This window comes from Microcoleus sp. POL10_C6, from assembly GCF_036701585.1.
Lineage (GTDB): Bacteria > Cyanobacteriota > Cyanobacteriia > Cyanobacteriales > Microcoleaceae > Microcoleus.
On record NZ_JAUBRB010000031.1, the window covers coordinates 1 to 57671 of the forward strand.

A 57671-nucleotide genomic window follows, 5' to 3' on the forward strand; every position below is an offset into this window, starting at 1 on the left:
GAGTTGAGTACGCCACCAAACACAGAGTCGTCTCCGTTGTCGCCGTCAAGGGTGTCCGGGCCTTTGTCACCCCAAATCAGGTCGTTGTCGATGCCACCATAGGCGATGTCAGGGCCTTTGCCCGAGTAAATCGTGTCCGAACCTTGAGTGCCGGCAATGGCGTCGCCGGAAGAACCGCCGAAAATTAGGTCGCTGTCGTTGTCGCTTAAGTCGATGTTGTTGCCGTTGTCGCCGACTATGGTGTCGGCACCGCGATCGCCGTACAATGTGTCGGAGTTGCGATCACCAATCAGGCGATCATCTTGTTTGCCACCAAATACGGCATCGGTGTGTTTGCCGGCGTAAACGATGTCGTTGCTTCTACCTGCTGCGATGAAGTCTCGCTGTTGTTCGCCGAAGATGATATCGCTGCCGCCTTCACCTAATACTGTGTCGTCGCCACCAAAGGAGAGAAACAGTTGGTTGGTTTCGTTTCCTGTTAAGGAATCGTTGCCTTCGGTTCCGATGCTGGTGTTTTGGATGTCGATGAGTTGGGCGGCGTTGGAGTCGAAGTTGAGTATGGGCTCTGGCTGGGGTTGGATAAATGTGATCGGGGGCAGCAAGGGCAACGGGGCGCAACCGCAACTGGTATCCGGTTCGGGTACTGGGTTGAAGATGGGGGTTGGTTCTGGCGCTGGTGTTGGTGTTGGTGTGGGTGTTGGTTCCGCCGTTGGTGTGGGTGTTGGTGTGGGTGTTGGTTCCGCCGTTGGTGTGGGTGTTGGTTCCGCCGTTGGTGTGGGTGTTGGTGTGGGTGTTGGTGTGGGTGTTGGTGTGGGTGTTGGTTCCACTGCGGGTGTGGGTATTGGTTCCGCCGCTGGTGTGGGTGTTGGTTCCGCCGCTGGTGTGGGTGTTGGTTCCGCCGCTGGTGTGGGTTCCGGCGCTGGTGTGGGTGTTGGTGGTGTCGGCACGGGTATCGGCGCGGGTATCGGCGCGGGTGCCGGTGTTGGTGGTGTCGGCACGGGTGTCGGCGTCGGTATCGGTCCCTTAAGGGGAATGAGAGAGACAGTGGCGACTGCCGCACTGGTGGCGCCGAGGTTATCTATAGCGCTGTAGGTGAAGTTAGCCCCTATGAAATTGCCCGATGCCTGGAAGAACAACTGGGTAATTTGCTCGGCTGTAAGGGTTTGACCTGCCGTGACCCGCACTCCTTGGCTGGGTTCGCCTAAGAACAGCGTGCCTTCATTGGCTGGCGGCAAGGTGTTTACGGTAAAGGAAACCACCGTCCCGTCTGGGTCGGTTCCTCCGAGTCCGGGGATGTTCACGGTTGTTCCCAGCAACACAGCGAGGCTGGAGTTGTTGGCGACGGGTGGCTGGTCGGTGGGAGGTAATAGGGCTAGCAGGGAGGCTGTAGCGGGGGCTGGACTAATAGCGCCGCGGCGGTCTGTGGCGCTGTAGGTAAAGTTGGTGGCTGCGAATTCGCTGGTTGCTTGGAAGAATAACTGGCTGATTTGAGTTGTGCTCAGTCTTTGGCCTGCAGTGACCCGGATTCCCTGGCTGGGGTTGCCCAAGAACAGGACGCCTTGATTTGCTGCCGGCAGGGTGTTGATAGTGAAGAATTCGATCGAGTCGTCAGGGTCTTTGGCCGTCAGCCCTGTGAGGTTGACGGTGCTGTTTGGCGCCAATGTCTTGCTGAAGTTTGTGGGTACTGGCGGGTAGTTGAACGCCAGGGAGACCAGAGAAACTGTGGCGGCAGGACTGCTGGCACCGAGATTGTCCTTGCTGCTGTAGGTAAAATTAGCTCCTGTGAAATTGCCGGCAGACTGGAAGAATAACTGCGTCATTTGCTCGGCTGTCAGGGTTTGACCAGCCGTGACGGCGACTCCCCCCGTTGCGGGGGCGCCCAAGAACAGGACGCCTTGATTTGCCGGCGGCAGGGTGCTGATGGTGAATGTAACCACTGTACCGTCTGAGTCTCTGCCTCCGAGCCCGCTAATTTGGACAATGCTGTTGGGCGCTAGCGCAGCGTTGCTGCTGTTGGCTGATGGAAGTTTGTTGGGTGTGGGCTGGGCGAGTAAAATGGCGGTGGTGACAGTGGCTCTGGACTCGGAACCGTTGTTATTGCTGGGTTTGGGGTCAAAAGTGGTCGATCGACTCTGGGAAGTATTGCTAATAGTGCCCGTCGCTGGAACGACTAATGTTACCTCGCGGTTGATGTTGCTGCCGCTAGTCAAACTGGGAATTGTTGGGAAGGTGACAACCCCTGTCACCGGGTCGTAAGTGCCGTTATCGGATGCGCTGACTCCCGTTAAACCGGGAATGATGCTGTCTGTAATCACTACGTTTTCAGCAGCATTCGGCCCATTGTTGGCGGTAGTTATAGTATAAGTCACGGAACTACCAGCAGGAGCAGATGTGAGACCGCTCTTGGACGTAACCAGGTCGGCCACAGGATCGATCGAGGTAATGACTTGACCCCCCGCTTCACCGGGCACTGCGACTGTCGAGCCGTTGTTGTTTGTTAAGTCCGGGTCAAAAGTGTCCGATCGACTTAATACAATGTTGGTGATGCTCGTCAGGGTAGGCGGGGGTACAAAAATTAGGCGGCGGGTGACACTGCTGCCGCTGGCTAAAGTCGCGATCGCTGGAAACTCGATCGCCCCTGTGCTTGGGTTGTAGGTTCCGCCATCGAATACGCTGACATTAGTTAAGCCGGGAATCAGGCTGTCGGTGATGACTACGTTGGTCGCAGGACTCGGCCCGTTGTTGGTAGTAGTAATTGTATAAAGTAGCGTGTCGCCCACCTTGATGGTGGCCGGAGCCGTTTTTTGGGTGACAACATCGGCTACAGCCTCGATCGAGGTAATGACGGTGGCGTTGAGGTTTGTACCGTTGTTGTTGGTCGGAGTGGAGTCGGGAGTGATGGAGGTACTTCTGGCCGTGTTGCTGATGGAAGTTAGGGTGGGCGGTACTGTGAAGTCGATCGTTCGGGTGACAGTCTCCGCGTTGGCGATTGCCAAGGGCGCGAAGGTGACAATGCCGGTTACTGGATCGTAAACGCCGCCGTTCGATGCTGTGACTCCGGTTAACCCAGGAACTATGCTGTCCGTGATGGTTACAGCTTCTGCAGGACTCGGCCCTAAGTTGACTGTGGCGATCGTATAGCTGACCGAACTACCAGCAGTAGCACTCGTAGAGCCCGTTTTTGTGGTTGCGAGGTCGGCGTTGGGCGCAATACTTGTCGTAACCGTAGAGTTAGTGGGAGTGCCGTCTTTGTTGGTTGTCGAACCGTTGTTGTTAGTGACGATCGGATCGAAAGTCGCCGAACTGCTCCGGGCCGTGTTGCTGATGGCAGTAACGGTGGCTGGGGCACTGAAACTGACAGTGCGGGTCGCAGTAGCCGCATTTGCCAGCGCTGTCAGTGCTGGAAAGGTGACAATGCCCGAAACTCGGTCGTAAGTCCCGCCGTCCGATACGCTGACTTCTGTTAAACCCGGAATAATGCTGTCAGTGATGGTCACATCGGCAGCGGGGTCTGGGCCGATGTTAGTCGTAGTCAGCGTGTAGGTGACGCTTGACCCGGCCGCGCTAGTCACAGGGCCACTTTTGGTAGTAACTAAATCCGCTACTGTATCAACAACTGTGGTAGAGACTACACCAGGCCCCTCGATTTGCCCTGGCGCGAGTATACCGCTGTTGTTGCTGAGGTCGGGGTCGAAAGTCGAGCTAGTGCTGAATGCAACGTTGGCAAAACTGCTACCGCTGGTTAAACCAGGCGGCAAATCAATAGTCAGGGTGTAAGTCACAGTCTCACCCGCATTGAGAACCGGAATTAACGGCCAGGTGACAGCTTTCGTTTGGTTCACGTAAGTGCCGTTGTTGGAGGCAATCAGAGCCGGCGGCAATCCGCCCGAAAACAGCAGTTCTAAAGGTATTTCGTCTTGAATCAGAACATTTGTAGCAGGCGCTGGCCCCCTGTTTACAGTAGTAATCGTGTAGGTAATGCTGCCTTCGGACTTGACGAACTGCGGGCCGGTCTTAATAGTGGCAACCTCTGCGGCAAGACTGGGAGGATTGATAGTTTCAACTACCACGTTTTGAAGTTCGTGAATGTTGTTGGCGCCTCCTGTGGAACTGCCAAAACCAAATTTGAAAATTGGCGGTACTGGCCCGTTTTCGGTGGCCAAGTTGGGGATGTCGATCAATGTAGTTTCGTAGATGTTGTCGAAATTTTGATCGAAAGCAACGGTGAGGCGAGAGGGATTCACCGGATCGTTAGATGGATTTAGCGTAATTTGAACGGATCTTTTGGCTAAATTGCGATCGCTCGTGAACGTATTGCTGAAGTTAAAACTGCTGCCTGGTTGAGGGCCACTAAAGTCAATGGTCGTAGGAATGTTATCGATGCCGAAGGGAACGAAGGCATTTGTTAAAAACTGATAACCGTTTGCTTGATTTCCTCTAACAGTTACTGAATCTGGTCTGAAAGAACCAATAGAGGAGCCGAGAATCGGAGGCGGCTCAGGGCCAGAGCGCCCTTCTGTGGATGTTGAAAAATTGCCAAACTCGTCAAGCCCAATGCCTAAATAACCTCCCTCAATACCGGGTATACCCGTTCGTGGAGCGTAAGCCAGAGAACCGCCAAAACCCCCAGTCCTGGTTGGGCTAACAGTGCCGTCAATCAAGAAGAAACCCAGCCCGTCCCCGGGCTGAGGGCTAATAGAGGGTTGCGGAGACGGAAATTGCTGGTTTGAACCGTAAGAATAAAAATCAAACTGGACTCTGAGACCGTCGGTTGAAGGAATGGGGTTGTTGTAGATGACGAAGGCTTCCCGAAGGTTTACTGCTGGAGTTAATAGCAGAGCGCCCTCGCCGGGAATTGCACCGCCCAAAGCCGGAAGTACGCCGGATACAGTGCCTCCGGTAATGCCAGGGATAAGTTGATTGGCTGCTGGAACCCCGCTGGTGGGATCAAACAGTGCCCCGTCGTTTCCCCCGTAAATCCAAGGCCCCCTAACTGTGGAGTTTTTGAAAGTTTCGTTAACTAATGTGCCGAGGGCGTAAGGGTAGGCTTCGAGCACTTCTTTTTCAATGGCGATTCTCGCCTTTATTTCCCCGATCGCAAATTTTAATTGCCAGTCGCCGCCGAGTGCCGCACTCCCCGTCAAGTTGTCGGAAGCTGCAATATCTGCACCGGCAATCAAGCTTAGCCGCCGCACGAAGGCCTCGCCGCTTTCCCCCGCTGCGACGCTGCACCCGAATAACAAGATATCTCCTCTCTCGCTGAGGGCTTTTCCCCACTGCTGTAACAAATGGCTGTAGGTTTGTAAGTTGTCGTTGCAGAGTTCGATCGACCCTAGCTGCACCAGAGCTTCTCGACCGTGAGAAACTATCTGAAGGCTGTCTAAATCGCTGCAATGGGTCAAAATTCTAGTAATTTGCTCGACTCCATCCCGCGTCGAGTCCAGTACAAATACCTCTGTATCGGCTGTTGCTCCTCTTGCCAAGCTGTCCCTGTTCTCTACTCTGGCATCGAGAAACAGTACATTTTTTATACTCCGAGGAGGCAACCACGGGGGGTTTTCCCTTACGGTTGCTCGAAAAAATTCTCTGTGGGGATGCCCAATTCTCGTGCCGCCAGGAAGTTTCTGGGACAGGAAACACTCCTCTGTTTTTACTTGTTTTATTGTTTTTTTATGAGGATAAGTTGCTGTTGTTCGGGATTTTGTACCCGCAATCCTTGCGGTAGAGTCACCTATTTTTGGGGTGATAAAAATTGGTTTGTTGCAGATGCTTTGCATGGTAAAACTGTCTCACGGATTGTAGATGATGTACCCATTTCCAGATGATCATTATCACCTATTGAAAAAAATTAATTGCCGAGTAAGAGGCTCTGCTGCTTGACTTGAACTTAGAGCAAAAAGCGAATTTTACTCAGCACAAAGCAGTCCTATATTGATATTTGATAGCATTGCAAATATCGCTGGCAGAAGCGCTGAGGATTTGGGGTTTAAATCGCAATAATTTCTCTATCGGGGATATTTTGCCTTCGACTTTTTTCTTTTCTGTTAGCGAGTGTATCTGTTACACGCTTATCTCTTACATCGCGCAGTAGATAATAACACCAGTTCTCAAAAATTTACTTAATGAGGTTTTCTGTACATCGTCTAATGCACTTTATTTGCCGAGAAAATTCACTATTTCTAGACGTATAAACCTGGTTTGAGGGACGAAAAGACTTCTTTGCAGCCCTCGCTCCCGGTAAACAACTCGGTTTCTTTGGTTTTGGTGTATAAGCCCTGTTCACAATAGCAACCAGACATTAATTAGGGAGTGATAGCCGTCACATAATTATGGCGACCGTGCCCGAAGTGTCATTCAACTGAGATCTTTTACCATTCTCCATAACCCTTCTATGGGGGGGGTTCTCCTGCCCAGCCCATAAGAAAATTCACTTGTGGAACAGGCCTGAAAGCCTATTCTTGAAAATGGTGCAACATATGAGATTCAATTGAAATCGGCATACCCTGTATCGACGAAGCGTCTTAAAAATTCATGACTTGCAGTCGGGAGATAGCAATCTAGGTTTGAGACTGTTTCGCTACGATCGCAAAAACAGATTAGTGCCGCCCAGAAGCAACTTCTCAAACTATCAACAAGCTAGTCTTCGAGCTGGTTTCTGTTTAAGATAAAAGCTCGGGACAATGTTTCGTGCAAAATTTTTCATGATGTTTTGGAGAAACTGATTTGGAGATTGGCCCCTCAGCTACTTACGATTTTTGTTGGCTAATTTTATTAACTGCAGGAGTTACGCGCAGGAGACTAGAAACCCAATTTATTTCTAGATTTCTCGCCACCCAACCAAAATTTATCATCTAAACTTCGTTTCTGATCGTAAATCCTCAACTAAAAAAACACCGATCGCAATTCCCCTGTTATGGCAATTTTAACCACCAACTGTAACCAAGCAATAATGCTCGATTAGGTTTTAACTGCTGAGTTTGGGCGTGGGTCGTCCAAAAGAAGCTTCAACCATAATCCTTACACGTAAGTACATATTAACTCATTGATTATTACATCCGCAAATAGGCGTAGATACAAGCACGAATATAAGCTATATCTTTTCACCGCGAGCGTCAAGAGTTCTGGCTTGGTAGTACCGACAATCTTGACAGGGCCCAGAAGGATTGACCGCGCAGCGAATGTAATTAGAGCGGGCGTTATACTCGCAAGTGATATCGCCGATCGAATAACCGAGGCTTTGTATGTAAGTGCGATCGGCAGTTTGTAGTTGAGTTCGCATGGATCTATTCGCTACCGCCAGTCTGGCCGCAGCAATTCTATCGCGGGCTTGGCTCTGGGCAGAGCGCATCACCCACAAAGACAGCAGCGAGGGAGCTAAACCTATGAAAATAATCAGGAGAGCAGTTAGCACTTTTTCAGAGCTTATGTGGAGAATATTTGTTTTAATTTAGGCGATCGGCAACAAAAAATCCTCCTCGACAAGACGGTTTTAAATAAGAAAAGTTCCCGAGCAATTCTCAAACTAGGCCGCCCCTGTGTTAACCGTTAGCTGGCGGCTGAGGAAGGCGAATTAAATAACTTACAATTTTAATTGTTATTGTGGGACGGGCGGGACGCCCATCCCACAAACTTTTTGAGAAAGCCGGTTGCTCTTCAAAACCAAAACGGTTAAATCTTAGCAACATCCCCCGCTAAATCCATCAACGAACCCGCGCCTTCCACCTTAGCAACATCCAACAAAGTCTTCAAAACCGAATCGGGATTCAAACTAATCGAATCAATTCCCAACTCAACCAAGAAACGAGCAAACTCAGGATAATCGCTGGGCGCTTGACCGCAAATCCCAATCTTGCGATCATACTTTTTGGCGGCTTTAATGGCAATTGCTACCATGCGCTTGACAGCTTCATTCCGTTCGTCAAAGATGTGGGCGACTAAAGCAGAATCCCGGTCTAATCCTAATGTTAGCTGAGTTAAATCGTTAGAGCCGATCGAGAATCCGTCAAAAACTTGGGCAAATTCGTCAGCAAATATGACATTGCTCGGCAATTCGCACATCACATAAACTTGCAAGCCGTTCTCGCCCTTAACTAAACCGTGTTTTGCCATCTCGGCTAACACTTTTCGCCCTTCATCCGGGGTGCGACAAAATGGAATCATCGGAATCACATTTGTCAAGCCCATTTCGTCGCGAACTCGCTTTAATGCTTTGCATTCTAAAGCGTAAGCTTCGCGGTAATTTGGGTCGTAATAGCGAGAGGCGCCACGCCACCCGATCATCGGGTTTTCTTCCTTGGGTTCAAACTGCCGCCCTCCCAAAAGATTAGCATATTCGTTGCTCTTGAAATCGCTCATCCGCACGATAACTGGATTTGGATAAAATGCGGCGGCAATTGTGGCAATCCCGTGGGCGAGTTTGTCGGTGAAGAAATCGGGTTTGTGTTGGTAAAGTGCTGTCAGGTTTGCAATTTCTTCTTTGACTGATTCATCCACCAATTCGTCAAAGTGAATCAGTGCCAGCGGGTGTGCTTTAATGTGATTGGCAATGATGAATTCCAACCGCGCTAAGCCTACGCCGTCGCAAGGAATCGCTGATAAACCAAACGCTTCTTCTGGGTTCCCGACATTCATTAAAATTTGAGTGCGGGTGCGGGGTAAATTCTCGATCGCGGTTTCTTGAATTTCAAAAGGAAGCAAACCGGCATAAACTTTGCCTTCGTCTCCTTCCGAACAAGAAACAGTGATTTCTTGCCCGTTTTTTAAGATTTGGGTGGCATCGCCAGTGCCGACAATGGCGGGAATTCCCATTTCTCTGGCGATGATGGCGGCGTGACAAGTGCGGCCACCGGAATTGGTGACGATCGCACTTGCTTTTTTCATAATCGGTTCCCAATCGGGGTCTGTTTTGTTGGTAACTAAAACTTCTCCTGATTGAAATTCAGCGATTCTGTGAACATCTAAAATTACGCGGGCTTTTCCTTGTCCGATTGATTCGCCAACGGCGCGTCCTTTTGCTAAAACTGCACTGCTACCTTCCAATTTGTAGTTTCGCAAAACTTTAGCAGATTTTTGAGATTGTACTGTTTCGGGTCGTGCTTGGACAATAAACAATTCGCCCGTATTGCCGTCTTTTGCCCACTCAATGTCCATCGGGGTATAAGTCCCGCGCACTTTAGAGTAGTGTTCTTCTATGATGACGGCCCATTTTGCGAGTTGCAGAATTTCATCATCTTGGATGGCAAATTTATTTTTTTCGGCGGCGATGACGGAGACGTTTTTGGTGTATTTAGAACCGCCGATATCGTACACCATTTTGAGGGTTTTGCTGCCGAGGCGTTTGTCTAAAATCGGACGAAAACCTTGTTTTAAGGTTGGTTTAAAGACGAAGTATTCGTCGGGGTTGACGGTGCCTTGGACGACGTTTTCGCCTAATCCGTAGGCGGCGGTTACTAATACGGCGTTTTTGAATCCGGTTTCGGTGTCGATGCTGAACATGACGCCGGAGGATGCTAAGTCCGATCGCACCATTTTTTGGACGCCGACTGATAGGGCGACTTCAAAGTGGTCAAAACCCCGCTGTTGGCGGTAGGAAATTGCGCGATCTGTGAATATGGAAGCAAAGCATTTGTGACAGCATTCGAGCACGCCAGCGCAAGCTTGGACGTTGAGGTAGGTTTCTTGCTGTCCCGCGAAACTGGCGTCGGGTAAGTCTTCGGCGGTGGCGGAGGAACGCACTGCTACGTCTGTACTGTCGCCGTAGCGATCGCACAATTTTTCGTAAGCATCCGCGATCGCCGCTTGGAGTTCTCGCGGAAATGGTGTGTCGAGAATCAGTGCCCGCGCTTGCTTGCCTTTTTGTCGCAGGTTCTGCAGATCTTCTACGTCTAAATCGGCAAAAATTTCGCGCAATTTAGCTTCTAAACCCGCTGACTGGATGAAGTACCGGTAAGCGTATGCTGTAGTTGCAAATCCGTTGGGAACTCTAACTCCTTGGGGGCTTAACTGTTGAATCATTTCGCCCAAAGAAGCATTTTTTCCCCCTACTAATGGGATGTCGGCGATTCCGACTTCATCAAACAACAATACTAAGGCTTTTTCTTTGGGAATTAAACCGGGTTTTTGTTCAATTGCTAAATTGTCGAGCATTGCTTTTTTCCTCTCAACTTCAGCTCATTTCGGTCAACGGACAGTAAACAAAAGACAGTTTATTGGGAATTGTAATTTTGTTACAAAAATTCTCAATTTTTTTCCTAGGCTGTATCAACCGAATTTTCGATTGCCTCTATTTCAAGACTATCACTTTTTGGCTAAATAGCAAGGCCTGTGGAGATGTTTTATTTGATTGCAAAAAGTAAAGAAATTGCAGTAATGAGTTTATGTAAGGTATTATAAAAGAAGTGGTAAAAATATGAATAGCGAAGATAGTTCCCACGGCTTTTTTGGCGTTGAGCGCTCATGGGTGTGGGGATATAGCTTGGATTGTGTTGGTAGCGGAATCCAAGGGCAACAAAGGGTGGGATTCGATCGCGCGATCGGCTGAACCCGCCCAAAAACCGATACTTATTTTCCGACAAGAGTCCTGAGTCGCCGAAAATTGGAGATTCTAGTTCCACATCCCCGATTCATCTGTGGACTAAATCTAAAATCTAACATCGTGTCACAGGGGCGATCGCCCAAAAAAATACTACGCAGCTTAGTTTCCTCCTGAAACCCAGCTTCTAAAAACCATAAAAATTTTCTCTCTGATTGCGTTAACCTACTTAGAGGAAAAACACAATCGCATAGATATCAGATATTGTACCATTTTCAATAAGCCTTTTAAGGGCTGGTCAGAAGAACCCCTCCCAAGAAAATTGACTCTTTGTGAAATGGGCCGGAAAGCCAGTTTTTGAGAATCGTTCAACATCTGAGATCAAGTGCATTGTAATTGTTGAACCAAAGAGTTTTTAACTGGTAACGGCAGGATTTGTGGCTAGACAATTCTTTATATGCTATAATAGTTGGCTACACTGCCTTCTGACAAAAAATAAGGTATATGATATCAGTTTTGAGCCCACCCGCAAAGCGAAATGGCTTTAAAGTTCTTCTGGTCGAAGACAATCAAGCAGAAGCCGATCTGATCGAAGAATTATTATTAGAAACAAATGTCAGTAGAGCCGAACCCCAAAGGCTATCAGTAAGTTGTACAGACCGTCTCAGCAAAGCGCAGCAACTTTTGATCAGCGAACATTTTGATGTGATTTTACTAGATCTTTCGCTGCCCGATAGCCAAGACTTAAATACAATTGTCAAAATACAAGAATATAGCCTAAATACTCCGATTGTCGTACTGACTGCCCGCAACGATGAAGAGCTTGCCCTGCAGTCAATCCAAGCCGGGGCTCAAGATTATCTAGTTAAGCGAAAAATCGACAGCGAAGTGTTAATTAGATCGCTGCGTTACGCAGTCGAGCGACAGCACAACCAAGAAGCTTTGCGAAAAAGTGAAGAAAAATATCGCTCGGTAGTCGAGAATTCTCTCGTCGGAATTGCCATTCTTGCTCCTCCGAATTCCCCCTCAGAACCAGAAAAATACGAGTGGTTAGAAGTAAACGATGCTTTGTGCGATTTGCTGGGATACGATCGCCAAGACTTTTTGCACGAGAATTGGGAGATGTGGGGTTTTCCTGAAGACTTGCAGGCAAGTTTAGAGCAGTTAAATAAAATTTTGGCAGGGGAGAGTGAAGGCTATGTTTTAGACCAAAGGTGGCGCAGAAAAGACGGAAAAATAGTTTATACTAGAGTTTCCCTGCGCTGTATTCGCGCCCTAGACGGCTCGATCGACCACCTGATTAAAGTAGTCTTGGACGTGAGCGATCGCTACCGTTACGAAGCTCAATTAAAAGCATCAGAAGAGTTTTTAAATCACACAATTAATTCTACTCCTGACCCGATTTTTGTCAAAGATGAGCAGCACAGATGGATCGTATTAAACGATGCTTTTTGCAATTTGATAGGAAAAAGGCGATCGGAACTGATTGGCAAGTCAGGATACGATTTTTTACCCCCAGCACAAGCGGCTTTTTTTGGGCACCGAGACGAGCAAGTATTGCAAAGAAGTCTTGCGGAGGAAACAGAAGAATTGTTTACCGATGGCGGCGGTCAAGAACGCATTATATCTACTAAAAAAACAGTATTTAAAAAAGCCGACGGGACTAAAATGTTGGTCGGAACAATGCGAGATGTGACTGACTACAAACGCCAGCAAATAGCGTTGCAGGAAAGCGAAGCTCGATTTCAAATAATGACCGACAACGTGCCGGGAATGATTTATCAATATCGGCTTTATGGAAATGGTAAAACATCTTTTACTTACGTTTCCTCGGGCAGTTGGCAACTCTACAATTTAAAGCCAGAACAAATAGAAGAAAATGCCACGTTGGCTTTTGCAACAGTTCACCCCGACGACATCTCAGACTTGCAGCGCTCGATCGCAACTTCAGCGGCGACTCAGCAAGCTTGGCAACACCAGTGGCGGCAAGTTATGGGAGATCGAGTGAAATGGCTGCAAGGCGCGTCTAAGCCAGAAAAGCAAGCCAACGGCGATATAGTTTGGGACGGTTTGGTGATGGATGTTACGGAATTGAAACAAACCCAGCAAGACCGCGATCGATTTTTTAATCTCTCGCTGGATTTACTTTGCATTGCAGGTTTTGACGGCTATTTCAAACGATTAAACCCCGCTTGGTCAAATTTATTAGGTTATAGCAGTGATGAAATCTTAGCCAAACCTTTGATTGAATTCGTGCATCCAGAAGACCTAGAAATTACTATAGCGGAATTAGAAAAACTTAAAAAAAGCCACCCCGTTATTAGCTTAGAAAACCGCTATCTTTGCCAAGATGGTACCTATAAATGGCTGTCGTGGACAGCATCGCCGTTTGCAGAAGAAGGTTTGATTTATGCAGTGGCTCGCGACGTTACATTTAGCAAGCAAGCTGAAGCTGAATTGCGTAAGAGCGAAGCCACTAACCGCGCTCTTTTAAATGCGATACCAGATATGATATTTCGCTGTCGGGCAGATGGCACTTTTGTAGACTTCAAACCTGCCAAAGATTTCGAGAATATCCTACCACAAAAAGCACTAATTGGCAAAAAAGCACAAGACATATTGCCGGCTGCTTTTGCTGACAAAATCTTGTCGGGCAATCAACAAGCGATCGCCACCGGCGAGATTCAAGTTGTAGAATATCAAATGCCAGTTAATGATGAACTGTACGATTTTGAAGCGAGAATTGTTTTCTGCACAGAGGACGAAATTATCGCGATCGTCCGCGACATCACTAATCGTAAACGTTTTGAGTCAAAACTCCACAGGCAAGCAGCAGCAATGGCTGCTGCTTCCGAAGGTATCGCCATATTCAGTGCCGACAAAGAGGTGATTTATTGCAACGCAGCCCGACTAAAAATCTACGGTTACGACTCTCTCGAAGAAATCTTAGGTAAAAGTTGGAAAATATTCTACCAAGGTGCAGAGCTGCAAAGGTTCGAGCAAGAAGTCCTGCCGAATTTAGTGCAGAAAGGTTCTTACAGCACCGAAGCAGTAGGATGCCGTCGCGACCGCTCGGAAGTCCCTATAGATGTCTCGCTGACAATGCTGCCGGACGGGGAAATCATTTGCATTGTTCGCGATATTTCCCAAAGAAAAAAAACAGAAGCAGCACTGCGAGAAAGCCAGCGGTTAACTCAACAAATTGCTGGGGCAAGTCCTAATATGTTGTATGTTTATGACTTAATAGAACAAAAAAATATCTATGCGAACGCTTCTATATACCACATTCTCGGCTATACAGTAGAGGAGATTCAGGCAATCGGGCCGTGGATGATGTCAACTTTAATCCACCCCGAAGATTCAATCAAAATGCCTGATTATTTACTGCAAGTCGAAACAGGCAGCGAAGGGGATATCTTTGAAATTGAATACCGAATTAGGCACAAGGATGGTTCTTGGCGCTGGATGGTCAGCCGAGATACTGTATTTGCGAAAACAGGAGACGGTAAGTTAAAACAAATTCTCGGTACGGGAACTGATATTACAGAAAGCAAGCAAGCAGAAGATGAAATAAAGCTGTTGCTGGCAGCAACTCAAGCCATTAGTCAGTCGGCAGATTTTCACAGTGCCCTCCCAGATATCCTGCGGTTGCTGTGCAATGCGATCGGCTGGAATTTTGCGGAAGCTTGGATACCGAATGCTAATGGTACTTTTTTGGAACACAGCGAAACTTGGTACGCTAGCGATCGCGATTTAGATACCTTCGGCCGCGAAAGTAAAAAAATTAGATTTGCCGCTGGAGTGGCAGTACCTGGACGGATTTGGTCTAGCAGAAAAGTAGAATGGATTGAAGATATTTCTCTAGCTAAAAATCATCTTTTTGCCCGATCGCAAATGGCGGCATTAGTCGGATTGAAAGCTTGTTTCGGAGTGCCAATTCACACTAGCTCAAAGGTGCTAGCAGTTTTAGTATTCTGCAAGCGCGACCGCTCGATTATGGAACCGCGTATAGTAGAGTTGGTCAAGGCTGTAGCGACGCAGTTGGGCGATCATATTCAGCGCAAACAAGCCGAAGAAGAATTGCGTAAAAGTGAAGAACGCTGGCAGTTAGTTCTCAAAGGCAATCAAGACGGAATTTGGGATCTGAATCTTCAAACAAATGAAGCTTTTCGATCGGCCCGCTGGCAAGAAATTATCGGTTACGCAGAGGGCGAAATCGACAGCACCAACAGCGCATGGATCGAGCGCATCCATCCAGACGATCACTCACGAGTGCAAGCAGCGATCCAAGGTTATCTCGATCGCCAAACCCCCAATTACGCCGCCGAATACCGCTTGCAGTGTAAAGACGGTAGCTATAAGTGGGTTCTCGCCCGCGCTCAAGCAGTGTGGGACGAAGCCGGAAACCCTCTGCGGATGGTGGGTTCAATGACGGATATTAGCGATCGCAAAGCAGCAGAATTAGCTTTACTGCAGGTCACTCAAGCCGTCGAAAGTACCAGCGACGCGATCGTGATCGCCGACTTGAAAGGGCGGTCTATTTACCACAATCAAGCCTTCATTCAGCGCTACGGCTATACGGTGAAAGAGCTCAATGATATTGGCGACATGACGGCACTTTATGTCCGGCATAAAAATTCCAAACAAATCTATAAAAGCCTTCGCAAAGGTTGCTCTTGGTGTGGCGAAGTTGCACTGCAGACTAAGAGCGACGAACCAGTAACTGCTCTGGTGCGCGCCGACACTATTCAAGATATTAATGGGAATTACATCGGCTTAATTGGAGTCATTACAGACATCACAAAACGCAAAGAATCAGAGTTGATTTTGAGACAAAAGTTAAAGCGCGAACAGTTGGCGGTAGCCATGCTGGAACGCATTAGATCCTCTCTAAATCTTGAAGAAATTCTCACCAAAAGTGTCGAAGAAGTGCGGCAGTTCTTGCAAGTAGACCGCACTATTATTTACCAATTCAATCCTGATTGGAGTGGGTTTATCGCTGTCGAGTCGGTTGCCGAAAATGTCCGACCAATTGTAGGAATGGAAATTTATGACCCCTGTTTTGGGGCAGCCTACGTTCCTCTTTACCAAGACGGTAGAGTTAGATCCATAGAAGATGTTCAGAATGCCGGTCTGGCAGACTGCCACTTGGCTTTGTTGACCCGGCTCGATGTGAGAGCGAATCTGGTAGTGCCGATTTTGCAAGGCGAAAACTTGTGGGGGCTATTAATTGCTCACCACTGCACGGGCCCGCGTCCCTGGCAACAATTGGAGGGAGAGTGCCTAAAACAATTGGGGGTGCAGTTGGCGATCGCGATCCAGCAATCAATGCTATTTGAACAAGCACAAACCGAAATTGCCGATCGCAAACTTGCAGAAGCCGCCCTACAATTAGCTAAAGAAGCCGCCGAATCCGCCAACCGCGCTAAAAGCGACTTTCTCGCCAACATGAGCCACGAATTGCGGACGCCTTTGAACGGGATTTTGGGATACATTCAACTGCTCAAAGTCGATAAAAACTTTACCGCCGATCAGCAGGAAAGTCTTAACAACATTCACCAGTGTGGCAACCACCTGCTGATGCTGATTAATGATGTTTTAGACCTCTCAAAAATCGAAGCTAGTAAAATGGAGCTGTCGCTGACAAACGTGCATTTTTCCAGTTTTGTGAAAAGTATTATTGATTTGTTCCAGATGCGATCGGCTCAAAAAGGAATTGCCTTTAATTACGAGCAACTGTCAGCGCTGCCAGACGGCATTTTGGCAGACGAAAAAAGATTGCGTCAAGTTTTGATTAATTTGCTCAGCAATGCCGTTAAGTTTACGAACAGCGGCAGCGTTACATTCAAAGTCGGTTATGCAGAAAAATTTCCCGATAACTATCCTCAAACCACCTGCGAAAATTCTAGTTTGACAGCGGAAATTGCCACTCAAACGCTCAATGTGACCGCGAATTTAGACGCGCAGCAAATGTCGAGCCAGCCCCTAGGAACAACAGAAGCGCGCGAGGTGACAACAGCAGAAAATATCAGCCGTGTTCCTACCCCTAAAATTCGCTTTCAAATCGAAGATACCGGCATTGGCATTTCTCAGAATAAATTAGAAGAAATATTTTTGCCTTTTCATCAAGTGGGCGATCATAACAATTTCGTTGAAGGTACGGGACTGGGACTTTCCATCAGCCAAAAATTAGCCAAAATGATGGGCAGCCAAATTCGCGTCCAAAGTACCTCCGGCAAAGGCAGTATATTTTGGGTGGATCTAGACTTGCCCGCAGTCGCCCAGTCTTCTGAACTCCCCTCCCGGCAAGAAAAAAGGCGGCTTATCGGTTTTACCGGCCCCCAGCGGAAAGTGCTAATCGTGGACGATCACGAAGTAAATCGCGCCATGTTGCACAGGCTACTTTTTCATTTAGGCTTTGAAATTGCAGAAGCTACAGACGGCGAAGACTGCTTGCACAAAGCACAGGAATTTCTACCGGATATAATTTTAATGGATTTGCTGATGCCCGTCATGAACGGTTGGGAAGCTACCAGGCGGCTGCGACAGTTGCCGGAATTAAAAAATACGGTTATCCTTGCTTTGTCTGCTAACGTTTACGAGACTACCAAGAAAGAGAGCATACTTGCAGGTTGCGATAATTTTCTCACCAAGCCGATTCAAACTAACGAGCTTTTAGAATTATTGCGCCTGCATTTGAGACTAGAATGGGTTTACGAAGAAGGATCACAAACCAAAAAGCGCACAGATCCAACTGCAAAAGCATCTTCTGAGATTGCTGCTGCTGACTCAACGATGGTGTCTCCTGCCTCAGAGTCAATCATGGCGCTGTTAAGATTGGCTGCAATGGGCGATATTGAAGCTATTCTGGAAGAAACTGCTAAACTCGAACATTCTGACCCAACATTAGTGCCTTTCGTTCATCACCTGCGCCAACTTGCTAAAGGATTTCAGCTCAAGCAAATTCGAGATTTTTTGAAGCAACATTTGTCCTAAAATTGACGGTAGCTAACAGACAACTCAAAATCAGTTAAATCTCGCGCCCTGACTACCATTCTCAATCAGGTGTTCTGGCCTCCCGCGAAGCGACAACTTAATTTGCTTGGGCGGCCCGGACTCGCAGCCGGCTCCTCAAAGGGTTATTGCAAAGAGAAGCATCTAGGAAGCAACCGGGTTTCTAGAGCCGCAGAAAATTCATTGAATCCCATTTAACCTCACAACCCACAACTCAAAAATCAAAAATTTGAATGTTTCCCTTGAATATGAACGATAAGAATTCCGAAAGAAGCATCATACTAATTGTCGATGACAACCAAACAAATCTTGACGTACTTTTCGAGTTGTTAAGGAATTACGGGTTTAAAGTATTAGTGGCTCTAGACGGCGAAAGTGCGATCGAGCAAATTGACTACATCCATCCAGACTTGATTCTTTTGGATATCATGATGCCAGGAATTGACGGTTTTGAAACTTGCCGACGTTTGAAAGCAGACCCGTCAACGCAAGATATTCCCATCATATTTATGAGCGCCCTTTCCGATACGCCTGATAAAGTAAAAGGCTTTCAGACAGGAGCAGTTGACTACATCACTAAGCCTTTTCAGCACGAAGAAGTTTTGAGCCGGATTCAAACCCACTTGACAATCCGCAGCTTGCAAAAAAAACTCGAAGAAAAAAACCTCGAACTTGCCCACCTCAACCAAAACCTTGAAAGACTTGTTGAACAAAAAACCAAGCAATTAATAAACCAGGAAAAAACAGCCATCATCGGACGTTTGACTCAGGGCATGGTTCACAACCTCAAAAGTCCCCTACAAGTGATCCAGACTAGCGTCGATTTGATTGAAACAAAAGCCGCACAAATTCAAGACGACTCTCTGTTTAATTATACTAAGTATATTTTTCAAGCTGTCACAAAAATCAATCAGATCATGGATACTCTGATGATGAAAAGCCGAAACGAGCAAAAGCAAGATTTGCACCCGGTGAATATCAACGATTTAGTGCAGAGAGAAATTCAGCTATTGGAAGGCAACCTGTATTTTAAAAATAAGATTAGAAAAAAATACTTTTATGACGAAGAAATTGCCAGCATTCCATTAATTTACTCCTATCTTTCTCAAGTATTTTATAATTTAATTAATAATGCAATGGATGCTATGTGGGCAAAGAAAAGCAGAGAAATAACTATCGTGACTCGGCAAGACGACTCGAACATATACATGGATATTGCAGATACGGGATGCGGCATATCATCTGAAGATTTGCCAAAACTTTTTGACCCTTTTTACACCTCAAAGCCGCCTAAAGGCGAGGAAAAAACCGAAGGCGAACCGACAGGCACTGGCCTAGGACTTTATACTTGTATTGAACTTTTAAAACCTTTTAACGGTGAGATTGCTATTAGCAGCAATGTCGGTCAAGGCAGCGTGTTTACAGTTGTGCTGCCCAAACCGCAGAAAAATTGAGCGACTCAACAGAGTTAAATTGTGTCCGGTTAGACAACCGTAATTAAGTTGGTAATTAGGTTTGTAGTAAGCAATGCAAGTCTTGCTTCATCATCAAGAGAGGACTTGCATTTCTCAATACAAATAGGCCCTAATTGCGGGCAATTAAGCGAACACAATCTCAGAGCGTATCTTGTAAACTAACGGTAATTCTCGTAACTTAGTAGTAATACCATTAAAAAAAAATAATCCCACTTTAGGCAAGCTTTAAACGGCTATTTAAAATCTAAAGTTTCAAAGGCTATCAGCAATGCAAATCTTGATTACTCTGCGCTCTTTTGACTTGCCTCTTGCTATTCCCCTGCCAAAGGTTGTAAATTAAAATAGAGTTGAGTTGCAATATTGGTAAGAGTATGATAGTTTTGGGCCACTAGGTTTGGGGCGAGGCGGAAAGCTTGCAGCGAACAACTCAATTCTATAAATAAATCTGCGGGGTCTGCAAGCACATAGCGCACTCTCAAGCGTGTGGTTCAAGTTCCGCAATCATCAGCTAGGTAGCTGCATCCGCTGCTGAGATTTTATAATTACTAAAAAATAGCAAAAGGATAGCAGTCAAAAAAATGCCACTGTACGCATGAACCAAACGGCGATAGTCATCAGTCATTCCAAATCTCAAATCAAAAATATAAAATATAAAATGGTATGACATCTGTTTTTGAGTCAACTTTAACGCCTGCTTGTTTAAAAATTCTTTTAGTAGAAGACTGTGCAGAAGATGCAGAACTCATTCAAGAACTGCTGTCTGAGCCCCAACTAGGAAAATCAATTGATCTGACTAATGTAGTTCGCCTCCGGGAAGCTATAGAAATTTTAAGCGACAAAATTTTTGATGTAATTTTATTAGATCTTTCACTTCCTGACAGCGTAAAATTTAATACTTTTTTCCGACTTCAAGATTGCGGTATAAATACTCCGATCGTCATTCTGACAGCGGCCGATGACGAAGAACTGGCTGTCGAGTTAATTGCCGCCGGCGCCCAAGATTATCTGGTGAAAAGACAGGTAGACAGCCGGCTGCTGGTACGGACGCTCAGGTGCGCGATCGCCCGCCAGAAACGGCAAGCAGAATGGCAAAAAAGTCAAGAAAAATACCAGCAGGTTGTTGGCAATATCAAAGAAGTCGTTTTTGAAACAAATACTGCTGGAAATTGGACTTTTCTCAATCCGGCTTGGACGGAAATTACCGGATTTACCGTTGATGAAAGCTTAGGAACTTCCTGTTTGAGTTACATTCATTCTGAGGATAAACACCAATATTTAAATTCGTTTAGAGGTCGGAGACCAAATCAACAAATATCCTGTTGTTATCAAAGCCGATATGTTACCAAAAATGGGGAAATTAGGTGGGTGGAAGTGCAAGAATTTTTTATTTTTGGGGGGAACGGCGAGGCGCAGGGGACGACAGGAACTATCAATGATATTACAGATAAAATTTTAGCACTTTCCAAACTAGAAGCTAGTAAAAAGTTTTTGAATTATACAATCGACGCAGTTGCAGACCCACTTTTTGTCAAGGATGAACAGCACCGCTGGATACTGTTAAATGATGCTTTTTGCAAGCTGATCGGGAAGCAGCGCGAGGAACTACTGGGCAAATCGGATTATGACTTTTTCCCAAAACAAGAAGCTGAGATTTTTTGGCATAGTGACCAACAAGTGTTTAAGACGGGCAAAGAAAACGAGAGTGAGGAAATATTTACGGACGCCAACGGTGCAAAACATATTCTGTCTACTAAAAAAACTGTCTTTGAAAATAGTGATGGCAGTAAAATTCTCGTCGGGATAATTCGAGATATCACTGAGGATAGGCGCAAACAATTAGCGCAGCAAGAAAGCGAAGCTAGACTGCGGCAACTTGCTGCCAATTTACCGGGAATAATTTATCAATTTCGTCTCTCAACCGACGGCAAAAAAAGTTTTCCTTATATTTCGTCGGGCAGCCGCGATTTATATGAATTGGAACCAGAAAGTATTCAGCAGAATCCTCAATTACTTTTTGATTTTATTCATCCAGATGACCGTCAAAAATTTGAAGAATCTATTGCTGTTTCTGTGGCAAATATGCAGCCCTGGCAGCAGGAATGGCGCACCATTGTACCGTCGGGAAAACTTAAGTGGATGCAAGGCGGTTCGTCGAGACCGGAACGAGTTGATTGTCCCACAGAAATAGGGCACGAAGGGGATATAGTTTGGGAAGGCATGGTGCTGGATATTACTGATTTAAAACAGGCCGAGGCAGCTTTGCGGGAGAGCGAAGCCAGATTTCGATCGCTCGTTGAGAATATCCCAGGCGCTATCTGCCGCAGCTTGTATGATGCTGAGTGGACGATGGTATTTATTAGTGATGAAATTGAGGTCATTAGCGGGTATCCTGCTGGGGATTTTATTGGCAACAACGGCTTGAGTTTTGCCAGCATTGTCCACGAGGCAGACAAGGAAATGGTCGATCGACAAATCAGCGCAGCAGTAGAGTCGAAACAGCCGTACAATCTAGAATACCGGATTGTTCGCGATGACGGGACGGTGCGGTGGGTGTCGGAAAGAGGTAGGCCAACTTACAATCTAGAAGGGCTGGTTTTGTGGCTCGACAGAGCGATTTTTGATATTACCCATCGCAAACAAGCCGAAATGACTCTGTGCCTGGTAACTCAAGCTGTAGACAGCGCTAGTGATGCGATCGCGATCGCAGATTTGGATGGTTATTCCGTTTATCACAATCAAGCATTTATTCAGCGCTACGGCTATACAGTTGATGAACTAAATAATGCCGGAGGCCCAGCAGTAATGTACCCCAAATCTCAAGATTTGAGAAAGTTATTTAGGGTGCTGCGAAAAGGTTTTTCCTGGGCAAGGAAAATAGAAATTAAAAGTAAAAATGGCGATATTATAGAAACTTTTTTGCGAGCTGATTGCATTCAAGATAGCGCTAGTCAGCCGATAGGAATGATAGCCATAATTGCCGATCTCACAGAAATAAAACGCACTGAATCGGCATTAAAACTCAGTCAAGAGCGATTGCAGTTGGCGGTTTCAGGCAGCTCTTTGGGCTTGTGGGATTGGAATATAGCTACTGGCGAAACTTATTTCGACTTTTATTGGAAATCAATGCTAGGCTACGCAGAATCCGAAATTGAAAATAACCTCAAAGGTTGGGAAAGTTTGGTGCATCCAGAAGACCGAGCGAAGGTAATGGAATGTTTAAATTTCTATTTGGAAGGTGAGACTGATATCTATGAATTTGAATTTCGGATGCTCAACAAAGCGGGCAATTGGCAGTGGATTCTGGCTATGGGCAAGGTGGTCGAGTACGACGAATGGGGTGCGCCGTTGCGGATAACAGGCACTCATAAAGATATCAGCACCCGCGTTGCAGCCGAAGCCGAAAAAACTCAGTTGATTGCATCTTTGCAACAACTTGCCGAACAGTTGCAAGAAGCACAAAAAATTGCCCGCATCGGCAATTGGGAATTGGATATTGAGGCAGGAATTATTACTTGGTCGGAAGAACTGTTTCGAGTTTACGGCCGAGGAATGAATCAGCCGCCAACAATGGAAGAACTTTTAGAGCAAATTCATCCCGATGACAAAGAAAGGTTTTCAGAAGTTGTGCAAAACGCAGTGACTGAAGGGACAGCTTACGACATCGACCACCGCATCTATGTTCCATCAGGAGAAATCAGGCACGTTAACGCTAAAGGACAATCTGTTAAAAATGAGTTGGGTCAGGTGGTGCGGCTGTTTGGCACGGCAATGGACATTAGCCATCGCAAAAAAGCAGAAATTGCTTTACAAGAAAGCGAACAGCGATTTCGAGCTGTATTTGAACAAGCGGCTATCGGCATTGTGAAAGTGTGGCCAGACGGTCAATTTTTGAATGCCAATCAAGGGTTTTGCAATATTGTCGGATACTCAGAATTGGAGCTGAAATCACGAAATGTTGGGGATATTTCTCACCCCGAAGATGTAGCAGCCGATGTCGAGTCGCGCGACAGACTGTTAGCTGGGGAAATTTTTAATTATTCCCTTGAAAAACGCTTTATTCGCAAAGATGGTTCATTTGTTTGGACTAATATGACTGTATCTTTAGTGCGGGAGGGGTTTGGGGAACCTAGCTATGTAATTGGTGTGATTGAAGATATTAGCACTCGCAAACTTGCCGAGGCTATATTGCGCCAGCAATTAAAGCGAGAACGCCTGGTGGTAGGAATACTGGAACGAATTCGATCTTCTCTAAATTTAGAAGAAATTTTGACAAAAACTGTTGCTGAAGTACGGCAATTTTTACAGACAGATCGGACTATTATTTATCAGTTTAATCCCGATTGGAGCGGTTTTGTAAATGTCGAATCGGTGGGCCAAAATTGGCTGGCTATTCAGGGAATAACTATTGACGATTCCTGCTTTGAAGACAGCTATGCTTCTGCTTACGAACAGGGTCGTACTGTAGCTGTGGATGATATTTACCAAGCTGATCTTTCCGAGTGCTACATTAATTTATTAAGTCAATTTCAGGTGCGAGCTAATTTGGTAGTGCCAGTTTTGCAAGGCGAGAAGTTGTGGGGGCTATTGATTGCTCACGAGTGCGCGGGCCCCCGTCACTGGCTGGAAATTGAGGTCGAGTGTCTCAAACAAATTAGCGTGCAGTTGGCGATCGCGATCCAGCAATCAATGCTGTTTGAGCAAGCACAAAGTGAAATTGCCGATCGCAAACAAGCCGAGTCAGCTTTGCAGGAATCGGAAGCGCGAGAACGTTCAAAAGCGCTAGAGTTAGAAACCGCTATTAACAAACTCCGAACGACTCAAGCTCAGCTCGTTCAAAATGAAAAAATGGTGAGCTTGGGTCAGTTAGTTGCTGGTGTTGCTCACGAAATTAATAACCCTGTTAGCTTTATTCACGGCAATCTCAATCCCGCTCGCAATTACACTTTAGATTTGCTGGAATTGATTAAAGTTTACCAGCATTACTGTCCTCATCCTCCCGCCCAAGTCTTGCAGAAAATTGAGGAAATAGACTTGGATTATATTGCTGAGGATTTCCCGAAATTGTTTAATTCGATGCAAGTAGGAACCGAGCGAATTGTCGAGATCGTGAAATCGTTGCGTAATTTTTCCCGATTGGACGAGTCCGCAGGGAAGTCGGTTAACATTCACGAGGGAATTGATAGCACTTTGATGATTTTGCAAAATCGGTTAAAATCTCACAGCAGTCCAGGAGAAATTCTGATAGTTAAAGATTACCAAATCTTGCCACAAATTGAATGTTTTCCGGGCGAGTTGAATCAGGTATTTATGAATATTTTAATTAATGCGATCGATGCTTTGGAAGAACGGGACAAGCAGCGTTCGATCGAGGAGTGCGATCGGCATCCCAGCACGATTACTATTCGCAGTTATCAGGCTGGTGCGGGCTTCGTAGCAGTATCGATTGCGGACAACGGGCGGGGGATGCCGGAGTCAGTGCGATCGAGGCTGTTTGACCCGTTTTTCACGACTAAACCTGTGGGCAAGGGCACGGGTTTGGGATTGTCGATTTCTCACTCGATTATCGTCGATCGCCACGGTGGCAGATTGAGCTGTATTTCGACACCGGGAAAGGGAGCGGAGTTTGTGATTGAAATTCCAGTGCGGCCGAATTTAGCGGGTAGGAATTATAATTTGGGGCAATAAATTAGCAATTGGTAATTGGAAATTGGGAAGTGGAAAGGCGTAATATTAAATACCATAACATCGGAATTATACCCGGCCAGCCAGTATTATCCTTGCTCCGGGTCACTCGATCGCATCCCGCTGGCAGTGCAGTCAGAAAATTATTATTCTGATGCAAAGGTCAACAATATGAGTTATGAGTTGTGAGTCGTGAGTTAAAAATCAAACACGATATTACAAATTACAAATTACCTTCAACTTTTACATAAAAATCGGGGAAGATTCCGAATTACTGCTGGCGTGACAAATGCGATTTTTGCCTTCGGTTTTGGCTTGAAAAAGGGCGCTGTCAGCGCTGCGAATTAGGGTGTGGGGAGATTCCTGGGCAGAAGGAATCGCTGTCGCAATGCCGCAACTGAGGGTAACGTAGGGGCCGATCGACGATCGCGCGTGGGGCAGTTTCAAGCTGGCGATGCCGTCGCAAATTTTCCGGGCGACAGCGTTTGCCCCTTCGGCGCTAGTGTTGGGCAGCACTAGGGCAAATTCTTCGCCACCGTAGCGGGCAGTCAAATCCCCAGCCCGGTTGGTGGCGCTGGCGATCGCCCCGGCAACTTGGCGCAAACAATCGTCCCCGCCGAGGTGCCCATAAAACTCGTTGTAAAGTTTAAAAAAGTCGATGTCCAACATAATTAAAGACAGCGACAGTTTCTCTCTTGCCAATCTGCGCCACTCTAAGTTCAAAACCCGATCAAACTGGCGGCGATTGGCAATGCCAGTCAGTCCGTCAGTAGTTGCCAGTTGCTGCAATTTTTGATTGGCTATTGCTAGCTTGCGGTAAAGTTGAGATTGTTCGATCGCGATCGCCACTTGATTTGCCAAGTGCTGTAAAAAATCTATTTCCCACTGCTGCCATTCCCTGACACCGCTGCAATTGTATGCTGTCAGCATTCCCCACAAACTATTGCCATTTTCTGCGATCGAATCCGGCAAATTTTTACCCTGCGCCTGCGGTTTGCCACTCGCGTGGTGCCAGATATAATTTTCCGCTGAATCTTGATTGTTCTCGACTTCCCAAACAGTTGCTTCTTGTGTTTCTTTTGCCGTTTCCCAGTCACCTGATTGCCAAATTGGCACGCTGATAACTGCTGCAATTTCACAATCTGTCAACAATTCTTTGCAACTGCCAGCCAAGGGGGCAGTGTTGACATCTGCTATTGCTTGTACCGACTGGGATTCGACTAAAACAAAGCATGACACCGCCAAAGCAGCATTAATATTTTGGTTTTCAATATAACCTTCTGGCAAACCGTCACCTGCGATGATCGCACCTTTTTGCTCTTCCCCGTCCAATTGAGACACCCAATCCTGACAGCGATAAATTAAAACGCGGTCTGTTTGGAGAAATTGGCGCACTTCTGCAACGGTACTTTGGAGAATGCTTGCCGGATCTATTGACGATCGAATATGTTCGATCATTTTGCCCAACAGCCGCTGTCGCAGAGCCTGCTGCCGCAATTGTTCTTCGATTTGCTGGCGTTCGATCGCGTAATGGATTGCCCGCACCAGCAGAGTTCGGTGAAATCTTCCCTTTACCAAACAATCTTGAGCGCCCCAGCGCAATACTGACCGCGCAATATTTTCATCGTTGATATCTGTCAGCACCACAATTGGCAATGTGGGCCATCGCCCTTTCAAAACTGCGATCGCCTCGCTTCCCTTCAAGCTGTCTGACAGTGACAAATCTAATAGTACGGCGTCAAACTTGTCTACTTCCAGACGCCCAACTCCTATCTCCAGAGACTTAACAGTTTGGAGAAGAAATAGAGACTCGCTGAATGACCCTAGAAGGTCTTCGATCATTGTCGGATCTCCGAGGTCATCCTCAACCAACAAAATTTTCAGACATTGGTTACGTGTTAACACAACTATAGCGTTCGGAGCGAGTCGAAGGCAACTTTTTTGTTTTGATAGCGATACTTGCGATCGGCAAATATTTCAGCTTATCAAATTCACTATACACTCAAACTAGGCATTTAGCGCTCCATTAAAGCTTACATATCTGGTGGGAGTGAAACGATCTCAAACCAATACTCACATAAAGTCTTCATGACTTCCAGCAATCCTTCAAAAGTTACTGGTTTGGATATGAAAGAATTTGCTCCCAAGCGGTAGCAAAGTAAGACATCTCCTCTGCGGTGGGAAGTTGTGAGCATTACAACCGGAATTTGTTGCAAATGGGGGTCAGCTCTGATCAAAGTTAGTGTTTCTCGCCCGTCCAGCCTCGGCATATTCAGATCCAAAAGTATCAAGTCTGGCTGATGCCAATTGCTGCTACCAAGATATTGACCGCGACGGTACAAGTAGTCTAGCACTTGTTCTCCATTTTCCACAAATTCGCTCGTAATTGCTAATGAAACTTCTCGCAGTGCTTCCTTTACCAAAAAGCGCGTGTCCTCGTCATCGTTTGCTATTAAAAGAGTAAATTTTTTCTTTTGATAATTCACGGCTTTGTCTCACTACGAACGTCTTTTGTGAGGTTGCGGGACTTTGAGCCGTGTCTGAGTACCTGCAAAGAATCTCTTCGCATCATCCGGTAAATCTGGCTGAGAACACTGAAATTGTGTTGCAGTAATTTACCGTTTTTCTCTATTTGCAAAGGTTTGCGAATCATGCTTGTTTCACTTGGCAGTCTGTCCGAGAACCTGCAAACTGCCAACACATCACAAATCCTTCTGGGCGAACTACTAGGGAAACTATTGCATCCCAAAGGAAGATGCTCTGGATACACTTGAAAAAAATTAACAAGTCTTGCGCGCACCGCTGATTTATAAGTTGTGTAAGGATAGAGCTAATAGATTTATATTGATAGATTTATAGCTCGATGTCATCAGTGAATATGCTACACTTTATAAGCATTTTTGTAAAGAACAGATAAAGATATTTAAAGCTTAAGTAAAGGACGGCTGACCATCAAGCAATTTGCTCACAAGCCTCCGGATTCATCCGTGGGGTCGCTTTCTTAAAATCTAAAATCTAAAATATAAAATATAAAATCGATTGACTGCTTCAGGCGGACTGCTGACTTCACTTTGGTATAGGAATAGAAAAATAAAAAGTCGAGCCTCGATTGGGTTCTGATTCTACCCACAGGTTGCCGCCATGCCGATCGACAATTCTTTGACAAATCGCTAAACCGATACCGGTTCCCGAATACTGTTTTTGGGTGTGCAAGCGCTGAAAAATCTGAAAAATTCGCGGATGGTGCTGTGAGGCAATCCCAATACCATTATCCTGCACGGAAAACACCCAGCTATCCCCCTGACGCGAAGCGTCCACCTGCACCACCGGCGCCTCACTGCTGCGGTACTTAATGGCGTTACCAATTAAATTTTGAAACAGTTGCAGCAGTTGAAAACAGTCACCTGTTACCCTTGGCAAATCCCCCCTAGTAACAGAAGCTTGATTCTCGCGGATAGCCAACTGCAAATTAGCACAAGCATCCTCAAAAACCCGATTGCAATCTATGACATCAAAAGGTTTCTGACTGCGACCGACCCGCGAATACTCCAGCAAGTCATCAATCAGCGCCTGCATCCGCCCGCAAGAATTAACAATATTGCGGATAAATTTATTTCCTTGGGCATCAAGTTGGTTGGAAGAGCGTTTTTCTAATAGTTGAGCGTAGCCAGCAATCGTGCTCAAAGGCGCTTGCAAATCGTGAGAAGCCACGTAAGCAAACTGTTCTAGTTCGGCATTAGAACGAGTTAATTCTTGAGCGTAGCGGGTTTGAGTCTCTAAACTCTCTTGCAGCAATTCTTGTACCAGCTTGCGTTCGGAAATATCCTCGATCGCACAAATCAAATACTGCAGCGTCCCCTTGACATCGCGCATTGCCGAAACAGTAACATTTGCCCAGCGCACAGCTTCATCTTTGCATACCAAACGCTTTTCCACAGAAAAAGTTGGAATCTTCCCGGATAACAGCGAGCGCAGGTATTCTCGGTCCGCTTCTCTGTCATCTGGGTGAGTAATTGCCTCCCAATTTTGCTGTAACAATTCGGATTGTGCATAGCGGACAATTTGACAAAAGCCAGGATTGACCCGCATAAATTTACCACAAAGTGCGGTTTTAGCTATGCCTACCGCAGCTTGCTCGAATATCGCGCGGAAGCGTTCTTCGCTGTCTCGTAGGGCAATTTCTGCTCGTTTGCGATCGGTAATATTGCGAAATGTTACTGCCAGACCGTCGTTTAATTTGACCGCCACAATGTGCAGCCAAACAATTGGCTCTTGCTCCTGTTCGTAATAAAATTCTTGGTCTAGAGTTTCTCCTGTTTCTACTACAGAAACATACAAATCAAATAACCCGTTATTGCTAACTTGGGAAACTTTGGCTAACAAATTCTTGCCAACTATGTCATGTAATAGCAGACCATAAAATTTTTCAGCGGCAGGGTTGATCAAGAGCCACTGGAAATCTACAATATTTCCCTCACTGTTGCGGACAGCAGAATAGGCCACCACACAGTCTAAGGAACTATTTAATATGCTAGCAAGCAGCGACTGTGACTGTTGCAGTTGATAATTTTGTTCTTTTAATTGCTGTTGCAGTTTTTGCAAGCGGACTTGCTTGTCGATGCGTGCTAAAACTTCTTCAACTTGAAATGGTTTAGTAATATAGTCGGAACCTCCTACTCGAAAAGCTTGTAATTTATCGTTCATTTCATCTAATACGCTTAAAAAAATTACCGGAATTTGTTCAGTTTCTGGTGTCGCTTTCAGTCTCCGACAAACTTCATAACCGTTCATTTCTGGCATTCTAATGTCGAGCAAAATTAAATCCGGGCAATGGGCGATCGCAACATTCAACGCCAGTTGACCGCTAATAGCTCGGTAAACTTGATAGCCCTGGGATGTTAGCAGTTTGGATAAGAACCGCAGATTGCTTGGTTGGTCATCAACCACCAATACTTTAATTTCGCTATTATCCATTTATTTTAAACTCGATTGAGTTAAATCCATTATCTTGTCGAGTCGGTAATCGGCAAGCAAATCTTTTAAAGCCTCAGCTAAGGTTGGATGACTTTCCCAGATGCGATCGACAAGTTGAATCGCCAGCTCTTCATTAACATCATTAGCTGCGTCATGGAGTTCCTTCACCCAGCTTTGAGGCATCTGAGCCAGCAGCCCTCCGAAAAATGAATCGGGTTTTTCGTTCACACAATAACGCCGTAAAGCCCCAACTGGGAGCCGGGGCAACTCTTGATAAAGATAGCGCACTCCCAAGTAGTAAGCCATCTTATCAAAGAGGATTTGTTCTTGAAAAGGTTTCCGCACAAAATCGTCGCAACCTGCGGCGATAATTTCGCCTTTTCTTTCCTCAAAAGTGCTAGCAGTCAGAGCAATAATTACAGTTCGTCGCTGAGTTTGTTTCTCTTTAGCTCTAATTTGTCTGACAGTTTCAAAACCGTCCATTACTGGCATTCGCGTATCCAGCCAAATTAAATGAGGCTGCCAACTTTCCCAAATTTCAACCGCTTGGTAGCCATTTTCCGCTTCTCGGACTTCAAAACCAATTGGTTGCAACATTTTAACCAGCAGGAGCCGATTGTCTTGATTGTCGTCAACTGCTAAAATCCGATAAACCGGTTGATCTGCTTCTAGTGCGATCACCCGCTGCAATGTCGCCATTGTTATTTCAGACGAAATAGCGGCAAATACTCGGATATTAAATTTAAAACTTGTTCCCTCACCTAAAACACTTTTTACCTCAATATCCCCACCCATTATCTGCACGTATTTTTTAGTAATTGTCAAACCCAACCCCGTACCATCAGCCGCTTTTCTCCCCGCTTGTGTTTGGACGAAAGCATCAAATAAAGTATCAATTTCTGCTGCTGCTATGCCAATTCCCGTGTCTTCAACTTCAAACAAAATTAACAATGGCTCCACTGAGGTAGAGTTAGGATGGCTTTCAGATGCTGCCGGCTGTTGCTGGTTCCTTTCCACGCTCACGCGCAGCCAAATACGGCCCCCGTCCTCAGTAAATTTCATGGCATTTGCCAGCAGGTTAATTAAGCAAACGCGCAGCTTTTTTTCGTCAGTTTTTATATATTGGGGAACATTAGCCTCGACGGAAAATCTCAGTTGCATTTTTTTTGTTTCAGCTTTGATTTGAAACATTTCTTCGAGAGTGTCGAGGAGTTGATAGAGGTCAAAGCTGCGTTGATCTAAGCCAATTATCCCTGCTTCTATTTTCGACAAGTCTAAAACATCGTTAATTAGTTCCAGCAAATGTTGACCGCTGCGGTTAATAATTCGGAGATTTTCGAGATTTTCGTGGCTGAGCAAAGAGTCGCGGCTCATGACTTGGGTAAAACCAAGGATGGCGTTCAGGGGAGTCCGCAATTCGTGGCTCATGTTGGCAACGAATTGACTTTTTGCGAGCGATGCAGCAGCCGCTGCTTCTTCGGCTTTTTTGCGTTCTATTATTTCTTCTTGCAGTTCTTTATTGCGATCGAGCAATTGTTTTTTCAGCCTCTGGATAGTCAGTTGGTGTTCGATTCGTGCTAAAACTTCTGCTACATGAAACGGTTTTGTGACATAATCTACCCCTCCCACTTGAAAGGCGGTTAGTTTGTCCAATACTTCATCTAAAGCGCTGATAAAAATAACTGGAATTTCGGATGTCTTCGGATCTTCCTTGAGCTGGGTGCAGACTTCGTAGCCGTCCATTTCCGGCATTTTGATGTCGAGCAAAATCAAATCGGGACAACCAGAGCGCGCGGCCCTGATTGCCATTTTGCCGTTAATTACGCCGCGGACTTTGTAGCCCCGATCGCACAGCGTTGCTGATAAAACTTGCAAATTTTCTGGAGTATCGTCAACAATTAATATGTTGCCTTTATTTTCTTCTATTTGATTGTTGGTCATCGCTGGCTATTTTTTGTTAATTTAAGAAGTGTTGAAATTAGAAAAACTTGTTAAATAGTCACTATAGCACTCCCTCTTCAATCAACTGCTTTGATATTTACATAACTTATCGTAGTTGAGATTTTAGATTTGATATGTGAGATTAAAGAATTGGGAATGACTGATGATTAGCAGGGTGTGGAGCTTGGCTACAGGTAAATTAGTCTATCGCCCGCAGGCGAGTTTACAAATAGGCGATCGACCTACACGATCAATAATCCTGAATTTGCCCCTATTATACCTTCTTCTTTCATCCTTCAACAATTTCTAAACTCGTCAATCAAATCGATAATCCGATCGCACCGGAAGTTATTCGCCAAATCGGCGATCGCGCTGCGGAAACTAGCATTAATAGGAGGAATCGACAACAACAGCCGAAAAATCTCCTCGTTATCAACCGCATCTGCCGCAGAATATAATTCATCAACCCATTCAGCAGGCATAGCTTCCAAAAATGAAGTATTAAGCGTAAAAGCCAAATCAGCCGTTTCAGTTACCGTGGAAACCTCGGCGGACACCGCAGCATCAGAAGTTAGCGAAGCTTCTCGATCATAAACATAGCGGACTCCTAGATACTTAGCCATCTTTTCCAGAATCACTTGCTCCCGAAAAGGCTTCGCTACAAAATCATCGCAACCAGCAGACAAAATCAGCGATCGCTCCTCATCAAAAGCACTTGCAGTCAGAGCAATAATCACCGTTGCTTGACCTTTCAAATGCGCTTTAATCTGTTTAGTAGCTTCGTAACCGTCCATCACCGGCATCCGCATATCCATCCAAATCAAATGAGGTTCCCAACTCGACCACATTTCCACAGCTTGAACGCCATTTTCAGCTTCCTGCACCGCAAAGCCAAGGGATGTCAGCATTCTGACCAACAGCAAGCGGCTTTCCAGGCGATCGTCAACAGCTAAAATCCGGTATTCTGGCTGTCCGGGTTCCAGACCCACCACTCGGCGAGCTGTTTGAGCCACCTGAATTTCCACGGCATTAGGGAGCGAAACTTTAACATCAAATCTAAAAATGCTGCCGCGACCGAGGGTGCTTGTTACCGTCATCTTCCCTCCCATTAACTGCACAAACTGTTTGCTGATTGGCAAGCCCAAACCGGTTCCTTCTTGAGCTTTTTTGCCGCTTTCTGTTTGCGCGAAAGGTTTAAACAAATTGTTCATTTCTTCCGCAGAAATTCCTGAACCAGTGTCTTCCACTTCAAATAGCAAAGAGCAATTCTCACTTGGCGAAATTCCTGGGGAAATTTTATTTTTTACCAGTTCATGCTTGAGTCTCAAATTAACACCACCTTCCGCAGTAAATTTAATAGCATTTCCGACTACATTTATCAATACTTGTCGCAACTTGCTTTCGTCAGTTTCTATATATTGAGGTAGATCTGCTGGGCAATCAAAAATTAACTGCAACCCTTTTTTTTGCGCTTGCAGCTTCAGCATATTTTCAGTATTTTTTAGCATTTTGTGCAAGTTGAAGGTGCTGTTATTAAGTGTCACCAGCCCAACTTCAATTTTTGACATTTGCAGAATATTGTTGATTAGAACGAGCAAATGTTCCCCGCTCTGGATAATAATTCCTAAGTATTGCTGTTGGTCGGCACCGAGGTCTGGGTCGCGGGCCAGCAGTTGGCTGAAACCGAGAATTGCGTTGAGGGGAGTTCGCAATTCGTGGCTCATATTCGAGAGAAATTCGCTTTTTGCCCTGTTCGCTCTGTCGGCTTCTTCTTTGGCTTTTTGCAGGACTATTTCAGCTTGTTTGCGTTCAGTAATGTCGCTAGCAGTGCCTGTTGTGCCGATGATATTTCCTTCAGCGTCCATGCGCGCGATCGCCTTCGTATTTACATCAATCTTTCTGCCGTCTTTTCCTAATACTATGTTTTCGTACTGAAACACAGTTTTGCCCGTCAGCAAGCGCTGCTGAAGTTCCCATTTCCAGTCTATTTCTCCTGGGGCTAAGAAATCGCTAAAAGAACAGCCTAGCATTTCTTCAGGCTCGTAACCGTAGATTTGTTTAACTGCTTGGTTCACAAAAGTAAGGTGTCCTTCAGCATCGCAAGACCAGATAATATCTTGGGAAGTTTCAACTAAATGACGGTATTTTTCTTCGCTCTCTGCTAGGGCTATTTCTGCCCGCTTGCGGGGGGTAATGTCCATCAACGTTGTGAATAGTTTTGTCACTTTACCTTGTTGATTGACAACTGCTTCTCCTCTGGCTTCGATGTAGCGGATGAAGCCGGCTTCACTTGTTTGTGACTGGCAATTATCCGCACCCATTGTCGGTTCCGGTCGCAGAATCCGATATTCCAAAGTGTAAGATTGCCCGCTAGCAATAGCAGTGTCGATCGTTGTTTGCCACTTTTGTCGATCGTCCGGATGCACGTATTGCGAAAACTCAGTTAGTGTTGGCGCAGGTTGGGTTGGCTCGATCCCAAAAATCCGAGATAACTCTTCCGACCAAGTAGTTGTGTTGGCCGATAAATCGCATTCCCAATTACCCACACGGGCGATTCTTTGCGCTGCTGCTAAAGAAGCCGCTACAGATCGGAGTTTTTCTTCGGCTAATTTGCGATCGCTAATATCTTGAATCACAGAAATCACGCAGGTTTCGCCATGAATGTCAATGATTTCTGCTGACAGCAGCCCGGTTCTGAGTCCCCCTGTTTTAGTGCGAAAATCAAATTCATAGTTGAGAACAATTTTTTTTTCGTCTAACATTTTAAACAACTCAGCGCGGGCTTGTATATTTTGCCAAAGATTCAAATCAAGCGCCGTGCGATCGAGAATTTCTGCCGCCGAATAACCGATTGTCTGGCAAAAAGCCTCATTAATTTCTAAATAACGACCGTCATTAAGTCTGGTAATAGCAATCGGGTTGGGAGAAGAACGAAAAGCTTTAGCAAACTTTTCCTCAGACAAGCGCAGTTGTGCAGTCCGCTCCTCGACTAAAGTTTCCAATTCTTGATTTAGCTTTTGGAGTTGAGCATTTTGTTGCGCTAATTGCTTCTCCCTAAAATAGCTATTAATCGCTTCTTTTACCGTCAACTTCAAATCTTCTGACTGCCAAGGTTTCGATATGTATCGGTACAATTTAGCATATTTAATAGTATTCGCCACTGCTTCTAAGTCTGCTTGCCCTGTCAGCATAATTTTGATAGTTTTTGGCGAGATTCTGTGAATCTGCTTCAGTAATTCGTCCCCTTTGATATTCGGCATCAGATAGTCGGAAATCACTGCTACGATTTCGCAGCCCTCTGCCAGTAATTCCTCGATTAACTCTAAAGCATCTTCACCGCCTTCAGCGGTTTCTAATAAGTGTTCTTCCCCCAGGGTTTTTTTTAACTCAATTTTCAAACTTTCAAGAATTATCGGTTCGTCATCCACACAAATAATCACAGGTTTATTGTTCATATTTTTGTCCAACCAGATTTTATAGTTTCTACTAATTCTTTGCGTTCCCACGGCTTGTACAAACAACGGTGCAAGTTTGCTTGCTCTTTCACCCGTGCTATTGCTACCTCGTCTGCTTGCCCGGTCAGCATAACTTTCACAATTTTAGGATATTTTTGGTGAACCATAATCAAAAAATCATCTCCTTTAATCCCTGGCATTAACCAGTCAGATACTATGACTAAAATATCACTTTCATCTTCTTTTTGAATTTCCTCCATAATTTCCAGAGCTTCATCTGCATTTTCTGCTACTTCATAGAAATAAGCATCCCCAAATTCTTTTTTAAGTTGAATTTTTAAACTATTTAAGACTACAACTTCATCGTCAACACACAAAATTACTGGTTTAGACATAAAACTTTACTTCTATTAAATTTTAACGATTGGGGTATTTCCCTCTTTTTTTTATTGCTATCAAGGGATTCCGACGGGCAAGAATATAGTAAATTTTGTTTGACCAGGCACGCTTTCTACTTGCAGTTCACCTTGGTGTTTTTCTAGAATTTTTTGAACTATATCTAATCCCAAACCGCTACCTTCCCCTGGAGGTTTAGTTGTGAAAAACGGCTCAAAAATTCTCGGCATAATCTCTGGAGGAATGCCGGGACCACTGTCGGTAATACTGACTGATATTGCGTTCGCTTGGTGTTTGACATCAATTTTTAACACGCCTTTATTGCCCATCGCTTGTAAAGCATTGTGAACTAAATTTGTCCAAACTTGACTGAGTTCATCAGGATAGCATAGCACAGAGGGCAAATTAGTACCATAGTTTCTGACTACTTCCACACCGTGTTTGATTTGGTAGTGGTAAAGCGTTAAAACAGTATCAATACCGTCGGTGATATTAGCGATTACTTTGGTACCCGACTGGTCGTAACGAGAGTAGCTTTTCAAAGCAAAAACGATTTTGGCGGCCCTATCCGTGGCGGTAGCAATATTTTTAGTGCTTTTTTGTACCGTAGCAAATTGGTAGGCGGTTTGTACAATATTTCGACTTTGGCTGTCTTTCAACAAAGGTAAAAAAGGTTCTACATTATTGCCGATGCCGATATCTAATAAAGTACAGGCAAGACTGGCAGCGTCGTCAATCTTTTCTGATTCTAATTGCCCCTGCAAAAGTTTTTTTAACTGACGTTTTTCTTTACTAGATAATGTATCTGTCTCTTGGCTGGACTTGTGTAGCAAAGCCAAGAAATCCTGCCGCCGTTCCGGGGATAGTTGTTGAAAAAATATCGGCAACTGCTGCAATTGTTCCGTCCAGAAGTCGGCGATGTTCTGCACAGAAGAGCGAATCGCCCCTAAAGGAGAATTTATTTCATGAGCAACTCCGGCAATTAACTGTCCGAGGGCTGCCATTTTTTCTGATTGAATGAGTTCTTTTTGAGTCCGCTTCAGTTCTTCTAAGGTATGAGATAACTCTGCATTTTTTTTGCACAGCGCTGACTCGGCTATTTTGCGGGCGTTGATGTTGCGGGCCACCCAAATGACTGCATCTTTTGAGAACAGAGAAATGCAGGCGGAAAACCAAATTTTGCGGTCACAAACTGTTAAGCTGTAGTCAAAATTGAGAGTTTGTTGTGTTTCTAACACTTGCTGAACTAACACCCACCAATCATCCGGGTTGTCGTCGTCAAAAAAATGTTCTATGGTCAAGCTGACTATATCACAATCTGGCTCAGAAGCCGCTGCCACATTCGTTGGCAAAACTTCTATGTTCCGCTGAATGTCTAGCACGAGAACGATGTCGGTCATCGCTTCAAAAACGGCGCGCACTTTCCTTTCAGAAAAGTGCAATTTTTCTTCTAGCAATTTTCTACCACTAATTTGTTGCTGCAATTCTTCGTTACTGGCTGCTAGTTGAACCGTGCGGTCTAGAACTCGCTGTTCGAGTTCGGTGTTCAGGCGGCGAACTTCAGCTTCAGCGGTAGTGCGGTCTTGTATTTCCTTTTTTAACTGACTGTTGGCATTAATTAATTCTAAAGTTCGCTGTTTGATTTGTTCTTCCAAATTATCGTTTAATATTCGCAATTTTTCTTCTATTTCTGTTCTTCGCAACGCTTCTTTTTGCAATTCTTCGTTCATTTTGTTCAACTCCTGAATTTTGTCGGCAACTGTTTCCTGCAAAAGCTCGACATTTGCGTGCATTTCTACCGGATCTAAGGCCTGCAGCAGGCTAATTTCAGTCACAATTCCAGCTAAATATCCTTCCTCGTCCACCACCACCAAGCGCCGGATGCGGTGCTGCTGCATTAACTGGTGAGCCTGCCACAAGGTGGCTTTTACCTGCAACGGTATCAGCGGAAAACTCATCGCGGCGGTGACGGGAGTACCTGCGAAATCTAGTCCAGAAGCTTGGAATTTAACAATGTCGCGTTCTGTAATTATGCCCACAGGTTTCTGATTTTTGTTGTCGCTGTCAGTGCAAATGACTATGCAGCTTTTTCGCTGGATTCTCATCTGTTTTGCGACTTCTAAAACTGAGGCGCTGCTTGAGGTAACTATTAATTGTCTAGTCATAATTTCTTCGGCACGCCACATTTTCAGCAAGTCTGCCGGTTTGAGGATTTTACGGATGCTTTCGCAGGTGATAGCGCCTAGTAAGTTCCCACCTTCGTCTAGGAGGGGTAAATGACGGATTCTTTTCGATCGCAATATGCTCAATACCTTGAAGATATTCCCCGCTTTATCGACGGAAATGGCGAGCGGGTTTTCAGTCATCACCTCAGAAATTGCTACCCCTGCTAGCGAAATACCGCTAGCAGTTATTTTCACAACATCGCGTTCTGTAAAAATTCCGAGCAATTGCTGCTCAAACGCGATTAAAATACAACTGGCACTCGCCTCAGTCATGGCAGCAATGGCGACTTTCAAGGGTGTGTCTGGAGGCAGCACCGGCGGTTTGGGGTCGATCGCCTGTTCTAGCAAGCTTTGGGTATCAGAAACTGTTGTTGACATGGGCAAATCAAGGGGGATAGATGCAGGCCGAACCGGCACTTCATACCATTTTAGATTTCCGATTTTAAAGTCGCGGTAGGCTAACCGCAATCCTGGTTTGACATCGGTCTAGAGGTGCATTTTTAGTCGCGCATTGGTATAATTTTTAGTGCGATCGCGCTAAGCGGCGATCGGAATTGACACCATACACGTCCTTTGACCGATAACTGATGTTACTTCTATGTTACCCGAATGTTTTTCCACACTTTTTTTAATAATCTCCCGTCCCCACCCGCTGCCTTCGTCGGCGGGTTTTGTGGTAAAGAACGGATTACATATTCGTGGTAAAATTCCCAGGTAATTCAGTTGCCACTGACGAGCAGGCTAGGATTTTCTGCTCTGACCTTTACTTTTAAAACTCCGCAATTCTCTATCGCTTGTAAACCATTGTGCATCCTATTTAGGGAAACTTGTTTGAGTTCGTCTGGATTACACAACAATTTAGGCAGTGTAGCTTGAGATTCTCTGACAATTTCTACTCGGTGTTGTAGTTTTTTAATCAAAATTTAATCGAGTTTCAATGGGTCATTAATAATGGCAATTACTTTTCTACCATACAGTTACATCGAGAATATTTTTGAAACTAAAAATTACTTTTGTGGCTCTCTGTGTACCAGATGCTCTTCTTGGCAAGCTGTGAATAAATGGCAGAGACTATCTGACTGACTCAGCAAGTTAAGCACCCTTTGATGAAATATGTGATTGCAGTGCAAATTTATGGATTCCTTATGTTGAGCAAGCAGGATGCTCGATTCAGAAATTTCGCGTTTTATTTTTGTAAGTTATTGTCCTGAAAAATAGGAATATTGCGAGTTTTGGCACAATAACCGACAACTTCAAACTCAGCGTTTTGGAGAACACTTTAATAGCTTTCTAGGAACATTGGGCGACTTTCCCTGAGATGAAACTTGCTGTGAGCGATACAAGCTGCTACTAAGTAGCATATCCTGCCTCAGAGGCTGTTGGCATTGAACATCGATAACTTTAGCTATGTGTTGCAGTAACTAGCAGCCAAAAAAATCACGGTGCCCGCAATTATAAATAATAACCCTGCCTTTGCGCGCAAGCATTCAAGGCAGGGTTATTATTGAGTATTCCGAATTCTCAAGGGTGAAGCGAGGACGCTGCTGCCGACTTCGGCTGCCCAGCAGTGCACTACTCGCCCAATCGAGTTATTTTAGCGCTGCGTTCGGCCAACATCAGCACTACATAAATAGTCATTACATAGCCGGCGGCCAGAATGGGAATAATTAGAGGAATATCGCGATAAATCATAATTAGAACCAAAAGTCAAGGACGAGGAGGAGCAGGACAAGTTCAAGACCTACTACATTAAGTCAGCACGCAAGACCATGCCTTGGTTCTGAAGGCTGTTTTTCCATATCAAGCCTGCGGGAACATTTAGGCGTTCCCGGTCATCAATAATGATTTACTGCTTTACAGATGCTTAAACAGCCTAAAACCATCCACTTTAGCTGCTTTGAGCTACCGTGCACATAAGATGCGCTACTCTTAACTTCTGATAACTTTTAGCCGCGAGGAACTAAAAATCTGTCCCAGAAATTTTGGCTGCGATAGACTAACAAGGCTGGCTCTACGAAACTTTTACAGGCACCTAAAAGCTACCTGCCAGTCTGGCTGTACTTAATGTATAGAATTGTTTAAATCCTTAATACCCATAATAACACAGGGTTTTTGGGATTTAGAGATTTTTTGGCAGTGTCCTTAACAATTCGATACAATAGGGGCAACCCCTCTGAGAGTCGGCAACTCGCCGATGGCAGTCGGGTGACTCCCATCGGGCGGCAGATGACAAATAACTGCCGATCGCCTAGATTTTTCTTTTCTATTGCAGAGAATTACCTTAAAATAAAGATATGATATGTAAAATTTTGTTACTTTACCGCTTGAGTCGGCGTATCCATGATCTCTAGCACTCTCCTATTTTCCTCGGTTGAAGAAGACCTGCGACTGTTGACAGAAAACTTAAAACAGTTAGTGGGTGCCCGTCATCCCATCTTGTACGCGGCTGCAGAATACTTATTCGGCACAAAGGGAAAACGAGTGAGACCCGCGATCGTTCTGTTGATGGCCAAGGCGACTATGCCCGATCGGGAAATCACGGAAAAACACCGCCGCCTCGCTGAAATTACGGAAATGATCCACACAGCTAGTCTAGTCCACGACGACGTGGTGGACGAGTCGGATCTGCGGCGGGGAGTGCCGACGGTTCACAGTCGGTTTAACAACCGAGTGGCAGTATTGGCGGGAGACTTTCTGTTTGCTCAATCTTCCTGGCATTTGGCAAATCTCGACAACCTGCCAGTAGTCAAACTGCTTTCAGAAGTGATTATGGATTTAGCTGAGGGGGAAATTCAACAGGGACTCAATGGATTTGACACCAGCTTGTCGATCGAAGCGTACCTCGAAAAAAGTTATTACAAAACAGCGTCTTTAATTGCCAACAGTTCCAAAGCAGCGGGCTGTTTGAGCGAGGTTTCAGCGGAAATAGCAGACGATTTGTACAACTACGGTCGGAACATTGGTTTGGCATTCCAAATAGTAGATGATATATTAGATTTCACCGCTTCAACGGAAACTTTGGGGAAACCGGCAGGCTCGGATCTCAGAAGCGGTAATCTGACAGCACCCGCACTATTTGCCCTAGAAGAAAAACCTTACTTGGAAGTTCTCATAGAACGCGAATTTGCCCAAGAAGGAGATCTAGAGCAGGCCCTGGCACTGGTAGAAGATTCTAGAGGCATAGAGAGATCCCGAGAACTAGCCACAAACCACGCACAGAAAGCCGTCGAATACTTAGCTGCGCTGCCCCATTCCGAGTCCCGTCAAGCTTTGATTGATTTGGCTGAATACGTTTTGAGTAGACTTTATTAGAGGTTAAAAAGTTACATTTTATTGGTAATGGGGAATTGGTAATGGGGAATGCCCAATGCCTAATGCCCTGTTACCAATTAATAGAAAATTGAATTGTTTAGGCAATATCTGGCGGTGGAGCCGATCGATACTGTTGCAAGTAAACGTTAATTAAACTCTGTACTTGCTCGCGAGGGATTTCCGTCCCGACTTCCTGATTTCCGGGACTTTCAAAAAAAACAATGCTGTCAAGACCTTCCAGAGCTATCATCTGAAATAAAAGGTGAGTAACAGGCAAAAGCACCGGTCTGAGGCGATCGCCCCCAGCAGCCGCAGCCTGCGACGCATCTTTAATACTTGTCCAAGCATAAATCACCTTCTTCTCCCGTCCCGGTTGCTTGAGATTGCTCAAAACCACGATCGCCCAACTTTGGTCTACCGCTTGCAGGATCGAGTATTCGAGGTGCTGTAGCTGTTGGGCAATTAACACCAGGGCCGGGGCGATCGCCTTTAAGATTTGTGGCGTCGAACCGTCGGGCGGAGCTTTTTCGATTAATGCTTGAATCTGTTGGTCTAAATCCATCAGTCAGTTCTTTGATATCTAAAATTAAAAATTTCAGGTTAGCAGGTCCGCATCCAAGTATATATTACCCAGCACTGCCCTATTAAAGATAAGCTGACACCCCTCTAAATTGAAGATTTTGCAGCCTAGAGTCCTTGTAGCGAGCATTTGGGCCAAAAAATTAAGTGGCTAACACCTTACACAATGTCATCCAAAAAGTCTAACCATAGGGTGCTGAGCGCTAGCGCTGTCCAGGGGTGTTAAATCTGAGCCCGATCAAAAGCCGAAAACTGCTATTTCACGTTCGGATTTTTCAAACTTAAAGCAATAAAAACTGCTTGGGGGAGTTTGGTTTCAAAATCAAAACGCCCAAAGTTAGTAACTTCGTTGTGTACTGAGTCCCCCGGCGCTTACGGCGCACTCATGAGCGGGCTGGGTGCTGATGGCGCACCTTACCCCAGATGGCGACTCAAAGAATTTGTTGGCCCCACTCCTATATATCTATTGTTCATATTTATAGTTGGTCGATCGTCCTTGACGCTACCCATACCTGCCGCTGCACCTCGGACTCATCAGTTACAGCCCTAACTTTTTCGTTGTTAACTGCCCCAGATTTACCTCAAGTGTAACGAAATATTACAAGATGACGCTAAAGCTGCATAGAGGCTTGACAGCAAAGAATTAAGCGGCTAATCTGATATACATACCCGGGTAAGTCAATTCACTGTCATATGCAAGAAAAGCAAAAAGTTACATTGTATCTTCCACCAGAACTGCATCGCCAGCTCAAAATCCGAGCCGCAGTCGAAACTGAACCGATGTCATCAATTGCAGAAAGGGCAATTGTCTTCTACCTAGGAAATCCCGAACTGGTTGACGAAGTAGAAGCCTCCTACGGACAAACCCATCGGGTATACAACTGTCCAGAATGCACGGGTTCAGTAGTAATGCGAGATGGAGAACTGGCATCCGTAACAAGTCAGCCGAGCGTATTGGCTGAACAGGATCTTCCAGTAAAGCAGGTGTCGGGCGTCAGTGCCAGCACGGCCAAACCGGGAGAGGAAGAATTGGTTCCCTGCTAAGAATGCCTTGCTTCGCCAAAAAGCTAAAACTGAAATTTTCAGTAAGAGGGCTAAGGGCAGCATTGAGATTCAGCAAAGATAGCACCGTCTCTAGTGGGTCGAGGACTATGCAAGAAGAGATCAGTATTCTAATCCAAGCTCAATATCCTCTGATCTACCTCGTGACATCCGAGGAAGAGCGGTGTGAGCAAGCAATTTCGACAATAGCTCAAGCCAAACCACAGCGACGAGTATTTATCTGGACTGTAACTCACGGCATTGTGGAGTATGGTCAACCCCGCACCACCACCCAACACAACACCGTCTCGCCAGAGGCAGCCATTGAATGGGTGATCAGGCAGCGAGAACCCAACAGTAACGCTAGCATCTACATTTTCAAAGATTTGCATCCTTTTATAGATTCTCCTCCGGTAACGAGGTGGTTGCGCGATGCGATCGCCAACTTCAAAGGAACGCAAAAGACAATTATACTGATGTCTCCTTTGCAGCAAATTCCGATCGAGCTAGAAAAGGAAGTAGTGGTATTAGACTTCGCGTTGCCAGACATGAAGGAACTAAACCAAGTATTGTCTGGTCAGTTGGAGCAAACGCAATCGCGACGCATTACCACAGAAGCGCGAGAAAAACTTTTAAAAGCAGCCTTGGGATTGACTAAGGACGAAGCTGAAAAAGTTTATCGCAAAGCCCAAGTTTCGACTGGGCGCCTCACAGAAGAAGAAGTAGACATAGTTCTTTCGGAGAAAAAGCAATTAATTCGGCGCAACGGCATTCTAGAGTTTATTGAAGAAGACGAAACCCTGGATGCAGTCGGCGGTTTAGAAGAGCTGAAGCGGTGGCTGAGACAGCGTTCCAACGCCTTTACAGAAAGGGCGAGAGAATACGGCCTGCCCCAACCAAAAGGGATGTTAATTCTCGGCGTACCGGGATGCGGAAAATCGCTGATTGCCAAGACCACCTCCCGCCTCTGGGGACTGCCCCTGCTGAGGCTAGATATGGGTAGAGTCTACGACGGCTCGATGGTGGGTCGCTCGGAAGCCAACCTCCGCAATGCCCTCAAAACAGCAGAATCCATCTCTCCAGCCCTCCTATTCATCGACGAACTAGACAAAGCCTTTGCAGGAGGCACTGGTTCGGCCGACTCAGACGGAGGCACCTCCAGCCGGATTTTCGGTTCATTCCTCACTTGGATGCAAGAAAAGACTTCCCCAGTCTTCGTAATGGCAACAGCCAACCGAATCGAGCGGTTGCCGGGAGAATTCTTGAGGAAAGGTCGATTTGACGAACTCTTCTTTGTTGATCTGCCTACCAAAGAAGAACGCCAAGATATATTTAAGATTCACCTGTCAAAGCGCCGTCGGGAAATTACTCGCTTCGATTTAGAGCAACTTTCTAATGTTTCCGAGGGCTTTTCAGGTGCAGAGATTGAGCAAGCGCTAGTAGCCGCCATGTACGAAGCCTTCGCTCAAGATCGAGAGTTTACGCAGCTAGACATCATCGCGGCCATTAAATCTACAATGCCACTGTCTAAAACAATGACCGAACAGGTCACCGCCCTTCGAGATTGGGCTAGACAGCGTGCACGGCCCGCTGCGTCTTCCGTCGCTGAATACCAGCGAATGGAATTCTAAAAGCTTTCTCCTGGTCCAAACAGGAGCAAAGGCTAGCAACAGCTAGCAGTTCGATTCAAGAGCCGCCCAGCGGCACCGTTAAATCCAGACCGTTGTTGTTTCTCTCTCAGTTGTATTAGGAGGAAATCCAATGTCTCACTTTAGCACACTGCGTACCAAAATCACCGATGCCGAAATCCTGAAAGCTTCCCTGCGCGACTTGGGCATTTCAGTCAAGTCAGAAGCTGATGTTCGTGGCTATAACGGTCAGCGCGTTCGCTCCGACATCGTGGCGATTCTCGAAGGCGAATATGACCTAGGTTGGTCTCGCAATAGCGATGGTTCTTTTGACCTGATTGCCGACCTCTGGGGCGTCGCCAAAAAGCACAATCAAACTGAGTTAATCAACTCCATCAACCAGAAGTACGCAGTTAACAAGACCTTGGCAGCAGTCAAGCAGCGCGGTTTGCAAAATGCCAACGTTAAGCTGGTAGTGCAAAACTAATTGATCTGCAAATTTCCAAGCTCGCGGGTTAACCAAACAAACGGGTTAACCCGTTTTTAGATCGCTAGGATGTAGAGGGGGGTCTTTAGGCCGCCACATACTTTTTTAGCACCCCCAAGCAGCAGCTTTCAGGTTGAAAGCTGCTGCTTTATGCTTTAATGGTCGGCTACCTAATGCTTGGGGCAATCGTCGATCGTTTGTTGATAAATTTCAAGTATTCGATCGACTTTTCGTTCCCAATCAAAATGCTGCCGGACTCGTTCCCGTCCCGCACAACCCATACTCTGCCGCAATTCTGGTGCATGAGCGAGCTTAAGCATCGCATCTGTCAGTCCTTTGATAAAGCCTTCTCTGGAAGCGGGTTCTACTAAAATACCGCAAGTGGAATTCAGATAATCTGCCGGGCCGCCCCAGTTCGTTGCTATGACTGGCAAGCCCACGGCCATTGCCTCCATCACCACAGCCCCGCCGCATTCCCGCAAACTGGGGAAAACCATTGCATCAGCTTGTTGCATTTTGAGAGCGCACTCCTCCTGAGACAGCCAGCGACTAAATACAACGTTGCTGTCGATGCCTAAACGAGCTGTTTGAGCTTCGAGTTCCCCTCGGATGTGCCCATCACCGATGATTTCCAAGACTGCATCAGTTTGAGCGACGACGGGTGCGAAGGCTTCCAGCAGCAAATCTACAGCTTTCCAGCCGATCAGCCTGCCTAAAAATATAAAATGAACCTGCCCAGTCGCTGCTCTTGATAAGCTAGAGTCCGATCGCCACACAGAGAAATCCACGCCGTTTTCCACAAGTTCAATAACTTTACCCTGCACTCCAGATGCAAGTGCCTGCTTCGTCCGATCGTTTGCCACTAACAGCGTCTCGGCTTTGATTTTACCCGGAAAAAGACGATTGAAGAAATCGACGCACTGGTAACCGATCTCGATTAAAATATCAATGATAGGACTTTGGCGAGATCGAAAAGCCAGAGGAAATTTAACCGACGTGTTCATCGGCCCGATAACTACCGGAACTCCTAATCCGAACATCAACGAAGGAACTGTTGCCGAGACTGGTGTCGGTTCGTGTACAATATCAATCTCGTGTTTGCTCACCAGCCGCCGGACAATACGACGCTGTAGGACTTGGGTGTACAGGTGAGAGAGCAGCCCAAAAGTAAACTCATTCACTCTTTCAGGGATAAATCGCCCGCAATTGTGAAGCAGTCGGTGCAGCCAAGTGTCGGGTACAAAGTGCATTCGATCGCAGTCTTCTGGAAACAGCCCTGTGAGTTCTTCCTGGGTGCGGGCGTGCGCCACTAACCATGTCTCTATTTGGCGCGATCGAAGTATCCGGAAATAGTTGACCGGCAGCAATGACTCGCCACCGAATTTAGTTGAGGCGTTCTGAGCAACAATTACAATTCGCATAACTTGTTTGGGACTCAACTGGATTTATGTAAGTAGGTAGACGGGATTAAACCGCATAATGTAACTCTATGTAAACAGGTTTAAGTCAGCCCGTAGAGAGCCTTTTTGCCCTTGTTTACATAGGGGCGTTTTTTCGCGCCGACTTACTTACTCTGAGATTAAATTTCTTCTTTGGAATAACTAAGACGGGTTAGTTATTCCAAGTTTTTCCAAGCACTGAGCTAAAGTTTCTGCACTGCGGCCGTGGCTAAATTTCGCCATGATTTTTTTCCGGGATTCCTGACTGAGGCTCAAAGCAAGTTCGGGATTTTGCAGTATATTGACGATCGCATCGGCCATTTCTTCGGGTTTTTCTGATTGGACTAATACAGCATCCACGCCGTCATCTACTAGCTCAGAAGTTCCGCCTACATTAGTAACAACCGACGGCACCTCCATAGCCATTGCTTCCATCACAGCAACCGGAACTCCTTCATTCAAACTTGCCAAAGCGAAAATGTGAGCTGCTTCTAGACCTTGGCGAATTCGCTGTTCCGAAACAGCCCCAAGTAGCTCCACGCATTCGGACATCGATTTATCTTCAATGATTTTTTGTAGCTCTTGGTGATATCCGCTGCCCCCTTGTTCATCCTCGCCTGCAATTTGCAGCCTCACGTCAAATCCCCGATTTCGCAGCAATTCTACAGTCTCAATCAAGTATTTATGACCTTTCACCGGGTTGAGGCGGCCGCAAGCAAAAATCTTGCACGGACTTCCTTCTTGCCAAGGCTTGTAAGGGCTGCTGCGTTTAATTTCTGTAATATTAACTCCCATGGGAGCAACAGCTAATTGTTTGGGAAGAAAGTTCGCTAATTTATTTTTGACATCATTGAGAAGCAGTTGAGATATGACGATCGCAAAAGCAGCATTTTTCCACTTTTGTTCCTGATTTGACCCGTACACTTCTAGAGTAGGCCCGTGAAGAGTGATACTGTAAGTACAGCCTGTAAGAATTGAGTTAAATAAGGCTATATTGGCGGAATTGGCACAGGAATGAACGTGGATGTGAGACCAACCTTTTGTTTTTGTTAACCCTGCTAGTTTCCCAGCAACCAAAACCAGTGCTAAGAGTTTAACTTTTTCAAATAACGATGTATCTCTCGCTTTGGCAATAACTGCTAGGCACTGCCACCATGCAGCGGGACCTGCTTTGAGAACCTCTAGCAATGAGTTAATAAAATCTTTCGCAGCAAAGGGAAATAGATAAACAGTATTTTTTTGAGCTTCTTCTGCCCATACGTGAGAAGCGATCGCTCTGGGTGGCGGTTGAGTTGATACTAAATCTGTTTCAATTCCAAGTTCTGCAAGAAATTGTCGCTCCCGCCACAAAAAGATGTGTGTTTGTCCGGGAAATTGGGGAATAAAGTATCCGATTTTTGCCTTCATTTCTTACCTACTTTCTAAGTTTTAATTCAAGGATATTTATCTGCTGCTATGCCGATGCACGAACACCTTTCTCACCGAGCATTTTTTCGTAAATTTCGACGATTTTTATGCCCTTGTTCTCCCAGGCAAATTCTCTGGCTTTTTCGATCGCCTTAGCTGACATACTTTCCCGCAGCCGATCATCTTCGACTAACAGCTTAATTTTACTTGTCAACTCCTGTGTTAGATACTCTCTAGAAATCGGCTCGATCTTAAAACCAGTTTCTTCATTCACGTATTCACCAATACCGCCGTTATTGGCAACTATGCAGGGGAGTCCGCAAGCCATAGCTTCCATTACCACTGCGCCCCCGAACTCTCGGATTGAAGGGAAGCAAAAAATATCTGCTTTCCTGTAATAATCCAGAGTTTCTTGTTGATTTACCCATCCGGCAAAACTAACTATTTCCCCTAGATTAAGCTCCTTTACTCGGTTTTCCAAGTTATTTTTTTCTGGCCCGTCTCCTACTATAGTTAAGCGGATTTTACTTTTAATTCCCTGCTCTAATTTCCCCATAGACTCAATGACAATATCGGCACATTTGTAAGGCACTAATCGACCCACAAAAAGCAGATTGATATGGCTAACATCTTTAATTGGGATACTTGTCTGGTTTAAAAAATCCTCCGAAATGCCATTTTCGTAAAACAAATCAATTTTTTGGTCAGGTATTGCAAACAAGTCTTTTAGCATATTTAAAGTATATGTTGAACCTGCTAAAATTTTGTCGGCTTTTTTGTAAGTTTCTACATAACCTGGAATTAATGCTCGACCAACTGCTCTCAAAAAGTTGAATTGAGCAAATTCTTGTTTTGCCGTTTCTTGAAAACCTGGTGGAAAGGGAATGCCCCCATTCACAGGGCCTAGAATAAAAGGAGTCTGCTGGCAAACACTGACTACCTTAAACGGATACCGCGGCATCATCGGGGTAATTGCATGAACTATGTCATAATCTCCGTTGAGGATTTTTCCTTTGAATTTTTCATATACTTGCTGATTAAATTCTTCATAAATTGGGTAGCTCAAGGTATTATAAAGAGGCCAATTGACTCGCCCGTTTGCGGTGAGTTTTTCGACTATTTTATAATATTGTTTTGTTAACTTTCCTTCTTCAAGGTAGACAACTTTTTCGTATTCTGGGTGTTTTTCGAGAGCTGGTTTATTTCTAATATGGGTGACAAGGGTTACATCAGCTAAATTATTGATTTTTTGGAAAAAATTGTACCCCACCAAAGGTACTGATGCCCAGTCAGGATTGCACTGCTCTACAATTAGTAAAACTTTTAATTGTTGATCGCTCATTTGTTTGCTACTCAGGGGTGGACTTTCTGGGACGTTAGCTGTAATTCTAGCTAGCTGAATGAATAGAGTTGGTTGTTTTGTATTCGATCAACTTGCTCTGCTGCCCCAGCAATCGGCGCTGGTGAAACTGGATTTGACCTTGTAGCTGGGGAAATTTGGCTAATACGCAAGACAAAGCGTAGATGGCTGAGTCTTTAGTGGTGAGAGCCCGATGCTTTAGATAATAGTTATAGGTGCGATAGGTTGCTAAGGGGTAGCCACTCAATAGTAACAAGCTCCAGCCTTTTGTCGGCAATATCATTGCCAAGGCTAGGGCTGGCAAGACTAAGCCCCAAAACCAGGTGCTGCGGGTTTCTTTGACCCAATGGCGCTCTGGTTCGCTTCCGTGCATCCAGGAGCCCTCGGCGTAGGCGTAACCGGCTCTTTGGGCGCGCTTCCACCACTGAACAAAACTGGTCATTTGCGCGTCGTGCAGGGTCATTTCTGCGTCTAAGCGAAGGATTTTCCAATCTTTTTGGCGCAGCCGCAAGCACAGTTCGGGTTCTTCGCCGGCTATGAGTGCGGGATTGAAACCTTCGACTTGCTGAAATGCGGTGGCGCGCATCATGGAGTCGCCACCGCAGGCTTTGGTTTCGCCGATGGGGGTATCCCACTCGATGTCGCACAATTGGTTGTAGATGCTTGCTTTGGGGTATCGTTCGCGCCTCCGCCCGCATACTGCTGCTAAGTCGGGTTTGGCGGCGAGTTCGCTGTAGGCTCGATCGATCCATCCATCAACTACTTCGCAGTCACCGTCCACAAATTGGACAAATTCGATTTCTGGTGCTATTTCCAGCAAGCGGGCAAAGCCTTCATTTCTGGCGCGGGCTGCGGTAAACGGTATAGATAAGTCTAGTTCTACTGTATCGGCTCCGAGCGATCGGGCTAACTCTAGGCTACCGTCTGTTGAGCCGGAATCGACGTAGACGACGCGGGCAACTTTGTCTGTGGCTGAGACTAGGCACTGGCGGAGGCGCTGCCCTTCATTTCGTCCGATCGCCACTAATCCAATTTTTTTCAAGTTTTACCTTTTGAATGCGACTACTGAGCAGTTCCTTTTATATTTTAATAAAAGTCCAGCTAATTTCATAATTTTTCTGCGACTTTTAGAAATTATTTGTCAGACTTCCTGGGTTTTTTTTCGATTATTTTTGCCGGTATTCCCACTGCGGTTGCACCGGGTGGCACGTCACAAATCACCACAGCATTGGCACCAATCAAAGCATGATCGCCGATCGTTACGGAGCGAATAATTTTAGCTCCTGCACCAATATCGACATGACCGCCGATTTTGACATCAGCAACAATTGTCACCTGCTGAAGAATCAGACAGTTAGGGCCAATGGAAGCACTGGGATGAATGACAACGCCATTAGGATGAGTCAGCAGCAGTCCTCCTTGTATTTGGCAGTTCAAAGGGATGTCTGTTGCAGTGACAACGCTCCAAAATCGATGCTGGATCACGTTCCAACGGCATAAAATATATCCTCCAATTCCACCCTGCTGCTGCCACTTTTGATAGTTGCGGATAGATTTGAGCAGTTGGCGACTGGGTTCCCACCACTTGCTAAGTTTTTCGCGGCTCCAGTCTGGTTCTGTAGCAGAAATGATTGACTTAGTGATTGACTCAACCATTGTTTGTGCAATTTTTTGATGATGTAGACAATTGTGCCTATTTGTGGGGTTTATCTTAAGATTAATCTCTAACTTGACTAGGGAGATTTATTGAATCTCCGCAGAGTTATAGCAGAAGCCATAAGGAAGAAAATGATTTAAGCGTTGTTTTCAGCAGGCCGGGATTTGATAATTTTGGCAGGGATACCAACGGCAGTTTGACCTGCGGGAATATCTGATAAAACTACAGCATTGGCACCGATATTTACGTCGTCTCCTAGGTTGACCTTGCCGAGGATTTTTGCACCAGCGCCGACGTTAACCCGATCGCCCAATTGAGGGGATTCTAGCGGTTTGTCCAAATAGCGGTTTCCCAAGGTTACACCTTGGCGGATAATGCAGTCGTCGCCGATCGTACAATATCCGTGAATAATAATAGCGTTTTGATGTTCAATCACCACGCGACGACCGAGCTTCACAGTGTAAGGCAAGTCTATCCCGTAACTATTGCGGACTTTTCGGTAGAGTGCTCGATAAATAATGCTCAAAGGAGCTCGCAGTAATTTCGGTTCTACCTGCATTCTCCAGACGCCAAAACGCTGCACTGCTACGGCGCGAAATCCCGGTTTTGTCCAATCTCGACCATGAGCAATCCAGTCTTCTTTAATTTGCTGCCACAGTCCCAAGCCGGGGCTTTCTACTTGATTTTCACTGGTGATTAAGTTTTGCTCAGTTACCATAAGCTCTAATTCACGCTATTTCTTGTTTACTCTATTGCTAGATGCCGACGATATTAATGGGTCTGTCAGGTTTTTGAGGAAGGAGCAATCCGGTTTTATCGATCGAGAATACTAATTTCTCGGCTGCACCATAAAATATTTTGCTTGCCTAGGTTAACCTGGTTTAGTTGGCTTTTACCGATTTACCAACTCCCTTTAAAAGTTTTTGGATTTTTCAATCTTACCCCCCTTAAAAAATACACTATTTAATACAAAATCCCTCAACAATTGTGGTGGATCGCCATCGGGTTTGCCTTGAAGTACGCGGCGAACCCTCCACGCGGCAAAACCGGAAGCCCAGGATATATCAGTTAATGCTGTGTAAACCAAGCCGTAGTTTTTGATAAAGTACCTACGCCGGGAATCAAACCAATAGGTGGGCAGCCGCTTGGCGGGCTTTTTGGTGTCAGTGACGCCTGAGCTTTGGCCGACTAAGTGGACAACACGACTTTCGGGTACGTACCAGCAACTCCAGCCAGCTTTGTTCGCTTGCAGACAAAAGTCCATTTCTTCGCAGTACATGAAATAAGCTTCATCCATCAAGCCAATCTTTTCAAATACTTCGCGACGGACGATCATGCTGGCTCCAGCTACCCAATCAGTTTGACAGGTTTTTTGAGAAATGGGAGGCGCTGCGGCCCAGTTGGCTAATAACTTGGATATAAAGCCTGTCCGCCAACCAAAATCGAGTTCGGTAAAGAGGTTGTGAAACCTAAAAGCTGACTCCTGGGGCGTGCCGTCGGGGTCTTCCAAGCGGCTGCCGGCGATGCCGGCTTCGGGGTGGGAGTCCATGAAATCGACGAGGGCTTTTAAGGCACCGGGGCGAACTATGGTGTCTGGGTTGAGCAGCAGGAAGTAAGGGGGAGGATTGGTGGATTGGAGGGCGGGACGGATCAGGGCGTTGTTGCCGAAGGCAAATCCGCCGTTGCGGTTTAGGGGAACGAAGGATGCCCATTCATTCCAGCCTTCTGAGGCGATCGCACTACTAATTTCTTCGACGGAGCGATCGCCTGAAGCATTGTCGCCAACTACAACTCGCATACCGGGCAGCGATTGAACTTCGCTAACTAGAGAGCGCAAGCAGTCTATTGTCAAACTAGAGGTTCGGTAGTTAACAATGACAACCAGCAGTGGATAGGGGTGATTGGACTCGCTGGCCTTCGACATAAGTACCGTTGTTGGTTTAACAACTTTTTAGCTCAAGTTGTACCCATCTGGCAAGCTGGAGCGATCGCCCGGAGTGCAGGTATCGCCTAAGTAGATGAGTGGGAAAATACACAAGTAGTCAAAAGCGAGGGTCACTCCGTGAAACGAAGCAATCCCAAAGGTTCTGGCAGCTTTACATTCGGTTACACAGCCCGGTTTATTTGCGCCTACCTACTTACTTTTTTGATTGCTCCAACATAATTGACAAAAGCTGCCACCGCTGCCGGTGCATTTCTTCGTGAGTCAGGCGGCGAGCATATTTCAGACCTGCCATGCCCATATTTTGAAGTAGGTTCAAGTTTTCTCCCGACTGTTTGAGCAAGTTTGCTAAATCAACTGGGTCATTGCAATTACCGATCAAGCCTGTGATGCCGTTTTCGATACAGTCGCGGAGTCCGGCGGTGTTGTTTGCCAGTACCGATACGGCCTGGGAATAAGCATCGTATACTATTCTGGGCTGTTCGTCTGAGGTACTGGGAACCACAACAGCATGATATTGTTGCAGCCGCCCGAAGAATTCTCTGCCGTAAGGAATAGTTCCCAAAATTTCTATCTGTACCGATTTTTGCATTGCCTTGCTGGCTGCTTGGCAGTTGCTTAACAGTTCGCCTTCACCTAGTATGTCCAGCTTGACGGGAATGTTTTCCTCCTCCAATATTTTCATTGCTTCTAGGAGAACTAACAGGCCTTTCTCTGGAACCAATCTGCCCGCAAATAGAATTTTTAGTTGTTTGGGCGAGGCTGACAGTTTTTCGTGCCATATTTTAGTCGCCTCTGCTTCCGAAATAATATTTTCTTCATCTATCCACGAAGCATGAATTATCTGACTTTGTTGGTGTCGTTTTTTTAATAAACTTTGCTGATATTCTGCCTGTGTAAAGATTGTCAAGTCGGCGCTGTTGATGCACCAGCGATTAAATGTTTCGTATATGTAAGCTTGAATTTTGGCTTTAATGCTGGCAGGGGTGCCCGGCAGCAGCCGCCACGGTGCGGACTCGACTATGAGCACGTATGGTTTCCGCTGTATCAGGACTATTGGCGTCACTAACCATGCCATCGGAATCGGCCAGCCTGCTACGCCACTATGTACGAGATCTGAAGATGCGATCGCGCCCCAAAGCTGGGCAACCGTTGCCGGCAGCAGCAATATTGCTTGGGCCCAGCTATTTGGGGAGGGAAGGTCAATAAATTTAGCATCAGCAAATGATGTTTCCGAATCCACCTCTATTGTATCTTCAGGGGGGGTTTCTCGCACGCACGGACATGCTAGCGTGAAGTTTTTCAAATACTTGAAGTGTTGGGTTAGGTCTTTAGCCCACATTAAATCGAGATACCTGCTGCCTTTGGAGTCGTAGAAAAATGGGATGTTGAGGACTAGCAGGTAGCGCTTGTCTATGGGCATCAAAGTCGGTTCTTTAGCCCCATCTTCTGTGATATTTAACGAGTTGGAGTCCATAAAATACACTACGATTAAATGCGATATATCTATTTTAATACCACTTTAAGCTAATTCGCATTTAAATTGCATAGTTAAATAAATTTTTCCTCTTTTGGGGAGTAGGGTTGGGCGCGAAAGCCCGCCCTCAACATACAAATTAAATGCACAACAGCTTAGCCAGTTTTTAGTATTAATTGACACCCTCAACACGCAATCATATCGCCAAAAAATACTGAAGTCAATTTTAAATCTCGCCGCTCTGGATCAAAGTCGATACTGCCTATAGGCTTGACTGGCAGCTCGGTGCAGCAACGAATGCCGATAAACTAACCCCTTAGCGTCATCGCAATAGCCCCCGCCAATCACGCAGGCAACGGGATAGCCACCAGCCAAACACGCCATCAAAACTTGCATTTCCCGGCGAAATAAGCCCGTATCAGTTAAAGCTAATTTTCCCAGTTTGTCACCGTGATGAGGGTCTACTCCAGCATCGTACAAAACTAAATCTGGCTTGACATTTGACAGCAAATCTGGTAGGAATTTATCCAAGGTTTGTAAATATTCGTCGTCCTCCATACCTACAGGCAAAGGTACATCTAAATCGCCTTTTTGTTTGGTGCCGGGAAAATTGACTTCGCAGTGCATCGAGAAAGTAAAAACGCTACTGTCATCTTGGAAAATTACGGCGGTTCCGTCTCCTTGGTGGACATCTAAATCGACAATTAAAACTTTGCGAACTAAACCATTTTTTTGTAAGACGCGAGAGGCGATCGCCAAATCATTAAAAATACAAAAACCCGACCCAAAACCAGGGAAGGCGTGATGAGTTCCGCCCGCAGTATTGCAAGCCAAACCGTAGTCTAAAGCGAGCTTGGCAGTTAGTACAGTTCCTGCAACCGCAGTGCAAGTGCGATTAGCAAGAGCCCGACTCCAAGGCAGACCAATTCGCCGAGTCGCTTTGTTATCGAGCGTCCCGTTGCAGTAAGCTTGAACATAGGAGTGGTCGTGGACTAATTCAATCCATTCTTGAGGGGGAAGTTCGGGAGCGTGAAATTGCGATTTATCTGCTACCCCGTCCGCGAGCAGCATCTCGTAAAGCATCCGAAACTTTGCCATCGGGAAGCGGTGAGCCGGTGGCAGAGGTGCAACGTAATCTTCGTGGTAAATAATTGGTAAGTCCATTAAAATTATTGTATAACGAATGAATCTCCAATTGAACGCCTGCAATCTCAAATTTAAATTCGCTGGAGAACTTGTATATGCAACAACTAAAAACAGTCTGGCAGTCCGGCAGCACCGACCCCGAAAATGCTGACAATCTCAATAATATTAGTCAGTGGTGGGCAAACCTGAACGGCAAAGAAATTAGCTGGGTACAGCGACTGATTCCGCAAATCGGCGGTCTGAGCGAAATTCACTGGCACCCCCAGCGTTTTGACGAAACATTTGTGATAGTCAATCCTGAAATTCGGGAGGAAACTCTCTATTGGTACATACCCGATTCTCCTGTCCAACGTAACAACACTGTTGACAAATTAGAACTTGACAACTTGCAACAGCAATTGTACATCTATCCTCAGTTGGAAGCGGAACTGGTAATTCGCGTAGGAATTCCCGAAGTTAAATATCAAACACTTGAATTAAACAATCCCGAAATCGCCTTGGGCGAAGATAATATGCTGCTGCTGTGGGAATCTGACCAAGAACTAGAAATTAAAATTTACTTAAGCAATGAAAATATTGCTAAACTTAAGGAATTGCTGGCATAGAAAAGACAGATAAAATAGTTTATCTGGTAGGCTGTGGGTGCCACTGGATGGATCGCATCTATACTCTTAGTTACCTATAAATATCTTAAGACTGATGGGCGGGTGGGTCAAAACCGAGGTTTTTCACAGCCATACTTTGTTGCAGCGACAAGAGTAAAAAAAACGGTTTCTTCGCCTCGTGGTATGTCCAGGTGTGTATCTCGGCTAAAACCCTTTGAATGTGGCAGCAGAATGTCCAGAAACTTGCGTTATCCTCCTGGGAGTTTTAATCCTAAAGTCAAGCAAAAAACTGTCCTGAGCGCATCAACCGGGTTATACGAAAATACTTTGTCGCAGCCATTGAACAAAGTTAAACAATCCGGTTGCTTTGCTCTGGAGTGCCTAAGCGATGATGGTTTTTCGGCAGACTTAATTTGGACAGCAAATAAGGCGATTTTTGGGGACAATAAAATGTGGTTAAGTACGGTTAGTTTGAGTAGCAAACTTAAGACAAGCAACCAATAAGTTTAAAAAATAGAAGGTGCGTTAGTTGATGGCTACTATCTAAAGTTAATCTTCTATTTGCTGAGTTTGAAAAGGTTTAATAAATAATTAGGATCGGAAGGAATCGCAAAATTTATTAAATCATCAATCTGCTGCTAGCACTAAAAAAATTACCATGACCAGACAAAAAATGATATTTGACAAAGAAAGTATTCACATTTTAATTATTGATGATCAGCCCCAAAACCTGCGCTTTATATCAAACATATTGACGAAAGAAGGGTATAAAGTTCAGCGGGCGATTTCGGGAGAAATGGCGGTCAATGCTAATTTAACCGTTCTCCCCGACTTGATTTTGCTAGATATTGCTATGCCAAAAATGAACGGATATGAAGTATGTGCTCGACTTAAAACCAACGAAAAGATGAGGGAAATTCCGGTTATTTTTTTGAGTGTGTTTGAGGAAACTTTTCACAAAGTTAAAGCTTTTGAAGTCGGCGGTGTTGACTACATTACTAAGCCTTTTCAAGTGGAAGAAGTTTTAGTGCGGATCGAAAGTCAACTGACTATACAACAGCTATCAAAACAATTAAAACAGCAGAATGCCCAACTGCAAAAAGAGGTAGAATTCCGCAAGCGAACAGAACAATCACTCCGGGAAAGCAAAGCGCGTTTGCAGAAATTGGCGGTCAATATACCGGGAGTTCTTTATCAATTCATAAAGAAGCCAGATGGAAGTTTTAAGTTTGAATATATTAGTTATGCTTGTCGAGAGATTTACGAATTAGAGAGTGAAGAAATTTTAAAAAATCCCGACTTTTGCTTCGATCAAAATCATCCAGATGACCAAGAATATCTGGTGAAACAAATTGCTACTAGCGCCCAAAGTTTAGAACCTTTTGCCTGTGAATGGCGGATTGTTACACCGTCGGGTAAACTCAAATGGCTGCAATCTAATTCTCGGCCAGAAATGCGTGATAATGGCGATATTGTTTGGTATGGCGTACTTTTTGATATCACCGATCGCAAGCACGCAGAAATAGAAATGGCTGGAGCTAAAGCTGCTTTAGAACGGCAAGTTCAGCGAGAATTGCTGATCGCAAAAATAACTAAAGAAATTCGCTCAAGCTTGCAGCCAGAACAAATATTTCAAATAGCTGCCACTCAAATCGGTCTGGCATTCTGCGCCAATCGCTGTTTGATTCATACTTACGTTACTACCCCCCAAGTCGATATTCCTCTGGCGGCCGAGTATCTTGAACCGGAGTGTGAATCTATTCGGAACGTACCTGTTCCAATTTGGGGCAATCCTCACGTCATACAAATGATGATACAAGATGTGGCGATCGCCTCCAACAATGTTTATTCAGACCCTCTGTTGCAAGCTGCTCAACCGATTTGCCAGAAGGTTGGGT

31 protein-coding genes (1 of these 31 running past the window's edge) are annotated in these 57671 nt (G+C 45.6%); 10 read left to right on the top strand and 21 right to left on the bottom strand.

Features of this window, described 5'->3' with window-relative positions; translation table 11 throughout:
* From QUA34_RS17950 to ppsA, 3 genes are all read right to left on the bottom strand, one after another.
* The coding region (locus QUA34_RS17950) for a DUF4347 domain-containing protein (protein ID WP_333388780.1) at window positions 1–5483 on the bottom strand (5483 nt) is incomplete at its 3' end.
* 1607 nt (window positions 5484–7090) lie between these two features.
* A complete protein-coding gene (locus QUA34_RS17955) occupies window positions 7091–7411 on the bottom strand; it encodes a DUF6464 family protein (protein ID WP_333328996.1) in 321 nt (106 codons plus the stop codon).
* A gap of 257 nt (window positions 7412–7668) precedes the next feature.
* The gene (gene ppsA / locus QUA34_RS17960) at window positions 7669–10146 is read right to left on the bottom strand and encodes a phosphoenolpyruvate synthase (protein ID WP_333328998.1); all 2478 of its coding nucleotides are present in this window, start codon (window positions 10144–10146) and stop codon (window positions 7669–7671) included.
* A 262-nt stretch (window positions 10147–10408) separates the two neighbouring features.
* Here ppsA and QUA34_RS17965 point away from each other — a divergent pair, with 262 nt between their 5' ends.
* The 4 genes from QUA34_RS17965 to QUA34_RS17980 all read left to right on the top strand — a co-directional run bounded on the left by QUA34_RS17965 (window position 10409) and on the right by QUA34_RS17980 (window position 24705).
* Window positions 10409–10540, top strand: a complete 132-nt coding sequence (locus tag QUA34_RS17965; RefSeq protein WP_333328999.1) for a hypothetical protein — start codon at window positions 10409–10411, stop codon at window positions 10538–10540.
* A 495-nt stretch (window positions 10541–11035) separates the two neighbouring features.
* On the top strand, window positions 11036–17527 hold the full coding sequence (locus tag QUA34_RS17970) for a PAS domain S-box protein (protein WP_333388784.1): 6492 nt from the start codon (window positions 11036–11038) through the stop codon (window positions 17525–17527).
* Window positions 17528–17778: 251 nt separating this feature from the next.
* Window positions 17779–18999: a hybrid sensor histidine kinase/response regulator gene (locus QUA34_RS17975; protein WP_333329005.1), complete on the top strand. Its 1221-nt coding sequence runs from the start codon at window positions 17779–17781 to the stop codon at window positions 18997–18999.
* A gap of 681 nt (window positions 19000–19680) precedes the next feature.
* A complete protein-coding gene (locus QUA34_RS17980; RefSeq protein ID WP_333388786.1) occupies window positions 19681–24705 on the top strand; it encodes a PAS domain S-box protein in 5025 nt (1674 codons plus the stop codon).
* Window positions 24706–24945: 240 nt separating this feature from the next.
* Here QUA34_RS17980 and QUA34_RS17985 read toward each other — a convergent pair whose 3' ends face one another.
* From QUA34_RS17985 to QUA34_RS18020, 8 genes are all read right to left on the bottom strand, one after another.
* Window positions 24946–26607 carry a diguanylate cyclase domain-containing protein gene (locus QUA34_RS17985; RefSeq protein ID WP_333388788.1) on the bottom strand — a complete coding sequence of 554 codons (1662 nt, stop codon included), beginning with the start codon at window positions 26605–26607 and terminating at the stop codon, window positions 24946–24948.
* Between the two features lie 128 nt (window positions 26608–26735).
* Complete coding sequence (locus tag QUA34_RS17990) at window positions 26736–27188, bottom strand: response regulator (RefSeq protein WP_333329016.1); 453 nt, start codon at window positions 27186–27188, stop codon at window positions 26736–26738.
* Window positions 27185–27355 (bottom strand): hypothetical protein, encoded by a 171-nt coding sequence (locus QUA34_RS17995; protein WP_333329019.1) that lies wholly within the window; start codon window positions 27353–27355, stop codon window positions 27185–27187. The genes QUA34_RS17990 and QUA34_RS17995 overlap by 4 nt, the downstream gene beginning before the upstream one ends.
* A 413-nt stretch (window positions 27356–27768) precedes the next feature.
* On the bottom strand, window positions 27769–29676 hold the full coding sequence (locus QUA34_RS18000) for a PAS domain S-box protein (protein ID WP_333388791.1): 1908 nt from the start codon (window positions 29674–29676) through the stop codon (window positions 27769–27771).
* Window positions 29677–31617: a response regulator gene (locus tag QUA34_RS18005; RefSeq protein ID WP_333388793.1), complete on the bottom strand. Its 1941-nt coding sequence runs from the start codon at window positions 31615–31617 to the stop codon at window positions 29677–29679.
* A gap of 296 nt (window positions 31618–31913) precedes the next feature.
* Window positions 31914–35072, bottom strand: coding sequence for a PAS domain S-box protein (locus QUA34_RS18010; RefSeq protein ID WP_333388795.1), 3159 nt, complete (start codon window positions 35070–35072; stop codon window positions 31914–31916).
* On the bottom strand, window positions 35069–35467 hold the full coding sequence (locus QUA34_RS18015) for a response regulator (protein ID WP_333329031.1): 399 nt from the start codon (window positions 35465–35467) through the stop codon (window positions 35069–35071). The genes QUA34_RS18010 and QUA34_RS18015 overlap by 4 nt, the downstream gene beginning before the upstream one ends.
* Before the next feature lie 60 nt (window positions 35468–35527).
* Window positions 35528–38071: a CBS domain-containing protein gene (locus QUA34_RS18020; RefSeq protein ID WP_333388797.1), complete on the bottom strand. Its 2544-nt coding sequence runs from the start codon at window positions 38069–38071 to the stop codon at window positions 35528–35530.
* A gap of 1962 nt (window positions 38072–40033) precedes the next feature.
* Here QUA34_RS18020 and sds point away from each other — a divergent pair.
* On the top strand, window positions 40034–41005 hold the full coding sequence (sds, locus tag QUA34_RS18025) for a solanesyl diphosphate synthase (protein WP_333056988.1): 972 nt from the start codon (window positions 40034–40036) through the stop codon (window positions 41003–41005).
* 97 nt (window positions 41006–41102) lie between these two features.
* On the opposite strand, the gene QUA34_RS18030 is transcribed toward sds, so the two are convergent.
* On the bottom strand, window positions 41103–41567 hold the full coding sequence (locus tag QUA34_RS18030) for a hypothetical protein (RefSeq protein ID WP_333081970.1): 465 nt from the start codon (window positions 41565–41567) through the stop codon (window positions 41103–41105).
* 710 nt (window positions 41568–42277) lie between these two features.
* On the opposite strand from QUA34_RS18030, the gene QUA34_RS18035 reads away from it, so the two are divergent.
* The 3 genes from QUA34_RS18035 (at window position 42278) to QUA34_RS18045 (ending at window position 44740) form a co-directional block, all read left to right on the top strand.
* Window positions 42278–42628, top strand: a complete 351-nt coding sequence (locus tag QUA34_RS18035) for a hypothetical protein (protein ID WP_006635783.1) — start codon at window positions 42278–42280, stop codon at window positions 42626–42628.
* 107 nt (window positions 42629–42735) lie between these two features.
* Window positions 42736–44256 (top strand): stress-responsive protein Ycf46, encoded by a 1521-nt coding sequence (gene ycf46 / locus QUA34_RS18040; protein ID WP_333209848.1) that lies wholly within the window; start codon window positions 42736–42738, stop codon window positions 44254–44256.
* A 130-nt stretch (window positions 44257–44386) separates the two neighbouring features.
* Window positions 44387–44740 carry a DUF1257 domain-containing protein gene (locus tag QUA34_RS18045; RefSeq protein ID WP_006635781.1) on the top strand — a complete coding sequence of 118 codons (354 nt, stop codon included), beginning with the start codon at window positions 44387–44389 and terminating at the stop codon, window positions 44738–44740.
* A gap of 170 nt (window positions 44741–44910) precedes the next feature.
* Here QUA34_RS18045 and QUA34_RS18050 read toward each other — a convergent pair whose 3' ends face one another.
* The 9 genes from QUA34_RS18050 to QUA34_RS18090 all read right to left on the bottom strand — a co-directional run bounded on the left by QUA34_RS18050 (window position 44911) and on the right by QUA34_RS18090 (window position 55186).
* On the bottom strand, window positions 44911–46161 hold the full coding sequence (locus tag QUA34_RS18050; RefSeq protein WP_333388799.1) for a glycosyltransferase family 4 protein: 1251 nt from the start codon (window positions 46159–46161) through the stop codon (window positions 44911–44913).
* 180 nt (window positions 46162–46341) lie between these two features.
* Window positions 46342–47586, bottom strand: a complete 1245-nt coding sequence (gene epsE, locus QUA34_RS18055; protein ID WP_333388801.1) for an exopolysaccharide biosynthesis GT4 family glycosyltransferase EpsE — start codon at window positions 47584–47586, stop codon at window positions 46342–46344.
* A 46-nt stretch (window positions 47587–47632) separates the two neighbouring features.
* Window positions 47633–48928 (bottom strand): glycosyltransferase family 4 protein, encoded by a 1296-nt coding sequence (locus tag QUA34_RS18060; RefSeq protein ID WP_333388803.1) that lies wholly within the window; start codon window positions 48926–48928, stop codon window positions 47633–47635.
* A gap of 46 nt (window positions 48929–48974) precedes the next feature.
* Window positions 48975–49988, bottom strand: a complete 1014-nt coding sequence (locus QUA34_RS18065; protein ID WP_333388805.1) for a glycosyltransferase — start codon at window positions 49986–49988, stop codon at window positions 48975–48977.
* Between the two features lie 92 nt (window positions 49989–50080).
* Window positions 50081–50602, bottom strand: a complete 522-nt coding sequence (locus tag QUA34_RS18070; protein WP_333209840.1) for a serine acetyltransferase — start codon at window positions 50600–50602, stop codon at window positions 50081–50083.
* 137 nt (window positions 50603–50739) lie between these two features.
* Window positions 50740–51321: a serine acetyltransferase gene (locus QUA34_RS18075; RefSeq protein WP_333209838.1), complete on the bottom strand. Its 582-nt coding sequence runs from the start codon at window positions 51319–51321 to the stop codon at window positions 50740–50742.
* Between the two features lie 195 nt (window positions 51322–51516).
* Window positions 51517–52527 carry a glycosyltransferase family 2 protein gene (locus QUA34_RS18080; protein ID WP_333388808.1) on the bottom strand — a complete coding sequence of 337 codons (1011 nt, stop codon included), beginning with the start codon at window positions 52525–52527 and terminating at the stop codon, window positions 51517–51519.
* A gap of 214 nt (window positions 52528–52741) precedes the next feature.
* Window positions 52742–54022 carry a glycosyltransferase gene (locus QUA34_RS18085; RefSeq protein WP_333388810.1) on the bottom strand — a complete coding sequence of 427 codons (1281 nt, stop codon included), beginning with the start codon at window positions 54020–54022 and terminating at the stop codon, window positions 52742–52744.
* Window positions 54023–54268: 246 nt separating this feature from the next.
* Window positions 54269–55186 carry a histone deacetylase gene (locus QUA34_RS18090; RefSeq protein ID WP_333388812.1) on the bottom strand — a complete coding sequence of 306 codons (918 nt, stop codon included), beginning with the start codon at window positions 55184–55186 and terminating at the stop codon, window positions 54269–54271.
* 77 nt (window positions 55187–55263) lie between these two features.
* Between QUA34_RS18090 and QUA34_RS18095 the strand changes: the two genes are divergently transcribed.
* Window positions 55264–55773 (top strand): hypothetical protein, encoded by a 510-nt coding sequence (locus tag QUA34_RS18095; protein ID WP_333388814.1) that lies wholly within the window; start codon window positions 55264–55266, stop codon window positions 55771–55773.
* Window positions 55774–56431: 658 nt separating this feature from the next.
* Window positions 56432–57671 carry the 5' end (the start) of a response regulator gene (locus QUA34_RS18100; RefSeq protein ID WP_333388816.1) on the top strand. 3479 nt of this gene lie beyond the right edge of the window, so only the first 1240 of its 4719 coding nucleotides appear in the window; the start codon lies at window positions 56432–56434; its stop codon lies off the right edge, out of view.

What these genes read in the sequence shown, in the direction of transcription:
- QUA34_RS18015 (WP_333329031.1), bottom strand. Translation starts at nt 35,467, where the DNA reads ATGTCTAAACCAGTAATTTTGTGTGTTGACGATGAAGTTGTAGTCTTA.
- QUA34_RS18045 (WP_006635781.1), top strand. Translation starts at nt 44,387, where the DNA reads ATGTCTCACTTTAGCACACTGCGTACCAAAATCACCGATGCCGAAATC.
- QUA34_RS17980 (WP_333388786.1), top strand. Translation starts at nt 19,681, where the DNA reads ATGACATCTGTTTTTGAGTCAACTTTAACGCCTGCTTGTTTAAAAATT.
- QUA34_RS17995 (WP_333329019.1), bottom strand. Translation starts at nt 27,355, where the DNA reads ATGATTCGCAAACCTTTGCAAATAGAGAAAAACGGTAAATTACTGCAA.
- QUA34_RS17965 (WP_333328999.1), top strand. Translation starts at nt 10,409, where the DNA reads ATGAATAGCGAAGATAGTTCCCACGGCTTTTTTGGCGTTGAGCGCTCA.
- QUA34_RS18090 (WP_333388812.1), bottom strand. Translation starts at nt 55,186, where the DNA reads ATGGACTTACCAATTATTTACCACGAAGATTACGTTGCACCTCTGCCA.
- QUA34_RS18085 (WP_333388810.1), bottom strand. Translation starts at nt 54,022, where the DNA reads ATGGACTCCAACTCGTTAAATATCACAGAAGATGGGGCTAAAGAACCG.
- QUA34_RS18005 (WP_333388793.1), bottom strand. Translation starts at nt 31,617, where the DNA reads ATGACCAACAATCAAATAGAAGAAAATAAAGGCAACATATTAATTGTT.
- QUA34_RS17970 (WP_333388784.1), top strand. Translation starts at nt 11,036, where the DNA reads ATGATATCAGTTTTGAGCCCACCCGCAAAGCGAAATGGCTTTAAAGTT.
- QUA34_RS18030 (WP_333081970.1), bottom strand. Translation starts at nt 41,567, where the DNA reads ATGGATTTAGACCAACAGATTCAAGCATTAATCGAAAAAGCTCCGCCC.
- QUA34_RS18020 (WP_333388797.1), bottom strand. Translation starts at nt 38,071, where the DNA reads ATGTCAACAACAGTTTCTGATACCCAAAGCTTGCTAGAACAGGCGATC.
- QUA34_RS18060 (WP_333388803.1), bottom strand. Translation starts at nt 48,928, where the DNA reads ATGAGCGATCAACAATTAAAAGTTTTACTAATTGTAGAGCAGTGCAAT.
- QUA34_RS18095 (WP_333388814.1), top strand. Translation starts at nt 55,264, where the DNA reads ATGCAACAACTAAAAACAGTCTGGCAGTCCGGCAGCACCGACCCCGAA.
- QUA34_RS18070 (WP_333209840.1), bottom strand. Translation starts at nt 50,602, where the DNA reads ATGGTTGAGTCAATCACTAAGTCAATCATTTCTGCTACAGAACCAGAC.
- QUA34_RS18010 (WP_333388795.1), bottom strand. Translation starts at nt 35,072, where the DNA reads ATGAACAATAAACCTGTGATTATTTGTGTGGATGACGAACCGATAATT.
- sds (WP_333056988.1), top strand. Translation starts at nt 40,034, where the DNA reads ATGATCTCTAGCACTCTCCTATTTTCCTCGGTTGAAGAAGACCTGCGA.
- epsE (WP_333388801.1), bottom strand. Translation starts at nt 47,586, where the DNA reads ATGAAGGCAAAAATCGGATACTTTATTCCCCAATTTCCCGGACAAACA.
- QUA34_RS17975 (WP_333329005.1), top strand. Translation starts at nt 17,779, where the DNA reads ATGTTTCCCTTGAATATGAACGATAAGAATTCCGAAAGAAGCATCATA.
- QUA34_RS18075 (WP_333209838.1), bottom strand. Translation starts at nt 51,321, where the DNA reads ATGGTAACTGAGCAAAACTTAATCACCAGTGAAAATCAAGTAGAAAGC.
- ycf46 (WP_333209848.1), top strand. Translation starts at nt 42,736, where the DNA reads ATGCAAGAAGAGATCAGTATTCTAATCCAAGCTCAATATCCTCTGATC.
- QUA34_RS18035 (WP_006635783.1), top strand. Translation starts at nt 42,278, where the DNA reads ATGCAAGAAAAGCAAAAAGTTACATTGTATCTTCCACCAGAACTGCAT.
- ppsA (WP_333328998.1), bottom strand. Translation starts at nt 10,146, where the DNA reads ATGCTCGACAATTTAGCAATTGAACAAAAACCCGGTTTAATTCCCAAA.
- QUA34_RS18000 (WP_333388791.1), bottom strand. Translation starts at nt 29,676, where the DNA reads ATGGATAATAGCGAAATTAAAGTATTGGTGGTTGATGACCAACCAAGC.
- QUA34_RS18050 (WP_333388799.1), bottom strand. Translation starts at nt 46,161, where the DNA reads ATGCGAATTGTAATTGTTGCTCAGAACGCCTCAACTAAATTCGGTGGC.
- QUA34_RS18080 (WP_333388808.1), bottom strand. Translation starts at nt 52,527, where the DNA reads ATGTCGAAGGCCAGCGAGTCCAATCACCCCTATCCACTGCTGGTTGTC.